Origin of the sequence: Vreelandella glaciei (assembly GCF_013415125.1) — a bacterium.
Taxonomy (GTDB): domain Bacteria; phylum Pseudomonadota; class Gammaproteobacteria; order Pseudomonadales; family Halomonadaceae; genus Vreelandella; species Vreelandella glaciei.
Genome location: NZ_JACCDE010000019.1, coordinates 57,006 through 105,028, shown reverse-complemented (window position 1 = coordinate 105,028; position 48,023 = coordinate 57,006). Strand labels below are relative to the sequence as shown.

Below are 48,023 nucleotides of genomic sequence, written 5' to 3'. Positions count from 1 at the left end.
AGTAGGTCATCGTCAGGCACCTATACCGCAGAAAACCCAGCCACCCGGCTGGGTTTTTTGTTGCCTGGAAGGAAAGAAAAAAGCCATGTCATGGCGAGGAGCGCAGCGACGCGGCCATCTCGTCCTGCGACGGTAAGAAACCTCGAGATCGCCACGCTTCGCTCGCGATGACACATGGAGAGTCACTGGCTGTGGCCCGCGCATGTCATGGCGAGGAGCGCAGCGACGTGGCCATCTCAACTTTCGGTGGCACCCGTCATCGTGAGCTGAAGCTGCCACCGTTGCACTGTGATTAGATAGTATCTCTACGATGCTGGCATTGCCCACCTGCCCATGTCTCATAAATAGCACGATCATCCGCCAGCATCATTAACGCGAATAACCGCTCGCCGAGCGTGGTGCAATGACTGATACGTCGAGACAGCAGCGATGTTGCCTGGGTGTCAATCACCACAAAGTCAGCCTCAAGTGAGGGAGCTAACTGACCGATGTGGCTATCCAGCGAGAGTGCTTTTGCATTCCCCTTGGTTAAACCATAAAAGCCTTGCCAGGCAGTAAGCGGTTGGCCACCTAGTTGACCCACTTGATAGGCCGCTTTCAGCGTGCCAAAGCCCGATAAGTCAGTGCCTGCACCGATATCGCTGGCAAAGGTAAATGCCATACCCGTCTGTTTGGCGGCCTCACGGTCAAATAAACCGCTGCCAAGAAAGAGATTGGAGCTGGGGCAAAAGGCAATATTGGCGCCTCGATCCGCCAATCGCTTGCGCATACCGTTATCGAGATGAATACCGTGGGCAAAGGTACTGCGTGGGCCAACGAGACCTGCTTTCTCATAAACGGCCAAATAGTCGCGGCTACCTGGAAACAGTTCGGCTACCCAGTCCAACTCACCGCTGTTTTCAGCCAAATGGGTCTGTAACCAGAGACTTGGATCATTACGAAGCAGGGCGCCTGCCGCATCCATCTGCGTTTTGGTCGATGTAGGCGCAAAGCGCGGTGTGACGCTATAGCCCAGGCGGCCTTTGCCGTGCCAATCTTCAATAAGCCGCTCGCTGTCAGCAATACCTGATGCACCATCCATGAGTGCCTCTGGCCCATTGCGATCCATCAATACTTTACCTACCAGCATGCGCAGCTGACGTTTTTGACAGGCGGTGAAAAATGCATCTACGGAGCCGGGATGGCTAGAGCCGAATACCTGGGCAGTGGTAGTGCCCGCACGTAGCATCTCATCCAAAAAAGCGTTAGACAGCGCTTCTGCATGGGCATGATTAGCAAAGCGACACTCTTCAGGAAAGGTGTAGTCGTTTAGCCAGTCAAGCAGTTGGCGGCCATAAGAAGCCATGATATCCAGCTGGACATAGTGCACGTGGGTATCGATAAACCCCGGCATAATCAGTTTGTCACGATAATCGAGAACGTCAGCCCCTTTGGGTAGTGAAGGTGAGAGCTCGGCGAAATGGCCGACGGCATGAATATGCTGGCCTTTCAACCACAGCAAGCCGTCGCCGTAATGCTCTAAACTGCCCGGTTCGGGCGTATTGCCATCGCCAGGGTCGCGGACAAAACTAATCAATTCGGCACGAATGAACGTATCGGTAGAAGAATTCATATTAACTCGGGGTCGTCGGAGAGTCGGTCATTAGCGTTCGCACTGCCTGGGAGTCAAGGCCGCGATTTTCTTGAGAGGAGGGCGTGTCCGTTAGCCAAAGCAGTTCAGCCACCACCGTTAAAGCAATCGCATAGGGCGTTTTATTACTCAGCTTAGTGTCGTGAATGCGCCCGATGGGGCTTCGCACCCGCGCCATTTGATCGGCGGAGTAACCCTCGCGCTTAAGACGTCCTTCAAAGCTCGCCCATTTGCTGTCCGAACCAATCAGCCCAATCGATGCGACGTCATCGCGCTCGATCAGCGTTTTGATCAGCGCATAGTCTTCGTCGTGGTTGTGCGTCAATACCAGCGCGTGGCTATCAGCAGGCAAGGCGGCAACACTTTGCTGTGCGTCTTGGAGTGAATAACAGCTAAGTCGCGGCTGCTGCTGGTACTGTTCGGCAAACGCATCGCTTCGACTATCGTACCAGTGCAACTGCCAGGGAAGCGGCGCACTTAGCTTTACAATTTGCTGCCCTACATGGCCTGCACCAAAAATCGCGATGTTTGTTGTAGTGCCTGGAAAGGCTTCCAAGAGGATATTCACAAATCCTCCACAGCACTGGCCGCTTCGTCCGCCCAGAGAGAAGGCTTCCAAGCTGAGGCCATAGCGCTGTTCTGTCAAACATCCACGTGCAGCGGTAATGGTTTGCCACTCAAAGGTACCGCCACCTAGCGTATCGAAAATCGCATCGTCGGTGATCACCATGCGTGCGCCAGGCTCGCGGGGTGTTGAGCCTGCGCTGGTCACTTGAGTGGCTAGTACATGGGGTATGCCATCGCGCTGTAAGCGGTGTAGCGCCGCATGCCAGCTTTCTGGGTGTTGACTAGAACTCACAGCGCTTTCTTCCTGATCGCGTTGGCTGCCAGCATGACCCGCTCCGGTGTGGCCGGTGTATCTAAGTGGGGAGAGATGGCGTAATCAGTCAGGCTCGATAGCGCATCACGCAGCGCCGACCAGACACAAATCCCCAGCATAAAAGGGGGCTCACCCACTGCTTTTGAGCGGTAGAGACTGGCCATGGAGTTGGGGTGCCCCTCCAATAGCGCAACATTGAAGATGGGCGGTAGGTCGCCAAAGGTAGGGATTTTATAGGTCGCCGGCCCATCGCTGACAAGTACGCCTTTGTCGTTCCACTTTAGCTCTTCACTGGTCAACCAGCCCATTCCTTGAATAAAGCCGCCCTCCACCTGACCAATATCAATGGCAGGATTTAGTGAATCTCCCACGTCGTGCAATATATCGACACGGTCTACCTGATACTCACCGCTCAAGGTATCCACACTTACCTCTGCCACTGCCGCGCCAAACGCGTAGTAGTAGAAGGGTCGGCCTTGACCAACTGAACGATCGTAGTGAATAAGCGGTGTGGCGTAGAAACCTTTTTCAGATAGCGATATGCGATTTAAGTAGGCTGTTTGCACCAACTCACCCCAAGGAATGCGGCGTTCGCTCTCTCCGATTCCTGCTACCAACATGCCTTCTTCTAAGCGCATACCTTCACGGTCTAGGCCCTCCGCAAAGTGCACTGCAGCGAAGTCAAATAAGCGTTCACGCAGTTTACTGGCGGCATCCCGCGCGGCCATACCGTTTAAGTCAGCTCCGCTAGAGGCAGCGGTGGGAGATGTATTGGGGACTTTATCGGTTCGCGTAGCGGTAATGCGTACCTTCTCCAGATCCAGGCCCAGCTCACGAGCCACCACCTGACAAATTTTAGTATGTAGCCCTTGGCCCATCTCGGTGCCGCCGTGATTGATCATCACGCTGCCGTCGGTGTAAACATGCAGAAGGGCGCCAGCCTGATTAAGATGCTGGGCGGTAAACGAAATGCCAAATTTAACCGGGGTAAGTGCCAGTCCTTTTTTAATAACAGGACTGGTGGCGTTGAAGTCACTGACCGTTTTGCGCCGTGCCCAGTAATCGCTGTCACTTTCGAGGGTTTCAACGAGTGTATGGAGGAGTTGCCGCTGGTCGACCTGCTGGCCGTAGTGAGTCACCTCGCGGCCATCGCGGTAGAAGTTGCGCTTACGTACAGTCAGTGGGTCTTCACCAATCTGGCGGGCAATATCATCCATGGCCGCTTCGATAATCATCATCCCTTGGGGGCCACCAAAGCCCCGGAATGCGGTATTAGAGGCGGTATGGGTTTTTGCTCGATGACCGACTACCTGGGCATCCCCCAGCGAGTAAGCGTTGTCGGCGTGGAACATAGCGCGATCAACGATAGCGTCGGAGAGATCCGGCGAGTAGCCGCAGTCACCAATCACCGTGATCTCGCCACCCTGAATAACGCCTTCAGCGTCAATGGCGAGCCGGTAGCGATTATGAAAGGGGTGGCGTTTCCCCGTGACGTGCATATCGTCGCTGCGTGGTAAGCGCAGGCGAACCGTCTTGCCGGTGCGGCGAGCAATAATTGCGGCAATACACGCCCAGGGAGACGCCTGAGTCTCTTTGCCACCAAAGCCACCGCCCATACGACGGACTTCGACGGTCACCGCATGAAAAGGGATATCGAGCACCTCCGCCACCAGCTTCTGGGTTTCGCTGGGGTGCTGGTTGGAAGTATGGACGATAACGCCCTCATCCTCGGTGGGATGAACCACGCAGGCCTGGCCTTCCAGATAGAAGTGCTCTTGTCCGCCGACGAATAACTCGCCTTCAACAATCTGTTCCGCTTGATCAAGCGCCTGCTGCCAATCACCACGGGTCTGCACATGAGTCGGGCGCACAAACTCTTCACGCTCCGTCGCGCCCACTGGGTCTAAGCTGGCAGGCTGCTCATTGATGCTAATGGTGGCTAACGTGACGGCACGGCGTGCCGCCTGCAGCGACGTTGCCGCCACGGCGAAGAGGCATTGACCTGCATAGCTGATCGCTTGATCGACAAAAATAGGATCGCCCGGAAAGACCGGCCCGATATCGGTATGCCCTGGCACTTCATGAAAGGTAATGGCATCGACTACCCCTGGGGCCTCTTTAACCTTGCGGAGATCGAGCTGCGTTAAGGTGCCGTGGGCCACGGGCGATAGGCCAAGCGCTACATGGAGCGCGTCGGCAGGCAGTAAAAAGTCGTCAATATAAGCGGCCTTGCCGGTGACGTGCTTTTCCGCACTCTCGTGAAAGCTTGCGCTTCCCGCCTGTCGCTGGCCACTACTGTCGACCGTATGGCGCGCCAAGGGGCCAGAGCCTTGAATGTGGTCGTGCAGTTCACGGCGGGCACGGCTGCTATCGCCGTCCAGTTTAGTGAGCGTACGCATGGAGCATCACCTCGTGGTCGGACACTGAAAGGGAGAGATAGAGGCGTTCAATCAGGTTCTTGGCGGCTTGCTGGCGATAATGCTGACTGCCCCGCACATCACTCATGGGCTGGAAGTCGTCATCGAGTGCCTGCTGAGCGGCGCGAAAAGTTTCCGCAGTTAAGGTGCTCCCTTCGAGCGCTGCTTCAGCAGCTTTCGCGCGCTTGGGAGTAGCGGCCATTCCCCCAAAAGCGATGCGTACATCCTGCAAGGTACCTTGTTCAATGCGGTAGCTGAAGGCACCGATTAGCGCGGAAATATCATCTTCACGACGCTTGGATAACTTCCAGACGCGTAGTTGACTGTCCTCAACCGGCTGCGGAATGAAAATCCGCGAAACGACTTCATCAGCCGCCAAAGCGGTCTTTTTGTAATCGAGGAAGAAATCCTCTAGCACTAAGCAACGCTTGCCGTTGGTGCTGGCAAGTTCCACCTGAGCACCCAAGGCAAGTAGCACGGGTGGCGTATCACCAATAGGAGAGGCATTGGCGATATTGCCACCCAGCGTTCCCCGGTTACGGATCTGCTGAGAGCCTAATCGGTGCAGCAGATGAGCAAAGGCGGGGAAGTGCTCTTCAAACAGTGGTTCAAGCTGAGTATAGGTGACCCCGGCGCCAATCCACCAGCCAGGTTGTCCTTCAAACGTTGTCGCTGCTACTGTTAACAGTTCGGCAACGCGAGAAACATCAATCAACTGATCAAGCGAAGCCAAGCGCTGCGTGCTTTCCAACCAAAGGTCTGTGCCTCCTGCCACCAAGCGTGCCTGAGGGGCTTCTTGGCGCAGCCGTGTTAGGGCTGTCAAGGAGAGGGGCTGGGCAAAAAAAGGTGTTTTCGCTGTAGGGACTGTTATTTCAGCATCATTTTCTGACGTTGACAGCGCCGCGTCTTGCCATTGGGGGCGCTCATAGGGCATATCATTCATGCGCAGCGCAGCATCCCGGATAGGGCGATAGCCCGTGCAACGGCACAAGTTGCCACCCAGGGCTGCTTCAAGGCGTTCTGGGGTTAGCGGAGCAGGCCGCTGGGTAAGGTCGTTATGCAGTGTGAAAAGTGACATAACAATGCCCGGCGTGCAAAAACCACACTGGCTACCATGGCATTCGATCATCGCTTCTTGGGCTGGGTGCAGACGTCCCTCTTTAGCTAGCCCTTCAACGGTGACTAAATGCCTACCCTGAAGTTGATGGGCTGGTGTGATACAGGCGTTGGCACTGGTAAACGTGTGGGTGTCAGCGTTTTGCTCGCCAATTGCTACGGTACAAGCACCGCAGTCACCCGATGCGCAGCCCTCTTTGGTGCCTGTTAACGCCAAATGCTCGCGTAATAAGGTTAAAATGCTCGTGTTCGGTGAAACCTCACACTGGTGGGGGGCACCATTGAGCAGGAACGCAATCGTTGCCATGCCAAACTCCACTGTTGTTGTATAGCCTGGGATTGTGCTGACCGATCGGTCAATATAAGTTGAGCTTGAGACAAAATGGTCTGCCTTGCAAGTATTTGATCGCTGCACGGGAGTGGGGCAAGCTTATGCGAAATGCCTCTATTTGGGGCGACAAGCCTACCCGCCGACGCTTATTAAGGGACATTGTAAATGACCGCTGTATCCGTCACTCATGAAAGCCCCAGCCGTGAAAAAGTTGAGACAAATATTCTGATGGCCGCTGAAGAAGTGTTTTCTCAGTACGGTTACCGTGGAGCGAGCTTGCAAGTGATCGCTGATCGGGCCGGTCTCCCTAAGGCTAATATTTTGTACTACATGGGAAGTAAGCAGGCGCTTTATGTGCGACTGCTTAACCGCATGATGCATCGCTGGAACAAGGTGCTTGAAGATATTACCCCGGAGAGTGATCCAGCGACTGTGCTGAGTGATTTTATCCGCGCCAAAATGGTGCTTGGTCAGCGCTACCCCGAAGGCTCAAAACTGTTTGCAGCGGAAATTTTAGCCGGCGCTCCCTTCTTGAGTGACTATCTGGCCGGTGAACTGCGTGAATGGGTGGCTTCTCGTGCCGCGATCATTCGCCAGTGGTCTGCGCAAGGTAAAATGGACACCGTCGATCCCAAGTGGCTAATCTTCTTAATTTGGTCTGCTACCCAGCACTACACTGAATATAGCGCTCAGGTAAGCGGTATTCTAGGCCGAGATGCATTAACTGAAGAGGATGTTGAATCAATTTCAGCCTTTCTTGAGCACGTTATCCTAAAAGGGTGCGGAATCACTCAGGCAAGTACTAACGCTCACTTGGTGGAAAAGTGAGTGCTAAATGAGCGATTTGCCGATTGATCAGCATCTTGATCACGTTAAAAACGTCCTGGTTACCAGCAACCGTCTGATGCTGATTGCCCAGCCAGGCGCTGGCAAAACTACCCGTGTCCCGCTTGCTCTGCTTAGGGCCGATTGGGTAAAAGGGCAGAAGCTGCTTTTGCTAGAGCCACGGCGAGTCGCCGCGCGATTGGCGGCTAACTATATGGCTCAGCAGTTAGGCGAAAAGGTCGGTCAGACAGTGGGCTATCGCATGCGCGGCGATAGCTGTGTTAGCGCGCAAACTCGCTTAGAAGTTGTTACTCAAGGGGTGCTTACTCGCATGCTGCAGGATGACCCGCTGCTGGAAGGCGTGGCCGGGATCATCTTTGATGAATTCCATGAGCGAAGTTTAGACGCCGATGTAGGGTTGGCGCTTACGCTGGATGTGCAAAGCAGTATTCGTGACGATTTACGCCTGCTGGTAATGTCGGCAACGCTGGACATCAAGGCGCTCAGGCGAGTGTTAGGGGAGCAGGTACCCACCATCGTGTGTCATGGTCGCCAGTATCCGGTGACAATGCTTTATCGTCCTTCCTTAAATAGCGAGGAGAGTGTTAGCCATGCTCTTCGCGTAGTCAATGAAGCGCTTTTAATGCCTGATACGCAGGATGTATTAGTGATCTTGCCGGGCGTGGCCGAGATAAATCGGCTAGTACAAGCGTTGGAAAGGGCGCTACCTGACCTCGCGATACGACCGCTGCACGGTAGGATGAGTATCGCGCAGCAACAAGCGGCATTAGCAGCAAACACTTCACAACAGCGTATTATTGTCTCCACTGCGATTACCGAATCTAGCATTACGGTGGATGGCGTCAATGTAGTGATTGACGGTGGCTTAGAGCGAGTGCCGCTTTTTCAGCCGCGCACGGGCCTAACGTGGTTAACCACACGACGAATCAACCGTGCTAGCGCCGACCAGCGGCGGGGTCGCGCAGGCCGGCAACGGGAGGGCGTCTGTTTTCGGCTCTGGGCCCATGAGCAGCCACTAACAGCTTACGGTGAACCAGAAATTCAGCAAGCGGAACTCTCATCGCTGGTGCTTGAGCTGGCGTGTTGGGGGGTAGCATCGCCCCATGAGCTGAGTTGGGTGACGCCGCCGCCAGAAAGTGCTTGGCGCAGTGGTCAAGCGCTTTTAGTGCAGCTTGGTATATTAGACGAGCAGCACAGGCTAACCCCCTTGGGCAGTCGCTGTGCCCAATGGCCAGTCGAACCGCGAATAGCCGTGATGCTGGAACGTGCTGCAGAATTCAATGCTGTTTCCCTGGCCTGTGGGCTAGCAGCCCTACTGGAGGAGCGTGACAGCTCAGAGCGCTCGCTGCATGATGCGTTAGCACTCCGGCTCAGTCAGCCTAAACGTTTTCCTCAATGGCAGCGCGAAGCCCTTAGGCTTGCTAGGAAAGCAGGGGTCGTGCTTGATGAGGCCATATTCCAACCGCTTGGGCCGCTCTTGGCACTGGCATACCCAGAACGCATCGGCCAGTTAATAGAGCCTGGTAAGTTTCGACTGGCCAATGGCAAAACCGCTACACTGCCGTTAAACGATACGTTGGCGCATCAAGCCTACGGTGTCGCCGTTGCATTAAATGGCGTGGCTGGCGACCAGGCGCGGATCATCTCAGGCGAACCGTTATCACTTGAGTCGCTGCTTTCGCTATATCCTGGTATTCGCCAATGGCAGCCACGAGTTGCGTGGTCGCAAGAGCAGGGCCGTTTAATGGGTGAAGAGGTGCAAGCACACGGCAGCCTCGTCATTGCCAAACGACTTTTAGCAGACTTACCCGAGGACGCGGTGAAAGAGGCGCTATTGAATGCACTACGCCAGCGGCCCGAGCAGTTATTTGGCGATAATTTACAGCAGTTGCGCGGTCGAATGGCGCTACTTCGCGAGTACCAGGGTGACGAGTGGCCCGACTGGTCCGAGCCGGTGCTATTAGCCTCATTAGAGAGCTGGCTAGGCCCTTACCTAATCGGTATTAAACGGTTGAGTCAAATTGAGAAATTGCCGCTAGAGCGCTATTTGCTCAATTCACTGACCTGGGAAGCACAAAGTGAATTCGAGCGGTTAACCCCGTTAGCGCTAGAGGTGCCTAGCGGCAAACAGGTTGGCTTAGACTACTTGCCGTGTCTTTCCCAGCGGCCGCCTGTGTTAGCGTTGAAACTGCAAGAGGCCTTTGGCTGGCGGGTAACGCCCACCGTTGTTGATGGTGCCGTTGCCGTAATGATCCATCTGCTTTCACCCGCGCGTCGGCCGTTGCAAGTCACCCAGGACTTAGTTAGTTTTTGGCAAAAGGGTTACCCCGAAGTGCGCAAAGAGATGCGCGGTCGCTATCCAAAGCACCCCTGGCCTGAAGACCCATTGACAGCACCCGCTACCGCGCATACCAAGCGAAAGGCGTGACCGGTTTCGCTACCTACACTTCGCTAATTACTCGCTGCGCTTTTCCGGGGTTTCATCTGGAATGCGATAGCGCACGCCATCTACGCGTTCTTCCTCATAGCGTTGATTCTCTTCTTCAGGCACCACGCCGATGACGGTTTCCTGAGACCCATCCGGCCAAGTGTAAGTCGTACAGCCTGCCAGTAGCAGTGGAATAATCACAAACAGTGTGATGGGTAAGGCGAGGTGGCGCTTGAGCATAAGTCACTCCATTGGGTGGCGCTTGATCCTGGGGGAAATTAGTATCGCATAATCGGAACTATAGATTGCCATTTACCTGCCTGTAAATGCTTAGATTTTTTCCGTTTATCCAAACGTAATACCTTTGTCTGTCTATGATAATGAATGTTAACCATGAATCCTCAATGTGCGTTGTCACACCAGCCCTAATCGGAGGTTTTATGTGGTCAGTGGTGAAGTCAGTATTAGCGGCCTTGCTTGGGGTCCAGAGTAACCAAAAGCGACAGGAAGACTTTAGTAGTGGCAAGCCTGCAGCGTACATCGTTACTGGGATAGTCATTACATTGCTGTTCGTTTTGGTGCTTATCGTTTTGGCAACGTTTGCTGCCCGCTGAAAAGCGTTGATAGCGTTAAGTAAGCAAAGCGTGACGAATGGCACATATTTTCTATACTGCTAATATCTCATTTAATCCTGTCCTCATCTAAAGGCAGGAGATAACAACAATAAGTCTGGAGGTTTCTATGCAATCAGCGTGGCGGTGGCTATTAGTCATTTCCCTTTCTGCGAGCGGGTCGCAGGCTAATGCCAATGATTGGAATATGCCTGTTGGTGTAACCGATATTAGTGCCGATATCTTTGGCCTTCACATGACGATTTTTTGGGTATGTGTCGTGATCGGCCTCGTCGTGTTTGGTGCTATGTTTTACTCCCTCTTTCGCTACCGCCACTCCAAAGGCGCCAAAGCCGCCAACTTTCATGAGCACACCAGTGTAGAAGTGCTTTGGACGGCTATTCCTGTCTTGATTCTGGTTGGCATGGCTGTCCCTGCTACCGCAACGCTAAAAAATATGTACGACTCTTCAGATGCAGAGCTAGATGTCATGATCACGGGACAGCAGTGGCGTTGGCGTTATGAATATCTGGGGGAGGATGTCGCTTTTAATTCGAATATGAGTACCCCTCGGACTCAAATCAGTGGCGCTGAGACGCGAGGAGAGCACTATTTATTAGAAGTGGATGAGCCGCTCGTGCTACCTATCAATCGTAAAGTGCGTTTTTTGATGACATCAGATGACGTTATTCACTCATGGTGGGTGCCTGACTTGGCGGTTAAACAAGACACAATTCCAGGCTTTATCAATGAAAATTGGGTAAAAATCAATGAGCCTGGTATATACCGTGGGCAGTGCACGGAGCTTTGTGGTGTCAATCATGGGTTTATGCCCGTTGTGGTCCATGCAATGGAAGAAGAGGAGTTTGAGGGTTGGCTTGCCAAGCGCAAAGAAGCGGCTGCAGAAGAGGCAATGGGAGTCGATCGTGAGTGGGGTATGGAAGAGCTAGCGGAACGTGGTGAATCAGTTTACCAAGCAATCTGTTCTTCTTGTCACCAAGCTGAAGGGCAGGGTTCGCCCCCCGCTTTCCCGGCGCTGGCAAATAACCAACAGCTTATAGAAGATGTAGATTGGCATCTCGATAAAGTAATCAACGGTGTTTCGGGTGCTGCAATGCCAGCTTTTCGTAGCACCTTAAATCCAGTGGAAATTGCTGCTGTAGTAACTTATACGCGAAATGCTTGGGGTAACGATACGGGAGATGTGGTGCAGCCTTCAGAAGTAGCTGAGTTAATTGCCCAATAATGCTGATGCGCCACTTATTTAGACAACTACAATATTTCGGAGAGTATCATGTCGCCCAAACTGCCCCCTCAGCCACATGTGCAACATAGCACTACCGCCGTCGCCGATGGGCAAAGCCATGCCCATCCTGCGCCGCCGAAAGGTATATTACGCTGGTTATTGACCACAAATCATAAAGAGATTGGCTCTCTTTACCTGATTTTCTCACTAACAATGTTTTTTGTTGGCGGTATCTTTGCCTTGGTGGTGAGGGCCGAGCTTTTCCAACCGGGTCTCCAGTTAGTCCAGCCTGAATTTTTTAACCAGATGACCACGATGCATGGTTTGATCATGGTGTTTGCCGCCGTAATGCCGGCATTCACTGGGTTAGCTAACTGGATGATTCCGCTGCAGATCGGCGCGCCAGACATGGCGCTACCTCGATTGAACAACTTCAGTTTCTGGCTGCTTCCGGTTGCCTTTACGCTACTGCTTTCAACTCTTTTGATGCCAGGTGGCGGTCCAAATTTCGGCTGGACTTTTTATGCGCCGCTATCGACCAACTATGCGCCTCCCTCTACGACCTTTTTTATACTTTCATTACACCTTGCGGGCATCAGTTCGATATTAGGGGCAATTAATATCATCGCAACTATTTTAAACATGCGTGCACCGGGCATGCGTTTAATGGATATGCCGCTTTTTGTCTGGACCTGGTTAATTACGGCCTTTCTGCTGATCGCGGTAATGCCGGTTTTAGCGGCAGTTATCACCATGATGCTTATGGATATTAATTTTGGCACAAGTTTCTTTAACGCGGCGGGTGGGGGCGACCCAGTTCTATTTCAGCATCTCTTCTGGACGTTTGGCCATCCTGAAGTGTACATCATGATCCTGCCCGCCTTTGGTATTGTCTCTGCGATCATACCAACTTTTGCACGAAAACCGTTGTTTGGTTATGCATCAATGGTTTATGCCACAGCGGCGATTGCGTTTCTATCGTTTTTGGTCTGGGCTCATCATATGTTTGTGGTAGGGATGCCTTTAGTAGCAGAGCTGTTTTTTATGTATACAACGATGCTGATTGCCGTACCTACTGGGGTGAAAGTGTTTAATTGGGTCACTACGCTGTTTCGTGGCTCAATCAGTTTTGAATCGCCGATGCTATTTGCCCTTGCCTTTGTCGTGCTGTTCACTATTGGTGGCTTTTCAGGGCTAATGTTGGCGATCGCGCCTGCGGATTTTCAATATCATGATACTTACTTCGTCGTTGCCCACTTTCACTATGTGTTAGTCCCTGGGGCCATCTTTGCCATCATGGCAGGTGTTTATTATTGGTTGCCGAAATGGACAGGGCATTACCCTAACGAACGGCTTGCCCAGTGGCATTTCTGGTTTTCGATTATCGGTGTCAACCTAACCTTCTTCCCCATGCATTTCGCTGGGTTAGCCGGTATGCCGCGCCGTATTCCCGATTATGCTCTTCAGTTTGCCGACTTTAACTTACTTTCCAGTATTGGTGCTTTCTTCTTTGGCGCCTCACAGTTGCTATTTGTTTTAGGCATCATCCTGTGCGTTCGGGGAGGTAAAAAAGCGCCAGCAAAAGCTTGGGAGGGCGCGGAAGATTTAGAGTGGACAGTCCCTTGTCCCGCACCCTTGCACACCTTTGAAACACCGCCGGTTTTTCATCGTACTTCCCATTAAAAATGACATAAACCACACAGGCCAGTAGGCCCAGAGGTGTTATGGAAAGTCGAGAGCAAAACCAAGTAGGCGTGCGTCGAACAGTTATTAGAACAATGGCTGTGCTAGTGGGTATGTTCGCCTTTGCGTTTGCGCTAGTTCCGTTGTATGACGTGTTTTGTCAAATTACCGGCATCAATGGCAAGGTTGATGCTACGGCACAAAGTATCGTGCACGAAGAGGTAGATGAGTCCCGTTACATTAATGTGCAATTTATAACGCGGGGCAGCCCAGGCTTACCGTGGCAGATGAGCGTTGAAATGCATCAAATGAGCGTGCATCCGGGGCAAACGGCAGAAGTCGACTTTACGTTTACTAATAATAGTCATAAAGAAAGTTGGGGGCAGGCAGTACCTAGCGTTTCCCCTTCAAATGCAACGCGCCATTTACGCAAAGTAAGCTGTTTCTGTTTTGAAGAGCAACAGTTGCAGGGTAATGAGCGCTTGACGATCCCGTTAGTGTTTCAGTTGGCGCGAGATCTTCCAGCAGATATTAATACCATCACGCTGGTGTATACCCTGTATCCCATTGAACGTGCGATACAGACCGCCTCACTGAATAATATAATCAATCACGGTGTTAAGAACGATCCCAAAAACGAAGCAAAGAACAATAACGCGGCGGGAGAAACGATATGAGCAGTGGTAGCTATTACGTTCCAGCGAGTAGTCGGTGGCCTGTTCTCGGTTCGGTGGCACTCGGTGCAATGATGGCCGGAATCGGCATTAAGCTCGTGTACGATACTGGGCTGCCGCTGGTTTTAATAGGCGTGTTGGGCATAGTGGCTGTGATGGGGCTATGGTTTCGGGATGTGATCAGTGAGTCTCGTGGTGGGCTTTACGATGCTCAAATGGATCGTTCGTTTCGCTGGGGCATGGGTTGGTTTATTTTTTCAGAAGTCATGTTTTTCGCCGCTTTTTTTGGGGCGTTGTTTTACGTAAGGATGTTCACCCTTCCTTGGCTGGGTGGTGAGGGCGCTAAAGGGGTTTCAGCGTTACTGTGGCCAGATTTTGTTGCTACATGGCCCCTGCTGAACCCACCCGATGCTTCAATTGCTGGCCCTCAACAAGTTTTTAGCCCCTGGCAACTTCCTCTCGTTAATACGCTAATTTTGATCACTTCAAGTATCACGCTAACAGTTGCCCATGAGGCTTTAAAAGTCGGTTACCGGCGGACATGTCGTAACTGGCTAACCGGTACCGTGCTATTAGGGTGCTGCTTTATAATGATTCAAGGCATTGAATATTATGAGGCTTACGCGCATTACGGTATTACATTGGAAGCCGGTATTTTTGGCGCAACGTTCTTTATATTGACCGGCTTTCATGGGTTGCATGTGATTATCGGCACAATCATTCTTGCCACCATGTTAGTACGAATAGTGAAAGGCCATTTTGCCGATGAAAATCATTTTGGTTTTGAAGCCTCATGTTGGTATTGGCATTTCGTTGATGTGGTATGGGTTGGACTCTTTATTTTCGTTTACGTTTTATAAATTGCCTAGCCTAGCTGGCCGGACCAAAAGCCAAATATGATGAGAATCATTAATAAACAAGCAAGTCCGATACGCCATTTAAGAGACACAAGCAAGCGGCGAGACGAAGAGTGATCACGCAGCAAAAAGCCAGCTCCCATGGCGAGGCTGATAACCATCGCTACGAATACAGCGGCAATGAGTAGTTGTAACCACATGATGAAAACCTCTCGACAATGGCGTTTTTATAGCTGGTGTTTTTTCTGGAGTTTGGTGGTGGCATTAGGCGCCTATTTAGGACTATGGCAGTGGGAGCGGGCAGATGACAAGCGATTAGCATTGGCCGTTCGCGAAACGGCACCTGCATTGGTACAACCTACCGTGCAGCCAGCCCAAGGAGCAGAGGTAACCCTACGGGGTGAGTACTTGGCAGAGCATACCCTCTATTTAGATAATCGGACTGTAGAGGGAAGGTTAGGGGTAGCAGTACTAACGCCACTGCGTGATAGCTTCGGTCAGCTTTGGTTGGTGCAGCGAGGCTTTTTAGCAACGGGGCCTCATCGTGACCCACCCCAAGCCACTACTCCAAGTGGCAGTGTTGAGTTGACCGGTGAGTGGCAGGAAGTACAAGAGGGCGGGCCACTATATGGAGAAAATAGAGAAGGTGTCAGGTTGCAGCAGTTAAGTCTTGAACCTTGGCGTGCTTCGTTAGGGTCGTTTAGCTATGCGGGCTGGGTGCATGCTAGTGAGGGCGATGGCGTTCTGATTCCTTGGTGGGAAGCCAGTGTTATGCCGCCCAGCCGGCATATAGGGTATGCGTTTCAGTGGTGGGGGCTGGCCCTGGCGGCCCTGGTGGTAATGTTTTTTGGGGGGCGAAAATTGCGTTGCGATGCAACTCAAGAAGAGTCGTTACTGAGTAAAAATAAGCAGGGTGAATAAATATGCAGGAAGCTAAATATATCCGGCGCCAGCGGCTCAAATTAATGCTGATCTTTGCGATATTCGCGGCTCCCGTGGTTGCTGCCTGGGGAATGGTCGAGTTCCGTATTGGCATCCCCGATCACCATACGGCACATGGTGATGTAGACCTGGCATTACCCGCTCTTCATGAATGGCCATTAACAACGTCTGCCGTGAGTGAAGAAGACAAATGGATTCTGGCATTTGACTGCACCCTGCAGTGTGAAACTCGCCAGGATGAATTGTGGCGGCTACATCGTGCTTTAGGACGCGAGGCGCCAAGATTAACGCGTTTGCGCATCGGCGGGGGGCTTGAACCATTGCCGGGCGAAGTGACTAGTGAGTGGCAGCGTTTTCCTTCATGGCGAAAAGAAAACTCAGTGTGGTTGCTCGATCCTACAGGACGACCGGCGTTAGCATTTGATGAAAACGTCGCGAGCAAATACGTGCTTGACGATATACAGCATCTTTTTAAAGTAAACCCTCTATGAAGCGCACTAATCTTTGTTGTTAAGGAAGCATCATGCCCGATTCCTATGAGCGCCGCTTACGCTGGTTAGTGCGATTAACGTTAATAGGTACCCTGTTTACCGCAGTGGTAATGCTGGTTGGTGCATGGACACGGTTAGTCGATGCTGGTTTAGGCTGTCCTGATTGGCCAGGTTGCTATGGAAAGCTGCTGGTCCCCGATAGCGATCATGCCACCCTGCGCCATCCCGATGTGCCGTTAGAACCGTTTAAAGCGTGGGTGGAAATGGCCCATCGCTACATCGCTAGTTTGCTAGGGCTGGCGGTAATAAGTGTTGTCGCGCTGGGTTGGCCATTGCGTCAACGGTCAGGTTACCCATGGCGGCTAAGTTTGACGCTCTTAGTTGTTATTATATTGCAGGGTGCCTTCGGTGCTTTCACGGTTACGCTACAACTCTGGCCGCAAGTCGTCACTCTCCACCTTTTGGGTGGGCTGAGTGTATTACTACTGTTCTTTTGGTTACACCTACACTTACGTCGTGCTCGTAAAAAATCCATAACTGAACCGCGCCGAACCAATGCCTGTTGGGGTATTGCGGCATGCTTGCTGGTGGTGCAGTTAGCGTTGGGTGGGTGGGTGACTAGCAACTATGCAGGCATCGCTTGCCAAGGATTCCCTACCTGTAATGGTCAGTGGTGGCCTGAATTAGATGTAAGCGAGGGTTTTCATGTTACCCAAACTGTTGGCCCTAATTATTTACATGGGCAGCTACATGCTGATGCACGCACTGCTATCCACGTTGTTCATCGCTTAGGCGCACTCATGTTAGGAGCCGGGTTGGTTGCGCTTTGGTTACGATATCGGCATTGGCAGAATGTCGCTAGACCTCTAGCGATTGTGGTTTCTCTATACATGCTGCAAGCTATTTTAGGTGTCGCTAACGTATTGTTATGGCTGCCTTTATGGCTTGCGTTGCTACATACGGCAGGGGCCATTGCACTCTCTGTTGGTCTGGTATGGGCTTGGTGGTGCTGGCGTTACAATGAAGCTGGCGCTTTTTCAAAGAGCTCTAATCTGTTTTATCGCAACGTTATTGCTGACTAAAGAAGGGGAGCGCATGCGAAATATAACAATGACACTACCTTCAGCTCTGCCTTCAATGGTGTGGGGGTGGAGAGAATTGCTTGGGCTCTGTAAAATTAAAGTAGTGGTTGTCATGTTAGTGTGTGCTGCCGTGGGGATGGCATTGGCAACCCAAGGCCTACCACCACTGACGAAAGTAATTATTAGTTTGGCCGGTATCGGTTTAGCCTCTTGTGGTGCAGCTGCTTTAAATCATGTTATTGACCGCCATTTGGATGCGGTAATGACACGAACTTCTTGTCGTCCAGTGGCGAGTAAACGGCTACCCGTGACAATCGCGTTGTCTTGGGCGTGCTTGCTTTCTGTTGCAGGTGTTACGCTATTAGCTTGGCAGGTTAATGTTTTAACAGCTGCGCTAACCTCTGCTTCTTTGATTGGTTATGCATTGATTTATACTGCTTTTTTAAAGCGGGCTACGCCCCAAAATATTGTTATTGGAGGTGTGGCTGGCGCGGCACCACCATTGCTAGGTTGGGTTGCCATTACTGGTCAAGTATCTTCTGAGCCGCTGTTGCTAATGCTGATTATTTTTGCCTGGACGCCGCCGCACTTTTGGGCACTGGCGATTCATAAATGTGATGATTATGCACGAGCAGGCATCCCAATGTTGCCTGTTACCCATGGTCTTCCGTTTACACGGCTACAAATTTGGTTGTATGGCTGGTTAACGGTATTGACCACTCTACTTCCGGTAATGATCGGGATGAGTGGGGTGCTTTATTTAGTCATTGTGATAAGCCTGAATGCGCGCTTTATGTTTTGGAACTGGCGGGTTTGGCGCGGTCACGATGCTACTGCACCTATCGGCGCTTTCTGGTTCTCAATTCGCTACTTATTAGGCGTTTTCAGTGCGCTATTACTTGATCATTACGCTGCGGCGCTTGCTTGGTGATCCGAAGACAAGTTGGACAGGTATGCAGTAAGAGGAGAAGCAAGCCTAGGTGCTATTGGTAAAATAGTGGTATAAAGGTGTACAATTTTCGTCAAGCAATTTATCCGCTTAATGAGGAGTTTCATGAGCTCAACGGTAGCGCTGGTATTACTCGCCGTAGCGATTGCAGTCATTGTAGGGCTGTGTTTCTACGCATGGTCGTTGCGCAAAGAGGTAAGTCGTCGAGAAGCTTATCGGCGCGATGAGGACGCTCGCGCCCAACAAAACAGTCTAGAAAATCTTGATTATGTCGCGAGTGCTTTGGTTCAGGAGCAGGTCGATATCACTGAAGGGGCTTGGCGGTGTAAGGTTCTACTTGAAATCATTGATCCTAGCTTAACGGAACGAACTGAATTTAAGGCTTTTGCTGAACACTATAGCCGCACTCAACATCTAAATACGCATTCCGCCCGGCAACAGTTGACTGCTCGAGAGCGTATGCAGGAAGACAAAGAACGGGTGATGGCAGAAAATGATTTACGCGAATCCGTATTGGAAGCTGCCCAAGCAGTATTAAAATGGCGTGCGAAAGGCAAAAGTGCGTTGCATTAACTATTAATTTTGAGCGGTTTTAACCGCCAAAATTGCATAGCAAGCTAATTTTCAGTGCCGATTGCGGCAATTTTGCTATGCTGAGTGATGTCGGTATTGGCAAGAAGTTGATATCTTGGCATTGTTGCCTTCTTGCGCTTAAGCGTTAATGATAGGCACACCGTTCTGTATCGTTTGGGTGTTGAGTGATTGGTACGTCACTAATCGTACTGGTAGCTTGATACCAACCGTAGCGATCTGGAACAGGCGAAAAATGGATGCTCTCGCAATAAGAAGCATTGGATAGATTTGGTCACTTATGGCCATTTCAGCATTGGATCAAGAAGGAGTCTTGCATGAAAAAATCAACGACTGGCTTGCTAATCGGTTCCGCACTGGTAGTAGGTCTATCTGGCTGTGCCAGCTCGGCCTCACAGTCCTCCAGCCAATCAAGCGCTAGCAGCGACGGCAGCTGGTACCAGCATCCGTTTGTTTGTGGTCTAGCTGGCAGTGTTATCGGTGGCAGCATTGGCTACGCCACCAGCAGTAGTTCTGATGAAGAAAGCGGTGCTGCTACCGGTGCTGTTGCCGGTGCTGCTATCGGCGGTCTGCTATGTGCTGATCGTACTCCTGAACCGGTTGCTCCTCAGTGCCCGAGCTATGGTGAAGTACCTGCAGGCGTTGCTGTTGACGCTGAAGGTTGCCCGCTAGACTCCGACGGTGACGGCGTGCCGGACTACCGTGATCAGTGCCCAGGCACTCCTGCCGGCGTGGAAGTTAACGCTAATGGTTGCCCGCTTGATTCCGATAATGACGGTGTTCCAGATTACCGTGATCAGTGCCCGAACACCCCTGCTGGCGTAGAAGTTAACGCATTGGGTTGCCCGGATAGCGTCGTTCTGCAAGATGTTAACTTCGAGTTTGATTCTGCTCAGTTAACCTCTAATGCTCAGAATGTATTGAACGGTGTTGCTGAGCGCTTGGTCAGTAACCCTGATGTTCGCGTAAGCATCGAAGGCCACACTGATTCACGCGGTTCTGACGAGTACAACAAAAACTTGTCACAAGAGCGTGCTCAATCAGTTGCTAACTACTTGGTAAGCCGTGGCGTAGAAGCTAACCGTATGCGTGCAGTAGGTTACGGTGAAGAGCAGCCGATCGCGTCTAACGAGACTGAAGAAGGTCGCTTCCAGAACCGTCGCGTTGAATTGGATGAGTGGAACTAAGTTCACTTATCTTCTGAGGTTTGTAGACGACTTGTAAATGGTTAACTGCAATCCACAGGTACAGAAACGGGAGGCATATGCCTCCCGTTTTTATTTTAAGCGGTAGGTAACTCTGCTAATCTTGTCGCTGTTTTTAGTGGGACTTTTGCACCCTCCAAGACCATTGATAGCGAAATGTGATCCTTGGTATGGATCACCACTGCGCTCAAGGAACATGAATGCCTATTGTTACTCTGCCCGACGGCAGCCAAAAAACGTTTGAAGCACCGCTGACCATTATGCAGCTTGCAGAATCCATTGGCCCTGGTTTGGCTAAGGCCTGCATCGCTGGAAAGATCGATGGTGTGCTGGTAGATGCCGCTGACCTGATTGAGCGGGACGCAGCGGTGGCGATAATTACTGCCCGTGACGCTGAAGGGCTGGAAATTATTCGCCACTCCTGCGCTCACCTCATTGGTCATGCGGTTAAGCAGATGTACCCCGAGGCCAAAATGGCCATTGGGCCTGTTATTGAAGATGGTTTCTACTACGATATTGAGTTTGGTCAATCCGTTACACCGGAAGACCTGGAAGCTATCGAAGCGCGTATGCAGTCACTGATCGAGCGTGAGTACGATGTGGTGCGCGAGTATGTTGATCGTGACCAGGCAATGCTGACCTTTTTGCATCGTGATGAGCCCTACAAACAGGAAATTGTTCGCGATATCCCTGATGATGCGACGATCCGGCTTTATCATCATGAAGAGTACACCGACATGTGCCGCGGGCCGCACGTGCCTAATACTCGCCACTTAAAAGCCTTCAAGCTCACTAAGCTGGCAGGGGCCTATTGGCGTGGCGATGCTGCCAATACCATGCTGACGCGTATCTACGGCACCGCATGGGGCGACAAGAAACAGCTTAAGGCTTACGTCAAACGTCTTGAAGAGGCGGAGAAGCGCGATCACCGTAAATTGGCGCGTCGGCTGGATCTCTTCCACATGCAGGAAGAGGCGCCGGGAATGATATTTTGGCACCCTAACGGCTGGGCGCTATGGCAGCAGATCGAACAATATATGCGAGGCGTTTATAAAGAGGGTGGCTACCAAGAAATTCGCTGCCCTCAGATAATGGATGTATCGCTTTGGAAAAAGTCAGGACACTGGGATAACTACGCAGACGGAATGTTTTTTACCGAGTCAGAAAAGCGTGAGTATGCCCTCAAGCCTATGAATTGCCCTGGTCATGTTCAGGTATTTAATTCTGGCTTACGTAGCTATCGCGAGCTCCCCGTTCGTTTTGGTGAGTTTGGCGGTTGCCACCGGAACGAGCCTTCAGGCGCTTTACACGGTATCATGCGCGTTCGTGCATTTACTCAAGACGATGGTCATGTTTTTTGTACCGAAGCTCAAGTTGAGCCAGAAGTAACTGACTTTCATCGTCAAGCGTTGAAGGTGTATAGCGACTTCGGCTTTGAAGATATTGCTATTAAAATTGCTCTTCGCCCCGAAAAACGCATTGGTAGTGATGAGGTTTGGGACCGGGCAGAAGATGCGCTGCGTAGTGCGTTAAAAACTTGTGATGTCGAATGGCAGGAACTTCCTGGCGAAGGCGCGTTCTATGGCCCCAAGATTGAATACCATATGAAAGATTGCCTGGGACGCGAGTGGCAAGTGGGTACTATGCAGGTCGACTTTATGATGCCAGAGCGACTTGGTGCCCAATATGTGACTGAAGAGGGGCATCGGAAGCCGCCAGTGATGTTGCATCGTGCTATCGTTGGCTCTATGGAGCGTTTCATTGGCATCTTGATTGAACATTATGCAGGCGCTATGCCATTATGGCTTGCGCCACAGCAGGCAGTCGTCATGACTATCACCGATTCACAGCGTGAATATGCGCTTGATTTGGAGAGCCGTCTGCAAAAAAGTGACTTACGTGTTAAAGCGGACTTGAGGAACGAGAAGATCGGCTTTAAAATCCGTGAGCATACGTTACAGAAAGTTCCCTATCTCCTTGTGGTAGGAGATAAGGAAGTCGAAGCTGACTCAGTGGCCGTGCGAACACGCAGCGGCGAAAACCTCGGTACAATGACGGTCGATGAATTTATTGAACGCCATACTGCCGAGAGAGCAGCCCTGGCGACATCGTCAATTGCCTAAGGAGACGGAACGATCAAGAGAAGCAACCAGCGCGGGCGTCCAGCAGACAAACGCCCACCAATGAACGAGCGAATTGTCGAAGAAGAAGTACGTCTTATTGGAAGCGACGGTGAGCAGTTGGGTGTCGTGCCCACCACCGAAGCGCTAGAGCGTGCTGAATCCGAAAGCTTAGACCTCGTGCAAATTTCGAATGCCGATCCCATCGTCTGCAAGATTATGGATTACGGCAAGTTCGTTTTTGAGACCAAGAAGCAGAAAGCGGCTCAAAAGAAGAAGCAGAAGCAAATCCAGGTTAAGGAAGTTAAATTCCGTCCTGGCACCGATGAAGGCGATTATCAGGTCAAGCTTAAAAACCTGACGCGCTTTTTGGAAGGTGGTGACAAGGGCAAAGTCACACTGCGCTTCCGTGGTCGTGAAATGGCGCACCAGGACATCGGTCGTAAGCTGATGGAAAGGATTGCGGCAGACCTGGAAGAGATCGGAGCGGTAGAGGCATTTCCTAAAATGGAAGGCCGCCAAATGATCATGATTATTGCCCCGAAAAAGAAGTGATCCAACGGCTTTGTCAACGGGCCACCGTTAAACAGGTGGTCGGCCCTGGGTTTTCTAAAAAATATCGAGCGGAGTTGTCCTCATGCCGAAAATTAAAAGCAACAGTGGCGCTGCCAAGCGCTTCAAGAAGACTGCTAATGGCTTTAAGCACAAGCAGTCGCATCGTAGCCACATCTTGACCAAGAAAACGACCAAGCGTAAGCGTCAACTGCGTGGAATGAAGCAAATCCACGCGTCTGACAAAGCACTTATCCAGCGTATGCTGCCGAATCTATAAGTCGGGTTTTCGTTTTTCTGGGTGCATAATTTTTTGCCCCAGCCTTAAAGTCAGGAGTGTGTTATGACTCGAGTTAAACGTGGCGTAGTAGCGCGTCGTCGCCATAAAAAAGTATTGAAGCTTGCTAAAGGTTACTACGGTGCCCGTTCACGCGTTTTCCGCGTTGCTAAGCAAGCCGTTATTAAAGCTGGTCAGTATGCCTATCGTGACCGTCGCAACCGTAAGCGCCAGTTCCGTGCGCTATGGATCCAGCGTATCAACGCCGGTGCACGTATCAACGGTATGTCTTACAGCCGCTTTGTAGGCGGTCTTAAGAAAGCCGGTATCGAAATCGACCGTAAAGTATTGGCCGATTTGGCAGTACACGAGAAGGCTGCATTTGCTGCCATCGTGGAAAAAGCCAAGGCTGCCCAATAAGGTAGTTTGTACTGGGCTTTTGTCCGTACAACGTGCCTGAGGTCATTTAAGAGTGACCCATACAGGGGAAGAGCAGCCGCTCTTCCCCTGTTTTTTTGTCACCTACAACGTGCCACGCCATCTTTAGGGATGGACACCGCTTAATTCGGAGTGAAACGGATGGATCACCTTCCTACTCTGGTATCTGAGGCTCGCGACGCCATTCAGGCCGCGCAGAGTGTCGCCGCACTAGACGAGTTACGAGTACGCTACTTAGGTAAGAAAGGTGAGGTAACTGCCTTGCTGAAAGGCCTGGGGAAACTGTCAGCCGATGAGCGCCCGGAAGCGGGTGAGCGAATCAATCAGGCCAAACAAACGCTGGCCGACGAAATCGATGCCAAGCGTCAGCAGCTTGAAAGTGCCGCGCTAAATGCCCGTTTGGCTGCTGAGAGTATCGATGTCACGTTGCCAGGGCGTGGCCAAGCCGAAGGCGGCCTGCACCCGGTGACGCGTACGCTTGAGCGTATAGAGGGACTGTTTACTCGCATTGGTTATGATGTGGCGGTAGGGCCTGAGATTGAGGATGACTATCACAATTTCGAAGCCCTTAACATTCCAGCCCACCACCCCGCTCGTGGCATGGCTGATACCTTCTATTTTGATGCCACGCGCCTTCTCCGTACTCACACCTCGCCGGTGCAAGTGCGTACGATGAAGAGCAGCGAACCGCCCATCCGTATTGTTTGCCCGGGGCGCGTGTATCGCAGCGACTCAGATCTGACCCACACGCCCATGTTCCATCAAGTCGAGGGGCTGCTGGTCGATGAGGGCGTTAGCTTTGCTGATCTCAAAGGTACGATCGAAGACTTTCTGCAGGCATTTTTCGAGCGCGACGATCTTTCGGTGCGTTTCCGTCCTTCCTACTTTCCATTCACTGAACCTTCCGCGGAAGTGGATATTCAGTGCGTGATGTGTAGTGGGGCAGGCTGTCGAGTCTGTTCCCATAGCGGTTGGCTGGAGGTAATGGGTTGCGGCATGGTTCATCCTGAAGTATTCCGGCATTCAGGTATCGATACTGAACGCTATACGGGGTTTGCCTTCGGAATGGGGGCTGAGCGTTTGGCAATGCTGCGCTACGGCGTAAATGATTTACGCCTGTTCTTTGAAAACGATCTGCGTTTTTTACGTCAATTCGCTTAAGACCGCCGCCGAATACAGGATCAACGATGAAATTTTCAGAACAGTGGCTGCGTGAGTGGGTATCGCCGCAGCTTGAAACGCAGGCAATGGCCGATCAAATCACCATGGCGGGCTTGGAAGTTGACGCTGTTGAAGCAGTTGCAGCCGAATTCAGTAAAGTCGTGGTGGCAGAGGTGCTGAGTAAAGAGAAGCATCCTGACGCAGATAAGCTCAATGTGTGTACCGTTGATGACGGCAGTGGTGAGCCTGTCCAGGTTGTCTGCGGGGCGCCTAATGTCGATGTTGGGCAGAAAGTGCCCTTTGCCCAGGTGGGCGGTGTCTTGCCGGGCGATTTTAAAATAAAAAAAGCCAAACTGCGTGGCGTTGAATCACGGGGTATGATTTGTTCAGCATCTGAATTGGGGCTTGAAGAAGAGACGTCACCAGGCATTCTGGTATTGTCAGCAACCGCTCCAGTGGGTGCTGATTTTAGAGAATTCATGCACCTGAATGACATGACCATTGAGGTCGACCTGACGCCCAATCGTGGTGATTGCTTAAGCATTAAAGGATTGTCGCGTGAAGTAGGAGTGCTTAATAGGCTGGCGGTGAGTGGTCCTGCAATAGCGTCGGTGTCCACTGAGATTGACGATAGTTTTGCGATTAGTGTCGAGGCGCCAGAGCAATGCCCTCGCTATATGGGCCGCATTATTAAAGGTGTCAATATTAAGGCTGAGACGCCCCTGTGGATGGTTGAGCGGCTGCGTCGTAGCGGCGTACGCTCTATTGATCCTGTCGTAGATGTCACTAACTACGTGATGTTTGAGTTGGGCCAGCCGCTACATGCTTTTGACCGCGATAATCTTCAAGGTGGCATGGTTATTCGCATGGCCACGCCGGGTGAGCGTTTAACGCTGCTTGATGGTCATGAGGTGTCGCTACGCCCTGGAACGCTGGTCATTGCCGATCATTCCGGCCCGCTAGCGATGGCAGGCGTAATGGGTGGTGAAAACTCAGGCGTTAACGAAAACACTCAGACTATTTTCCTTGAATCTGCGTTCTTTACGCCGCTTGCTATTGCTGGCCAAGCGCGCTCTTACGGTCTGCATACTGATGCATCTCATCGTTTTGAACGTGGAGTTGATCCACAGTTAACGCCCATTGCGGTCGAGCGGGCCACACAGTTACTCATTGAAATTTGCGGTGGCCAAGCTGGGCCTGTTGTTGAAGCGCTAAGCGTTAAGCATATGCCCGAAGAGCGCTCAATCTTATTGCGCAGTGCCCGTTTAGAGCAGGCGCTGTCCAAGACTCTCGATAGCGATGATGTGACCGATATTCTTCAGCGTCTGGGGCTTGATGTCAGTATGCAGGGTGCTGATTGGGCAGTCACCGCGCCTACTTGGCGCTTTGATTTGGCCATTGAGGAAGACCTTATCGAAGAGGTGGCACGTATCCATGGCTATAATAATTTGCCGGTACGTCGCCCTGCAGCACGCTTGGCGCTTCGTTCTGCAGACGAAGCGACGCTCACGCAGGCGCGGCTGCGTCGTCAGATGGTCGCACGTGGCTTTCAAGAGGCGATTACCTACAGTTTTGTGGCGCCCGAGCTGCAAGCGACACTGCTACCAGACGCCGTATCCCCCGTGCTTGCTAACCCTATCTCGGCTGATTTGTCGGTGATGCGGGCCAGCTTGTTTCCTGGCTTGGTTCGTGCCATGGAGTACAACCTCAATCGTCAGCAAGCTCGCGTGCGTTTATTTGAAACCGGGCTAGTATTTAACGGCGAGTTGGATGCTTTGTCACAGGTGCCGATGCTGGGTGCATTGGTGTGTGGCCCGCGTGAAGCAGAAGGGTGGAGTGGCGCAAAAGACCGTGTCGACTTTTATGATCTGAAAGGTGATTTAGAAAGCGTCATCGCTTTAGGTGGCGAAGCCGATACTTGGCGGTTTGAGCCCGCAGAGCACCCCGCGCTTCATCCTGGGCAAAGTGCGCAGCTGTTGCATAACGGTGAGCCAGCAGGCTGGATAGGTACGCTGCACCCGCAAGTGCGAGCAACGCTAGGCCTGAAAATGGATGCTGTGTTGTTTGAAGTGCGCTTGGATATGCTAAGCCAAGGCAGTGTGCCAGCCTTTGAGCCGCTATCTCGCTTTCCAGAGGTGCGGCGTGATTTGGCATTTATACTCAATGAGTCGACACCTGTGCAGGCATTACTCGATTGCGCCAAGCAGCAAGCGGGGGAGTATCTGCAGGATATCAAGCTATTCGATGTCTATTCAGGTAAAGGCGTAGCCGAAGGGCATAAGAGTATTGCGTTGGGCTTGACCTGGCAGCATCCATCGCGCACGCTAAACGACGAAGAAATCAATCAGTTGGTCGATTCAATTGTGACACAAGTGCGTGTCAAGCTGGATGCGGAGCTGCGCGGCTAGTAAGTAACTTAAGTTATTGCTTAGGCTACGCCACGATGCTTATCACGTTCTTGGCAATGCGTTTGCTACTGTACGGTTGATACGGTGCTTTGACGCTGTATCTGCTTCAAGGATAAGGAGAAACCTTATGGGTGCGTTGACCAAAGCAGAACTGGCTGAGCATTTGCATGCTGAGCTAGCCCTGTCCAAACGAGAAGCGAAGGCCATGGTCGAAGCTTTTTTTGAAGAGATTCGAGCCTGTCTTCGTGAGAACGAACAGGTGAAGTTATCGGGGTTTGGTAACTTTGACCTGCGTGATAAGCGCGAGCGACCGGGACGAAACCCTAAAACCGGTGAAGAAATTCCGATTTCTGCCCGGCGGGTGGTAACTTTTCGTCCAGGGCAAAAGCTTAAGCAGCAGGTAGAGCATTACGGGGTCGGTGAGTAGCATTTTGAACTATAGGCGTATGAGCATCTGTTTTATAAGCTTAAGGTTCATAACACTAGATAATCTCATGTTCTTTACAAGGAGTGCCTATGGGCGCTCCTTTTCTTGTTATAGCGCCGAGTCTCAAGTCATGAGGGTTTTCTTGCGACTACATGCCGCCACCTTCTATTAACCACGTAATCACCACCTTGATAACGTAACCCAGCATACCTGCTCCCAACACGACAAACAGCATGATGGTGCCAAATTTGCCAGCGTTGGACTTTTTAGCCAAATCCCAGATAATAAAACACATAAATATAATTAATCCCCCGATCATTATCGGAGTGATCCACGTCTCAAAGGTTTGCTGCATAGTTACTCCTAGGGGTTGTATATGGGCCAAGCATTACGGGTAATGTGTTTCATTCTAACCAGCCATGTTAATATTTGAGCAAATTCATCGGGTATTTGTCGACTTGCGGGTTGGCACTGTGACACTTTGACAGGGGAGTGACGATGCCGAAGCTAAATATTTTGGTGGGTACCATGTACGGCGGTGCCCTTGATGTGGCAGAGCAAGTGAAACCCCTATTTGAACAGGCCGGTTACGCTGTGGAGATTGTTGAGCAGCCATCTGTCGATGATATTGTCAGTGGTGGCGCCGATTTGGCGCTGTTTTGTGTCTCGACCACTGGCAGTGGAGATTTTCCCGGCAGTTTTGTGCCCTTTGTCCGGCAGCTGCGTGAACAAAGTCCCGCGCTTACCACGCTTCGCTACGGGCTCATTGCCCTCGGTGATAGCTCCTATGGCGATACTTTTTGCGGTGCAGGCCGCGCGCTAGATGAGTTGCTGGCGGATTATGGCGCGACTCGCTTAGGGGAGCGCCTAGAAATCGACGCCATGGAGACCTTTATGGCCGACGATGCGGCTGTGCCCTGGGTGGAAGAGTGGATCGTTGACCAGCAGTTAAAGGTGGCTTGAGCGATGCAGCGAACGCCCACCTCGCCTGAGCGCATCAGTGTTGCGCTGGGCTTATGTGTCGTTATGCTGGCAACCCTGCCTCGCTACATGGCGGGCGGGCATGAAACCCGCCAGACGCTGATTTTCTTCGCCTTAGCACTGGTGGCTTTTGCGGCTATTATTCAGTGGCGCTTATTGGCTGTGGCGGCGCGTCGCCGCTTGCCGCAGCTATGCAAACGGTTAGCCGTTATGTTACTGCTAGGAATGGTCGTAATGGGTGGCTGGCACGCGCTGTTTACGGAGTGGATTAGTTGGCAGGTGTTCATTTCCCATGGTGCAACGCTTGGCGTACTGATGCACGCAGTAGGCCTATGGTGGGCTGGCGAGGGCCAGGCTCGCTAGTGTTTTTGGTACGGCGATTGAAAAAGTCGCTGCAAGACGTACAAAGCAGTAGAATGGTGTAAATTACGCAGCATGGGGCTAATAATGAAGCTAAACACGCCTTAAAGCGGTTAATTGCTCGCTTATTCCCTTGTTTTTAACATCACTGCCCCCATGTTGCGAGCATGGCGCTTGCCACTATGCGTTGGGGTTCTTAAAATTACCCCCTTGAACTTATTACATGCAATCAACACAACGCCCAGCCGTTAGAGGACAATTCATGCAAGTTTCTGTCGAGACGACCTCCCAGATCGAACGCCGCATTACTATTCAAGTGCCGGCTGCCGAAATTGACGAGGCCGTGAGTGCTCGCTTGAAAGACACCGCGAAGAATGTTCGCTTGAATGGTTTTCGCCAGGGCCGGGTGCCAATGGCAGTAGTCCAGCAGCGCTACGGCCAAGACGTACGTAACGAGGTAGTTAGCGAAGTAATGCGTGAGCGTTACGTGCGCGCTATTACTGATGAAGGCCTCAACCCGGCGGGCTTCCCGCAAATTGAACCTTCCGTTAATGAATCAGGCAAAGACCTTGAATTCGTGGCAGTAATGGAAATCTACCCGCAGGTAGAGCTGGCTTCAATTGAAGGTACTGATATAGAGCGCCCGGTGGTGTCCGTTAGCGATGCAGATGTCGAGGAGATGATCGATACACTGCGTAAGCAAAATGCCGCATGGGAAGAAGTTGATGCTGCTGCCGCCGACGGTGATCAAGTCACTATCGACTTCCAAGGCTATATTGGTGATGAACCGTTCGAAGGCGGTAGTGCCGAAGGTCACACACTGGTCATTGGCTCCAATAGCTTTATTCCAGGTTTTGAAGAGCAGTTAATTGGTGCTAAAGCGGGCGAAGAGAAGACCCTTAACGTCACGTTCCCTGATGATTACCAGGCTGAGCACTTGGCTGGCAAAGAAGCCACTTTTAAGGTAACGATTCACAAAGTCAGCAGCCAGAAACTGCCCGAAGTTGACGCTGAGTTTATCGAGCGTTTTGGCGTTGAAGGCGGCGATCAGGAAAAATTCCGCGCCGAAATCAAGAAGAACATGACCCGTGAAGCATCACAAGCCGTTGATAACCGGGTTAAGCAGCAAGTACTTGATGCACTTAAAAAGGTGAATGAAATTCCTGTGCCGAGCGCACTGGTTCAGCAAGAAACAGATGGCATGAAGCGTCAGGCGGCTCAACAGTTTGGTTTAGGCGAAGATTTTGATGTTAGCCAGCTGCCCAATGAACTTTTCGAAGAGCAGGCTAAAGGCCGAGTTCAGGTTGGTTTGTTGCTGGCAGAAGTCATCAAGGCAAACGAACTTGATGCCGACGATGATGCTATCAAGGCAAAAGTAGCCGAGCTGGCTGAGCAGTATCAAGATCCTGATGAAGTGGTTAGCTACTACATGGGTAACGAGCAGCTGAAAACCCAGGTGAAATCTGCCATTCTCGAAGAGAAGGCGGTGGCTAAGTTACTTGAGCAAACGAACATTAAAGACGTTGAAATGTCTTATCAGCAAGCCCTTGCCGCTGCGCAACAGCAGGCTGAGCAAGATGAGGGTGCTGAAGAAGGCGAGCAAGCTAGCGCCTAACACCCTGGAACGTGGCGCACCTTTATGTCGGTGCGCCTTTCCCTTCCCGGACGCAAGGAATCACCTGAATGAGTGAGTTTGATATTCAAAACGCTGGCGGTTTAGTGCCCATGGTGGTTGAGCAGAGCGCCAAAGGGGAAAGAGCCTACGACATCTACTCACGCCTTTTGAAAGAGCGTGTGATCTTTTTGGTAGGCCCTGTAGAAGACTACATGGCTAATCTGGTCGTCGCTCAGTTACTGTTTCTGGAGTCAGAAAATCCAGATAAAGATATCCACCTGTATATTAACTCGCCTGGTGGTTCGGTCACCGCGGGGATGTCGATTTACGACACTATGCAGTTTGTGAAGCCGGACGTGTCTACGGTATGTATTGGCCAAGCGGCCAGCATGGGTGCGCTGTTATTGACAGCAGGTGCTGCTGGTAAACGTTACTGCTTGCCCAATTCACGGGTGATGATTCATCAGCCGCTGGGTGGTTACCAAGGCCAGGCTTCTGACATAGAAATTCATACCCGTGAAATTCTGGGTATTCGCGAAAAGCTGAATCAAATCCTTGCCCACCATACGGGCCAAGATATCGAAACTGTCTCGCGTGATACAGATCGGGATAATTTCATGAGCGCCAGTAAAGCCACAGAGTATGGCTTGATTGACGCAGTGCTGGATAAGCGGCCTACATCCTGATAGCGTAATAGGATTCTGCTTTTCTAACGAGCTTTTCCGGCGGCGTAAGCCGCCGCAGTGATAGAGGTATGCGAATGGCCGACGGCAAAGGCAAGGACGAAGGTGGCAAACTGCTCTACTGCTCGTTTTGTGGAAAGAATCAAAACGAAGTACGTAAGCTGATTGCGGGCCCGTCCGTTTATATCTGCGATGAGTGTGTCGACTTATGTAATGACATTATTCGCGAGGAAGTTCTCGAAGCCGATGCCGAGAGCGATGAGGAGCGTTTACCTACGCCTCGCGAAATACGTCATACGCTTGATGACTACGTCATCGGACAAGATCGCGCCAAAATGGTGCTTTCCGTAGCGGTGTATAACCACTACAAGCGTCTGAAAACAGATGTGCGCGACGGCGATGTAGAATTAGGTAAATCAAACATTCTGCTGATTGGTCCCACTGGTAGCGGTAAAACGCTGTTAGCGGAGACGATGGCACGGTTACTGAATGTACCTTTTACCATTGCGGATGCAACCACGCTGACGGAAGCCGGCTATGTCGGTGAAGATGTCGAAAACATCATCCAGAAGTTGTTGCAGAAGTGCGATTACGACGTTGAGAAAGCCGAGCGCGGGATTGTTTATATTGATGAAATCGACAAGATTTCACGCAAATCGGATAACCCTTCAATTACGCGTGATGTCTCGGGTGAAGGCGTCCAGCAAGCATTGCTGAAGCTTATTGAAGGTACAACGGCTTCTGTGCCACCTCAAGGTGGACGCAAACATCCCCAGCAGGAATTTGTCCAAGTTAATACGGGCAATATTCTGTTTATCGTAGGCGGTGCGTTTGCGGGGCTGGAGAAAGTTATTCGTGACCGTGCTGAGAAGGGCGGTATCGGCTTCAATGCAGCGGTGAAAAGCAAGGAGTCCTCCCGTGGGGTGGGTGAACTGCTGGCTGACGTAGAGCCTGATGATCTAGTGAAATTTGGCTTGATTCCTGAGTTTGTAGGGCGTTTGCCGATCATCGCCACACTAACGGAGCTCACCGAAGATGCATTGGTGCAGATTCTGACCGAGCCCAAGAATTCGCTGGTTAAGCAGTACGCTAAGCTGTTTGAAATGGAAGATGTGACGCTTGAGTTCAGAGATGAAGCGTTACGTGCTGTGGCTGAGAAAGCGATGGAGCGTAAAACTGGCGCGCGTGGCCTGCGCTCTATTCTAGAGTCAGTGCTGCTTGACACCATGTACGAAATTCCATCACTTGAAGGTGTCAGTAAAGTCGTTATTGACGGTTCAGTGATTGCCGGTGAGAGCGAGCCTCTTTTGATCTATTCCCAGCAAGAAGAAGCGCTAGTCGACGGCACTGATGGTTAGTGGCTAGTTGACCAGTCGGCCCAGCTTTAACCGCTTGCGCTAAAATCAAGGGGTCGCTTAGGCGACCCCTTGTTGTTGAAGAGCCCTGTCGCTGAAGAGCCTTGCCGTTGAAAAGCTTTGTCGTGAAGTATTACTGCCTAGTCCGCTCAATGCTAATGTGGTTGAACATCGCTTACTGACGACTGCGCAGTACTTTTCCAAGTACTCTTTTTTAAGTACTCATCCGATTTGCCGAGGAACGTCTGCGATGCAGCAGAACGCCGAACAGACACAATGTCTACCCCTTTTACCGTTGCGCGATGTGGTCGTTTATCCGCAAATGGTAATACCCCTTTTTGTTGGTCGTGAAAAGTCTATCCAGGCGCTTGAAGCAGCGATGGAGGCTGATAAGCGTGTATTGCTGGTGGCTCAACGTGAAGCGTCTCAGGATGAGCCGGATAACGCTGATCTTTATGCTATGGGTACCGTGGCTGACATTATGCAGCTGCTCAAGCTTCCTGATGGCACGGTTAAAGTACTCATTGAGGGTAATTTTCGAGCGGATGTACTAAGCGTTGAAGAGAATGAAGCCGGCTACACGCAGGCGCACTTAACACCACGAGAGAGTGAGCCGCTTACTAGTCGTGAGCAAGAAGCGCTTGTGCGCGTATTACTCAATCAGTTTGAGCAGTACGTCAAGCTGTCTAAGAAAGTCCCTAACGAGGTACTTAACTCGTTATCAGGGATTGAAGACCCAAGCCGCTTGGTGGACACCATTTGTGCTCATCTGTCGCTGAAGATTGGTGATAAGCAGGAATTGCTTGAGATGGATCGCGTGCGCGATCGTATTGAACACCTGATGGCGCTGATTGAGTCTGAAATCGATCTGCTGCAAGTGGAGAAGCGCATCCGCTCGCGGGTTAAAGAGCAGATGGAGAAGACGCAGCGCGAGTACTATCTCAATGAGCAGATGAAAGCCATCCAGAAAGAGATGGGTGAGCTGGATAATGTGCCCAATGAGGCTGAAAAGTACGAGCTCGCGATTAAAGAGTCCGGTATGCCCAAGGAGGCATCTGAGAAAGCGACGCAAGAGCTTAACAAGCTCAAAATGATGGCTTCAAATTCCGCTGAAGCGACCGTTGTGCGCTCTTATCTGGATTGGCTAGTCGCGGTGCCTTGGAAGAAGCGCACACGTGTGAAGCACGATCTCGTCAAAGCTCAGCAAGTGTTGGATGAAGACCATTACGGCCTCGAAGAGGTAAAAGCGCGCATCCTAGAGTATCTTGCCGTGCAGAAGCGGGTGCGCAAGATGAAAGGACCTGTATTGTGTTTGGTGGGCCCGCCTGGAGTGGGTAAAACCTCTCTCGGCCAATCTATCGCCCGTGCCACCAATCGTAAGTATGTGCGTTTGGCGCTGGGTGGCGTTCGCGATGAGTCAGAAATTCGCGGCCATCGCCGCACCTATATCGGGTCGCTGCCGGGTAAATTGATGCAGCGGATGAGCCGTGCTGGGGTTAAAAATCCCCTGTTCTTGCTGGATGAGGTCGACAAGCTTGGCATGGATCATCGCGGCGATCCAGCCTCTGCATTGCTTGAAGTGCTTGATCCTGAGCAAAATAACAGCTTTAGCGATCACTATCTGGAGCTCGATTACGATCTTTCAGAAACACTATTCATCTGTACGGCTAATTCGATGAATATTCCTAGTGCGCTTCTAGATCGTATGGAGATTATTCGTCTGCCGGGTTACACCGAAGATGAAAAACTGGCCATCGCTAAGCGCTACTTATTGCCTAAGCAGTTAGCAGCAAACGGTTTGAAGGGTGAGGAGTTAACGCTGGAAGATAGCGCGCTTTTAGAGCTTATTCGCTATTACACTCGTGAAGCAGGTGTGCGTGAGCTTGAGCGTCAGATCGCCAAAGTGTCGCGTAAAGTGCTACGTGAACGCCTTGAAAATGAGCGTGACCCTGCCTCTGATCAAGATGGTCAGAGCTTAACGGCCGAACAGATTGAACACTATGCAGGGGTGCGTCGCTATAGTTACGGTCTGGCTGAGCAAGAAGATCAAATTGGCCGAGTCACTGGGCTTGCCTGGACATCGGTCGGTGGCGAATTGCTTAATATTGAGTCAGTGGTTACGCCGGGTAAGGGGCGAATTAACAAAACTGGCTCACTCGGTGATGTCATGAAAGAGTCGGTAAGCGCGGCACATACCGTGGTTAGAGCTAGAGCACAAGCATATGGAATTGATCCTGAGCGGTTCGAAAAAGAGGATCTGCATATCCACGTGCCCGAAGGAGCTACGCCTAAGGATGGCCCAAGCGCGGGTATTGCCATGGTGACCGCGATCGTTTCTGCTTACACGCAGCGGGCGGTACGTTGTGATGTGGCAATGACCGGTGAGGTCAATCTGCGCGGTGAAGTGTTGCCCATCGGCGGTCTGAAGGAGAAATTGCTGGCAGCCCGTCGCGGTGGTATAAAGACAGTGCTAATTCCTGAAGAAAACCGTCGTGATCTCAAGGAAGTACCTGACAATATCAAAGGCGCACTTGATATTCGTCCGGTACGTTGGATAGATGATGTCTTAGCCGTAGCGCTAGCTGATAAGGTAGAAGAGGGTGCACCGTTGAAAAGCACCGACGCATCGTATAGTAATACCGTAGTTGCTAGTACCCATTAAGCTGTTAAAGTCCTCTTTGGTCTTTAATTTTACTTAATATTTGTGCCCGCTACTTTGTGTGGCGGGTATCTCACGACATGGTTGCTTGACAGGTGTTTCAAGGCGTTGCTATAAAACGCAGCTATGCTTTGATCGTTGTACCTATCGGTGACCATGCCGTTCAGAGCCATTTTTTGAAACAGTCAAGGGGTGAAGAGTGAATAAGTCCGAGCTGATTGAAGCCATTGCCGCGTCTGCAGATATCCCGAAAGCAGCGGCAACCCGCGCATTGGATGCCATGGTGGAGTCTGTCACCGATAGCCTTAAGAAGGGCGACAGCGTATCACTAGTAGGCTTTGGTACCTTCGCGATCAAAGAACGTGCTGCACGAACTGGCCGCAACCCGCAAACGGGACAGCCAATCCAGATCAGTGCTGCCAAAGTACCCAGCTTCAAAGCAGGTAAAGCGCTGAAAGACGCCGTCAACTAATTTGACCGCGTTTGCTGTAACCTAATGGGCGCATCGCATTGGCGATGCGCCCATGTTATTTTCTGGCCCCCTATTTGTTAGGATTTAGCGGGTCGATGTGTTTGGCTGTGACTATCTGAGGCTAGCATGCTGCAAAGTATTCGAGATGGCTCCAGGAGCTGGGGTGCCAAAATTATTATCGGTGTTATGGTCGCGGCCATGGCGCTTTTCGGGATTGAATCACTGTTTGGGCTTTTTGGCAGCGATCCAGACGAAGTAGCGAGTGTCAACGGGCAGCCCATCATGCGTCAGCAGGTTGAGCTCGGGGTGCAGCGCGCTTTACGCTCAGGGCAGGTGCCGCCTGAGCAAGAGCGAGCCCTACGCAGCGACATGCTTGACCAGCTCATCACCCAGGAACTGTTATCCCAGTACGCCGAAGAGGGTGGCTTTGCTGTTTCAGAAGAGCAACTTGATCAACTGATTGTCAGTCTGCCTGAGTTCCATGATCAGGATGGTCGTTTTTCTGCTGAAGTTTTTCGTAACCGCTTAGCGGGCGCGGGCTATACGCCATTATCTTTCCGTCAAGAATTGCGCGTCGATATCCAGCGACAGCATTTACAGCAGGGTCTAGCTTTCAGCGATTTTAGCTTACCCAATGAACAAGAGCGTCTGGCAGAGTTGCAGCGCCAGGAGCGGAGCTTACGCTATGTGGTGCTAGATGGTGATGACGTCGAGGCTGATATCAATGTCAGTGAAGACGACCTGCAAGCCTATTATGATGCCCACCAAGAGCGCTATGAACGTCCCGAACAGGTGCGTCTTGAGTATGTGATAGTTGATCGTCAGGCAATGGCAGAAGGCCGCGATGTTGATGAAGAGGCGCTACGGGATGCATGGCGCGAGCAGAATCGTGACGCTGACCGCCAAGTCTCCCATATCATGATTACCTTTGGTGATGAACGTACTCGTGACGAAGCTCAGGAAATGGCTGAAACAGCCAGGCAAGCATTGGATAGCGGTGAATCGTTTGCCGATACCGCTCTGCGCTACTCTGATGATACGGCCAGTGCCGAAGAGGGTGGGGATCTTGGGGTAATCAGCCGTGGCTTCTTTGGGGATAGCTTTGATGAAGCAGCTTTTTCTTTAGAAGAGGGTGATGTATCCCAGCCGGTTGAATTGGATAATGCTTTTCACATTATTCAGGTGACGGATATTCAAGGCCCAACATTTGAAGAGCAGCGCGATGAGCTGGCGCGGGAAGTGGCGCTGAGCGATGTTGATGATGAATTTAATCAGCGAGTTCAGCAGCTAATTGATGAAAGCTTCGCTGCGGATGATCTGCAAAGCGTTGCTGAAAGCATTGGTCTTACCCTTAATGAGAGCGATTGGCTTGCCCGTGATGACGAAGCGGAAGGCGTTTTATCCGAGCCTGGTGTGATGTCAGCGGCGTTCAGCAACGACGTGCTGGAAGAGGGTTATAACAGTGAAGTTATCGAGTTAGACCAAGATCGTCGGATGGTGCTGCGTATTGCTGAACAGCGCGATGCAACGTTACTGCCTCTGGATGAGGTCCGCGAGGAGGTCGAAATATCCGTAGCCGCTGAGCAGCAGCAGCAAGCATTGCGTGAAGAGGCGCAATCATTGATTTCAGAACTGCAAGCAGGTGAGGAGTTGGATGTCGATTGGCTCGAAGCTAATAACGTTAGTCGCCAAGCAGATACCACCGTACCTCAAACGATTGTTCAGGAAGCTTTCCGCATGCCACGGCCTGATGAGGGTGAGAGCGTTTATCGTGCCGTTGAACTTCCCCAAGGCGTTGCCGTTGTAGCATTGGATAGCGTGAGTGACGGTGAAATTGATGAGCAGATGGAAACGTTTGTCTCACAAATGGCGGAACAACTGCGTGCTCAATCGGTTCTCCAAGGTTTGGTTGATGACTTGCGCAGCGATGCAGACATAGAGCAATAGAATCGCTTAAGCAGGTTCAAAAAAGCCGATCTCGCGATCGGCTTTTTTGTATCCGTAAATAGCGGTCTCAGGTCAGGCGTCAGGTAATTCGGTGAAAGAGAACTGACGCAACTTTGGTGCCGTTTGATCTGAGCGCTCAACCACGATATCCCAGCCACGTTGGCTATCCCAATCGCCTAACACATAACGTTTGGCGGGTACTTCTTCAACCGTCAGGTCATGTACGTGAGGGCGGTGAGTGTGACCATGAATCATAGTGGCAACACCAAACCGCTCCATCAGCAAAATTACTTCCTGCTGTGTCACATCCATGATTGCCTCAGCTTTATTGGCGTTAGCCTCGCCCGACTGCATGCGTAGGCTTTTGGCCAGCTCTAGACGTTGTTCCAGCGGTAGAGCCAATATCTGAGTTTGCCACTCTGGGTTGCGCGACTGCTGACGGAAAGCCATGTAGGCTTCATCTTGGGTGCATAAGCTATCGCCATGAAGGAGTACCACGGGTACCCCCTGAATCTCGACTTCCTCAATGTCAGGTAGCAGCATCGCCTGACAAGCGTTAACAAAGCGCTCGCCGAGTAAAAAATCACGGTTGCCATGCATCAAATAAACAGTGGTGCCGTCACTGCTAAGCCTGTGCAACCGCTTAATAACCTCTTGAGCCACAATGCTGAGCGGATGGTCAGTGGCATCAAGAAGGTCATCACCCATCCAGGCATCAAAAAGGTCGCCCAGAATATAAAGAGCATCGGCTCCTGGGGCAGTATGTTCTAAGTAGCGGTAAAACCCCTGATTAATCTCAGGGGTGTCGCTACTTAGATGCAGGTCGGCAACAAGCAATGTGCGCATAAAGCTCCCAGTGTCATTCCGCTTCCTTCATGTAAGCGCGTTCGATGATCACGTCTTCAGCGGGTACATCGGCGTGCATGCCGCGGCGTGTAGTGGCCACGTTTTTAATCTCGTTGACCACTTCCATACCGTCAACGACTTCGCCAAATACCGCATAGCCCCAGCCTTGAAGACTTTTACCGCTGTGATCAAGAAAGCTATTGTCGCCTACATTAATAAAAAACTGCGCAGTGGCAGAATGCGGGTCCTGGGTGCGAGCCATGGCTAGCGTACCGATAGTGTTTTTTAAGCCGTTGTCGGCTTCGTTCTCGATCGGGTCACCGGTCGGCTTCTGCTCGAAGTCTTTATCAAAACCGCCGCCTTGGACCATGAATCCGTCAATCACCCGGTGAAACAGGGTGCCGTCATAAAACCCGTCGCGAACGTACTGCTCAAAGTTCGCCGCGCTAATCGGCGCTTTTTCATGGTTAAGCGCGATGGTGATGTCACCGTGGTTCGTCTGTAATACGATCATGGATAAATTCCTGTTCAATAAAGGCGTTCGCCTTGGCGCTGTGCATCGGCGTCACGTTATAATAGCGGTTTTGCCCTGCACCGCGAAGGGCCATAGGAGTATCCTATGTTCTCACGGCTCAGTACGCCATCCACCACGAGGTTATCAACACCACCATGACCAACGAGACCACCCCAGCGCCGAACTTCATTCGCAACCAAGTACGCGACGAAATCGAGGGCGGCCAGGTCACTAAAATCGTGACACGCTTCCCCCCCGAGCCCAACGGTTTTTTGCACATCGGCCATGCAAAGTCGATCTGTCTCAATTTTGGGCTGGCGGAGCAAATGGGTGGCGAATGTCATCTGCGTTTTGATGATACCAACCCGGCGAAAGAAGAACAGGCGTACATCGATGCGATCAAAGAGGATGTCACCTGGCTAGGCTTTGAATGGGCAGGCCCTGTGCGTTTTGCTTCTGACTACTTCGACCAGCTCTATACCTGGGCGCAGCACTTGATGCGTGAAGGAAAAGCCTACGTGGACGATCTTTCGCCGGATGAAATTCGCGAGTACCGCGGCACGCTGACGGCACCGGGCACCCCCAGCCCTTACCGTGAGCGTAGCGCCGAAGAGAACCTTGATCTGCTGGCGCGAATGCGCGAAGGCGAATTTGGTGAAAGTGAAAAGGTCGTGCGCGCTAAAATTGACATGGCGTCGCCTAATATCAACTTGCGCGACCCTATCCTTTACCGCATCCGCCACGCCAGCCATCACCAAACGGGCGATAAGTGGAAAATCTACCCTTCTTATGATTTCACCCATGGTCAGTCGGATGCCATTGAAGGTGTTACGCACTCGATCTGTACTCTGGAGTTTGAAGATCACCGCCCGCTGTATGAGTGGTTTTTAAATAACCTTCCTGTGCCCGCCAAGCCGCGCCAAATCGAATTTGCCCGTCTCAATCTTGATTACACGTTAACCTCCAAGCGCAAGTTGAAGCTGTTGGTGGACGAACAGATTGTCGATGGCTGGGATGACCCACGGATGCCGACGATCTCCGGCATGCGTCGCCGCGGTTATACACCGACCTCTATCCGCAAATTCTGCGAGATGATTGGCGTTACCCGTGCCGACGGTGGCCTTGTGGATATCGCCATGTTAACCCACGCCATTCGCTCGGATCTTGAAGACAATGCCCCGCGCGCCATGTGTGTGTTAAAGCCGCTGAAAGTCGTGCTCACCAATGTGCCGGAAGATCACAAAGAGATGTATGAAGTGCCAGGGCATCCTGCACGTGAAGATATGACGATGCGCAAGGTGCCCTTTACTCGGGAGCTTTACATCGATCAAGACGACTTTATGGTAGATGCGCCTAAGAAGTTCTTCCGCCTCGCGCCAGGTAAAGAAGTGCGTCTGCGCAATAGCTATGTGATTCGCTGTGACGAGGTAATTAAGGACGCGGCCGGTGACATCAGCGAGCTGCATTGTTCAGTGGATTTCGATACGCTGGGCAAAAACCCGGAAGGCCGCAAGGTGAAAGGGGTTATTCATTGGGTAAGTGCTGACCACGGTTTGCCAGTGGAAGTGCGCCTGTATGACAACCTGTTCACCGTTGAGCAACCAGATCGTGACAAAGATGTCGACTTCCTAGAGCACTTAAATCCGGAATCGCTGGTCGTTTGTCAGGCAATTGGCGAGCCAAGCCTTGCGGAGGCCACGCCCGAATCACGCTTCCAGTTCGAGCGCGTCGGTTACTTCTGTGCAGATCGTCATGATTCCACGCCAGAGCATTTAGTGTTTAACCGCACCGTTGGATTAAAAGATAGCTGGGCAAAAATCAAGCAGAAGGGCTAAAGGCCAGGAAAAACATGGATAGCCATATGCATATTTACAATACGCTGACGCGTCGCAAAGAACCTTTCACCCCGCTTGTAGCGGGAAAAGTCAGCATGTATGTCTGCGGCATGACGGTGTATGACTATTGCCATCTTGGTCATGCCCGCGTCATGGTCGCCTTTGACGTCATCACCCGCTACCTGCGTGAGCGTGGCTACGATGTTAACTATGTGCGCAACATTACCGATATTGATGACAAGATACTGAAGCGTGCTGACGAAAATGGTGAAAGCATCACCGCGCTAACCGAGCGCATGATTGCCGCCATGCACGAAGATGAAGCGCGTCTGTTTGTTTTGCCACCGACTCATGAGCCCCGCGCCACCGGTCATATCGACGATATCGTGGCAATGATTGAAACGCTGATTGAAAAAGGCTTTGCCTATGCGGCCGATAACGGCGATGTTTACTACCGTGTACGCAAATTTGCCAATTACGGCAAGCTCAATAATCGCCAACTAGACGATATGCGCTCTGGTGCTCGGGTGGATGTTGATGTTCATAAAGAAGACCCACTCGACTTTGTACTTTGGAAGGCTGCCAAACCGGGTGAGGCCCACTGGTCGTCGCCGTGGGGGAATGGGCGTCCCGGCTGGCACATCGAGTGCTCGGCGATGTCGACCTGCTGCTTGGGTGATACCTTCGATATTCACGGTGGCGGGCCGGATCTAACCTTTCCGCATCATGAAAATGAGATTGCGCAAAGCGAAGCGGCCACTGGCAAGACCTACGTCAACACCTGGATGCACGCTGGGGCAGTGCGGGTGAACAAGGAGAAGATGTCCAAATCTCTGGGCAACTTCTTCACCATTCGCGATGTACTGGCCGAACACGACCCTGAAGTGGTGCGCTTTCTGCTGGTGGCCAGTCACTATCGTAGCCCGATCAACTATTCGGTGGATTCACTGACCGAAGCACGCAAATCGCTGACACGTTTATACACAGCGCTAGAAGGCGTCGACACTGACGCTATTGCCAGCAGTAAGGCATCCCCTTACCGAGAGCGTTTTACTCAGGTCATGGACGATGACTTCAACACGCCTGAAGCGCTGGCGGTCATGTTTGAGCTGGCGCGTGAGGTCAATCGCGCCAAGCAGGAGCAGCCCGACGAGGCCGCTAGGCTTGGGGGCGAGCTCAAGCAGCTAGGGGCTATTTTGGGGCTGCTTCAGCAGGCGCCGCAAATTTTCCTGAAAGGCACGCAGCAACAGGGTATGCCGCTTAGCGAAAGCGAGATTGAAGCGAAAATTGCTCAACGTATTGAGGCGAAAGCGAATAAGGACTTCGCTCAGGCGGATGCGATTCGCGATGAGCTCTCAGCCCTAGGGATTATTCTTAAAGACTCACGCGAAGGTACTTCTTGGGTGTTAGAAGCAACTTAAACGCCGATGGCTTTATCTTAGGCTCTGACTTAAACGCTGATGGCTCTTATACTTCATAAGAGCCTCAGTAAAAAGCCCACTTCAAAAGGAATTCCAAGATGCGCTTTTCAGCTAATCCTATCATTGCTAAGCCCCTAATCGTTGCTTGCGCCGTATCCGTTTTTTCCCTTTCCCAGGCCAGCGCCAATGAGCCGGTAGTGGTGTCCTCCAAGATCGACACGGAAGGGTCGGTGTTGGGTGAGCTGATCATTCAGACTTTGGAACGCAACGATATTGCTACCGAAAACCGCTTACAGCTTGGTGGTACTAGCGTTGTGCGGTCGGCATTAGAAGCTGGCGAAATTGATGTGTACCCTGAGTACACGGGCAATGGTGCCTTCTTTTTTGATATGGCCGACAGTCCAGTGTGGAACGATGCGGATCAAGCGTTCGAAACCGTTAAAGAGCGTGACGCGGAACAAGGCTTGGTCTGGCTGCAGCCAGCTAGTGCTAACAACACCTGGGCAATGAGCGTCCGCGAAGACGTAGCCACTGAAAATGAATTGGTCAGTTTAGAAGACCTCGCGGCCTATCTGGCGGAAGGAGGGGAGTTCAAATTCGCCGCCAGCGCTGAATTTGTGGAATCCGCACAGGCGTTACCTGCGTTTCAGGAAGCCTACGGTTTTGAATTGAGCGATGAGCAACTGCTGGTGCTGTCGGGTGGCAATACTGCTGCCACCATGCGTGCCGCCGCCCAGCAAACCAGTGGCGTTAACGCCGCCATGACTTATGGCACCGACGGTGGCTTAAGTGCACTGGGTCTGGTCGTACTGGAAGATACTAAAGGCGTGCAGCCCGTATACCAGCCTGCCCCCGTGGTGCGTGAAAGCGTGCTGGAAACGTATCCCGAAATGGAAGCGCTGCTCAACGAGGTCTTTGCCACCCTTGATCTGGTCACTCTGCAAACGTTAAATGCAGATGTTGCCGTTAACGGGCTGTCACCGACCCAAGTGGCCAGCGACTATCTGGATACGCTAGCTGATTAATGTGTTTATGCCTGGGATAGCTAATTAATGTCGTTGCTGGATGCATTGTCCACCCCTCGGCTTCGCTGGGATGGGCGGCACCCTAACACTGTGCTTGTTAGCCTCAGTCTTATCATGCTGGCCGCATTCTGGAGTTTGGACGTGGTTAGCATGGCTCCCAATCGGATTGTTCAGGGAACGAGCTACGGCGCGCTTGAGGCCTTAGGCTGGCCCGGCGCGCTGTTAGCCACATTACTGCTCAGTTTCATTGGCATATTAGCGTGGCAACCGAGTCCCCGGCACTATCGCGCTCTGTTAGCGGCAGTAATGACCTTGATGGCACTCATGCCCGTGGGGTTAATTGCCAGCAGCTATTTACTGATTGACCCTGAACTGCCCCAGGCGCGTTTAGGCCTGGGGGCAGCGTATTGGGTAGTGCTGTTTGTATTACTACTGTGCTTAATTGAAATACGCTTACGCTTAAAGCTCACTCGTCTCTGGCCCACGCTGCTGTTATGTGGCGTGGCATTGGTGTGGTGGCTGTGTGCAACTTTGTGGCTGGATAGCCTTGCCTTGGTGCAGGAGTTTAAGGCGCGTGATCGGCAGTTTCTGAGAGCTATTGGTCAGCACGTGACGCTGGTTGGGGCTGCCGTCAGTATTAGCGTGGTGGTTGGCTTAGTGCTAGCGATGCTGATGCGCCGCTATGCACGGCTGCAGAAAAGCGCTTTCGCAGTACTCAATTTTCTACAAACCATTCCCAGTCTTGCCTTGTTTGGCCTGCTACTGGCGCCGCTTGCTTGGCTTGCTGCCAACGTGCCATTGCTAGGCCAGCTTGGCGTTAGCGGGATCGGTACGACGCCTGCCTTGATCGCACTGATTGCCTATAGCCTGCTCCCCATGGTGCGTAACACCTATATCGCTCTTGAAGAAGTAAGCCCCGATACCCTGGAAGCCGCCAAGGGGATGGGAATGCGTGCTGGCCAGCGTTTTTGGCAGGTGCGGCTACCGCTGGCGCTGCCGGTGCTACTTGAGGGGGTGCGTATTACCACGGTTCAGGCCATTGGTCTTACCGCCGTTGCCGCTTTGATCGGGGCGGGTGGGCTCGGCACCTTTATTTTTCAGGGTTTGGGTCAAGCAGCCATGGACATGGTTCTGCTCGGCGCACTGCCCATTTTAATGCTGGCTCTGGTCGTGGATGCGGGCTTGGGCGCCCTGGCAGAAGCACTGCGCCCCGGAGGAACACGATGATTGAGCTTTCCCATGTCTCAAAGCGATTTGGTGAAGAAACCGCGGTGGATGATATTTCGCTGCGTGTGCCTAAGGGCAAATTTTGTGCGCTGGTAGGTACCTCCGGCTGTGGTAAATCGACCACGCTGCGCATGATCAATCGCTTAATCGAGCATAGCGAGGGTGACATTATTCTGGATGGCCAGGCCATTGAGGTGTATGACCCGGTAAAGCTACGCCGCCGGATTGGTTATGTCATTCAGCACACCGGTTTGTTCCCTCACTGGAACGTGGCGCGCAATATTGGTTTGGTACCGCGTTTATTGAAGTGGTCAGCCGCCGATGTCCAGGGGCGGGTCGAAGAGTTGATGGACTTGCTAGGCTTGCCTGTCGGGGAGTTTGCGCATAAATATCCTCACCAGCTTTCAGGTGGGCAGGCGCAACGAGTCGGTGTGGCAAGGGCATTGGCCGCGGACCCCGATATTTTGCTGATGGATGAACCTTTCGGCGCCCTTGATCCGATTACCCGTGAAAAGCTTCAGGATGAGCTGGCCAAACTACAGGCGCGGCTGCACAAAACGGTGGTCTTCGTTACCCATGACATGGATGAAGCCCTCAAGCTAGCGGATCATTTGGTGGTGATGCGCGAAGGGCGAATCGTGCAGCAGGGTTCTCCGCTCGCGCTGTTGCAACAGCCAGCCGACTCGTTTGTCGAGTCATTGTTGGGAGGGCTTGAACGGGGGCTCAAACAGGCTGCTTTAACCCGCGTTAAAGATCACATGACCTCCATGGGGCCGACTCTGCCCGCTCAATCACGAATCCCGGCCGATTTTTCGCTGCGTCAGGCGCTTTCCATGATGCTGCGCGACCACAGCGATAGGCTTACAGTTGTCGATCAGCACGATGTCCCCATTGGCGAGCTATCGCTGCGCAGGATCATCAAGGAAGCACAACTGGATAAAGGAAGTGCGCGTGAGTAATTCGCTGAGTGTCGCGCAGCCACGCAAAAGAGCCCCGCTGTGGCTTTGGCCACTGGTGTGGGGAGCACTGCTGTTGCTCAGCGTTGTGGCCATGTCTGCTGCCGAGCCACTGTTTCGCTGGATAGAACCCGATGCCAGGCAGGTGATTTATGACCGGGCTGATTTCTATGTACTGCTGGGCCGCCACCTCCTTGTGGTGGGCATAGCGGCGCTTGTGACCGTTGTTGTAGGCGTCTCAGCTGGCATTGCGGTAACTCGCGAGCGCGGCAGTGATTTTTTACCGCTGGTAGGGCAGTTGGCCTCGCTGGGACAAACCTTCCCGCCTGTGGCCGTGCTGGCGCTGGCGGTACCTGTACTCGGATTTGGTACCTTGCCCATCATTGTCGCCTTGATGCTGTATGGCATGCTGCCCATCGTGCGTAATACGCTTGCCGGACTGCAGGCGGTTGATATCGACATAAAGACCGCCGCACACGCCATGGGCATGACGCCGACACAGACATTGCGTTATGTCGAGCTGCCGCTGGCGGCCCCAGTCATCCTGGCGGGCATTCGCACCTCTGTCACCATCAATATCGCCACGGCTGCTCTGGGGGCGACTGTTGGAGCCAGTAACCTTGGCGACCCGATTATCTCCGGCATCGTTAACGGCAATATGGCCTATGTAGTTCAGGGGGCGTTGACCATTGCGTTATTGGCATTGACGGTCGACAGCCTGTTTGAACTGCTGCAGCGTCAACTACGTTCCCGCCTCTCTGCGCCTTAAGCTCTCTCTGCGCCTTAAGTAGCATCCCTAAAGTTCTTGTGCTGCGGTACTGTCCTTATTGTTGTGGTAACCCTGGATGTTGCGTTGGCCTATGGCAGATAAATCCACTGGCATAAACGGTCAATACCAACAACACTGCCCTCAAAAGGGGTAAAACAAGGACAATAATGATGACACAGTACGTACACCAGCCGGAGTTCATGACCGGCGACGAATTTTCGATTCCCACCTTTAGCCTGCTTAATCCCGAGGGTGAGCTCTATAGCGGCGCCATTGAACCGGCGCTTGAACGTGACCATGCCCGGCGCATTTACCAGGCAATGCTGGCCACGCGTATTCTCGATGAACGCATGATGGCCGCTCAGCGCCAGGGGCGGTTGAGCTTCTACATGCAGTGTACCGGGGAAGAGGCCGCCGTAGTGGGCGCCACCGCTGCGCTAAATGACGCCGATATGATTATGGCGCAGTACCGCGAGCAGGGCGCCTTGATGTATCGCGGCTTCTCAATCGACGAATTTATGAATCAGCTGTTCGGCAACGAGCTGGACTACGGCAAAGGCCGTCAAATGCCGATTCATTATGGGTCGCGCAAGCTGCACTACATGACCATTTCGTCCCCCTTAGCGACTCAGATTCCTCAGGCCACGGGTTACGCTTACGGCCAAAAATTGGCTGGTAACGGTCACTGCACGTTAACTTTTTTTGGGGAAGGCGCTGCCTCAGAGGGTGATTTCCACGCCGCGCTGAATATGGCCTCAGTGCATCAGGTGCCGGTGATTTTCTTCTGCCGTAACAATGGCTATGCGATTTCCACTCCTGCCGTCGAGCAGTTTGCTGCCGACGGTATCGCACCGCGTGCCTTTGGCTACCACATGCATGTGATCCGGGTAGATGGCAACGACGTGCTGGCTGTTTACGAGGCAACCCGGCTGGCACGTAAGATCGCCGTTGAGCAAAATCAGCCGGTATTGATCGAGGCCATGAGCTATCGCCTTGCCGCACACTCCTCTTCCGATGACCCTTCTGGCTACCGCTCGAAAGATGAGGAGGAGGTGTGGCGCGCCAAAGACCCACTGCTGCGGCTGCAAAAATGGCTCCTGAAGAAACAATGGTGGAGCGAAGAGGAGGAGACCTCCCAGCAGGAAACCCTGCGTCGTGAAGTGCTGGAAACCATGAAGCGAGCAGAGAAACGCTCGTCACCGCCGCTGGAGAGCCTGATCAGCGATGTGTATGCCGATATCACTCCGTCGTTGCAGCGCCAATTCGATCAGTTAAAACGCCACATCCGTCGCTACCCCGAGGCTTATCCCCGCGGGGCGCAGTCGTTGGATTTAGACGTGGGCACCGAGACTGATACCCAGGGAGAGGCGTAACATGGCTACCATGAACATGCTCCAGGCAATTAATAATGCACTGGATATCGCCATGGCCGAGGATGAAAAAGTCATCTGCTTTGGTGAAGACGTGGGTATTTTTGGCGGCGTATTTCGGGCCACCAGTCACTTGCAGGAGAAGTACGGCAAAGCGCGCTGCTTCAACACTCCCCTTGTCGAGCAGGGCATTATAGGCTTTGCCAACGGCTTGGCGGCCCAGGGCTCAGTGCCTGTGGCAGAAATACAGTTTGCTGACTATATCTTTCCCGCGTTTGACCAGATCGTTAACGAAACCGCCAAGTTCCGCTACCGCTCAGGCGATCTGTTTAACGTTGGTGGTTTGACCATTCGCACCCCTTACGGTGGCGGTATCGCCGGTGGTCTCTATCACTCCCAATCCCCCGAAGCTTATTTTACTCATACGCCCGGACTTAAGGTGGTGGTGCCGCGCAACCCCTATCAGGCCAAAGGGCTACTGCTTGCTGCTATCCGCGACCCGGACCCGGTACTTTTTCTGGAGCCTAAGCGTCTTTATCGCGCTTCGGTAGGCGACGTGCCTGAAGAGGATTACCAGCTTCCCATTGGCGAAGCCGAAATCACCAAAGAGGGCACGGATATTACCG

Annotated in this window: 45 protein-coding genes (1 of these 45 only partly in view); 36 read left to right on the top strand and 9 right to left on the bottom strand. The window is 52.1% G+C overall.

What is annotated here, in order from left to right; genetic code table 11:
• Positions 1–292: 292 nt before the first annotated feature.
• The 4 genes from guaD to xdhA are packed head-to-tail and all read right to left on the bottom strand — an operon-like array spanning position 293 to position 6,350.
• Positions 293–1,612, bottom strand: a complete 1,320-nt coding sequence (guaD, locus tag HZS80_RS13845) for a guanine deaminase (protein ID WP_179916409.1) — start codon at positions 1,610–1,612, stop codon at positions 293–295.
• Between the two features lies 1 nt (position 1,613).
• Positions 1,614–2,489, bottom strand: coding sequence for a xanthine dehydrogenase accessory protein XdhC (gene xdhC / locus HZS80_RS13840; RefSeq protein WP_179916408.1), 876 nt, complete (start codon positions 2,487–2,489; stop codon positions 1,614–1,616).
• Positions 2,486–4,909, bottom strand: coding sequence for a xanthine dehydrogenase molybdopterin binding subunit (xdhB, locus tag HZS80_RS13835; RefSeq protein WP_179916407.1), 2,424 nt, complete (start codon positions 4,907–4,909; stop codon positions 2,486–2,488). Before xdhB ends, xdhC begins: the two co-directional genes overlap by 4 nt.
• Positions 4,893–6,350 (bottom strand): xanthine dehydrogenase small subunit, encoded by a 1,458-nt coding sequence (gene xdhA / locus HZS80_RS13830; RefSeq protein ID WP_179916406.1) that lies wholly within the window; start codon positions 6,348–6,350, stop codon positions 4,893–4,895. Before xdhA ends, xdhB begins: the two co-directional genes overlap by 17 nt.
• Before the next feature lie 189 nt (positions 6,351–6,539).
• Here xdhA and HZS80_RS13825 point away from each other — a divergent pair, with 189 nt between their 5' ends.
• Together HZS80_RS13825 and hrpB are read left to right on the top strand one after the other, a co-directional pair.
• The gene (locus tag HZS80_RS13825; protein WP_008957486.1) at positions 6,540–7,202 is read left to right on the top strand and encodes a TetR family transcriptional regulator C-terminal domain-containing protein; all 663 of its coding nucleotides are present in this window, start codon (positions 6,540–6,542) and stop codon (positions 7,200–7,202) included.
• 7 nt (positions 7,203–7,209) lie between these two features.
• A complete protein-coding gene (hrpB, locus tag HZS80_RS13820) occupies positions 7,210–9,648 on the top strand; it encodes an ATP-dependent helicase HrpB (RefSeq protein WP_035555485.1) in 2,439 nt (812 codons plus the stop codon).
• A gap of 27 nt (positions 9,649–9,675) precedes the next feature.
• On the opposite strand, the gene HZS80_RS13815 is transcribed toward hrpB, so the two are convergent.
• Positions 9,676–9,888 (bottom strand): hypothetical protein, encoded by a 213-nt coding sequence (locus HZS80_RS13815; RefSeq protein WP_179916405.1) that lies wholly within the window; start codon positions 9,886–9,888, stop codon positions 9,676–9,678.
• A gap of 134 nt (positions 9,889–10,022) precedes the next feature.
• On the opposite strand from HZS80_RS13815, the gene HZS80_RS13810 reads away from it, so the two are divergent.
• The 5 genes from HZS80_RS13810 (at position 10,023) to HZS80_RS13790 (ending at position 14,722) form a co-directional block, all read left to right on the top strand.
• Complete coding sequence (locus HZS80_RS13810; protein ID WP_332870658.1) at positions 10,023–10,262, top strand: DUF2970 domain-containing protein; 240 nt, start codon at positions 10,023–10,025, stop codon at positions 10,260–10,262.
• Between the two features lie 127 nt (positions 10,263–10,389).
• Positions 10,390–11,505, top strand: a complete 1,116-nt coding sequence (coxB, locus tag HZS80_RS13805) for a cytochrome c oxidase subunit II (protein WP_179916404.1) — start codon at positions 10,390–10,392, stop codon at positions 11,503–11,505.
• 48 nt (positions 11,506–11,553) lie between these two features.
• Positions 11,554–13,188, top strand: a complete 1,635-nt coding sequence (ctaD, locus tag HZS80_RS13800) for a cytochrome c oxidase subunit I (protein WP_035555494.1) — start codon at positions 11,554–11,556, stop codon at positions 13,186–13,188.
• Positions 13,189–13,229: 41 nt separating this feature from the next.
• On the top strand, positions 13,230–13,865 hold the full coding sequence (locus tag HZS80_RS13795) for a cytochrome c oxidase assembly protein (RefSeq protein ID WP_035555511.1): 636 nt from the start codon (positions 13,230–13,232) through the stop codon (positions 13,863–13,865).
• Positions 13,862–14,722: a cytochrome c oxidase subunit 3 gene (locus HZS80_RS13790; protein WP_035555514.1), complete on the top strand. Its 861-nt coding sequence runs from the start codon at positions 13,862–13,864 to the stop codon at positions 14,720–14,722. The genes HZS80_RS13795 and HZS80_RS13790 overlap by 4 nt, the downstream gene beginning before the upstream one ends.
• Positions 14,723–14,727: 5 nt before the next feature.
• Here the strand turns inward: HZS80_RS13790 and HZS80_RS13785 are convergent, their stop codons facing one another.
• Positions 14,728–14,919: a DUF2909 domain-containing protein gene (locus HZS80_RS13785; protein ID WP_035555517.1), complete on the bottom strand. Its 192-nt coding sequence runs from the start codon at positions 14,917–14,919 to the stop codon at positions 14,728–14,730.
• Here HZS80_RS13785 and HZS80_RS13780 point away from each other — a divergent pair.
• The 13 genes from HZS80_RS13780 (at position 14,918) to HZS80_RS13720 (ending at position 27,362) form a co-directional block, all read left to right on the top strand.
• On the top strand, positions 14,918–15,640 hold the full coding sequence (locus HZS80_RS13780; RefSeq protein WP_179916403.1) for an SURF1 family protein: 723 nt from the start codon (positions 14,918–14,920) through the stop codon (positions 15,638–15,640). The two genes, HZS80_RS13785 and HZS80_RS13780, sit on opposite strands and share 2 nt — an antisense overlap.
• A 2-nt stretch (positions 15,641–15,642) precedes the next feature.
• On the top strand, positions 15,643–16,152 hold the full coding sequence (locus HZS80_RS13775; RefSeq protein ID WP_179916402.1) for a hypothetical protein: 510 nt from the start codon (positions 15,643–15,645) through the stop codon (positions 16,150–16,152).
• Positions 16,153–16,184: 32 nt separating this feature from the next.
• Positions 16,185–17,234: a COX15/CtaA family protein gene (locus HZS80_RS13770; RefSeq protein ID WP_179916401.1), complete on the top strand. Its 1,050-nt coding sequence runs from the start codon at positions 16,185–16,187 to the stop codon at positions 17,232–17,234.
• Between the two features lie 13 nt (positions 17,235–17,247).
• Positions 17,248–18,165, top strand: a complete 918-nt coding sequence (gene cyoE, locus HZS80_RS13765; protein WP_179916413.1) for a heme o synthase — start codon at positions 17,248–17,250, stop codon at positions 18,163–18,165.
• Positions 18,166–18,288: 123 nt separating this feature from the next.
• Entirely contained in the window at positions 18,289–18,756 is a 468-nt protein-coding gene (locus HZS80_RS13760; RefSeq protein ID WP_035555533.1) for a DUF2489 domain-containing protein, read from the top strand.
• A 335-nt stretch (positions 18,757–19,091) separates the two neighbouring features.
• Complete coding sequence (locus tag HZS80_RS13755) at positions 19,092–19,961, top strand: OmpA family protein (RefSeq protein WP_179916400.1); 870 nt, start codon at positions 19,092–19,094, stop codon at positions 19,959–19,961.
• Positions 19,962–20,179: 218 nt separating this feature from the next.
• Positions 20,180–22,102, top strand: a complete 1,923-nt coding sequence (gene thrS / locus HZS80_RS13750) for a threonine--tRNA ligase (RefSeq protein WP_035555538.1) — start codon at positions 20,180–20,182, stop codon at positions 22,100–22,102.
• 60 nt (positions 22,103–22,162) lie between these two features.
• Entirely contained in the window at positions 22,163–22,654 is a 492-nt protein-coding gene (infC, locus tag HZS80_RS13745) for a translation initiation factor IF-3 (protein WP_007114346.1), read from the top strand.
• A gap of 82 nt (positions 22,655–22,736) precedes the next feature.
• The gene (rpmI, locus tag HZS80_RS13740; protein ID WP_007114345.1) at positions 22,737–22,931 is read left to right on the top strand and encodes a 50S ribosomal protein L35; all 195 of its coding nucleotides are present in this window, start codon (positions 22,737–22,739) and stop codon (positions 22,929–22,931) included.
• 63 nt (positions 22,932–22,994) lie between these two features.
• Positions 22,995–23,348, top strand: a complete 354-nt coding sequence (rplT, locus tag HZS80_RS13735) for a 50S ribosomal protein L20 (protein WP_078087679.1) — start codon at positions 22,995–22,997, stop codon at positions 23,346–23,348.
• Between the two features lie 159 nt (positions 23,349–23,507).
• Positions 23,508–24,527 carry a phenylalanine--tRNA ligase subunit alpha gene (gene pheS, locus HZS80_RS13730; protein WP_179916399.1) on the top strand — a complete coding sequence of 340 codons (1,020 nt, stop codon included), beginning with the start codon at positions 23,508–23,510 and terminating at the stop codon, positions 24,525–24,527.
• 26 nt (positions 24,528–24,553) lie between these two features.
• Positions 24,554–26,935 carry a phenylalanine--tRNA ligase subunit beta gene (gene pheT, locus HZS80_RS13725; protein WP_179916398.1) on the top strand — a complete coding sequence of 794 codons (2,382 nt, stop codon included), beginning with the start codon at positions 24,554–24,556 and terminating at the stop codon, positions 26,933–26,935.
• Between the two features lie 127 nt (positions 26,936–27,062).
• Positions 27,063–27,362: an integration host factor subunit alpha gene (locus tag HZS80_RS13720; RefSeq protein ID WP_035555549.1), complete on the top strand. Its 300-nt coding sequence runs from the start codon at positions 27,063–27,065 to the stop codon at positions 27,360–27,362.
• A gap of 148 nt (positions 27,363–27,510) precedes the next feature.
• On the opposite strand, the gene HZS80_RS13715 is transcribed toward HZS80_RS13720, so the two are convergent.
• The gene (locus tag HZS80_RS13715) at positions 27,511–27,717 is read right to left on the bottom strand and encodes a DUF2788 domain-containing protein (protein ID WP_008956864.1); all 207 of its coding nucleotides are present in this window, start codon (positions 27,715–27,717) and stop codon (positions 27,511–27,513) included.
• Positions 27,718–27,860: 143 nt separating this feature from the next.
• Here HZS80_RS13715 and HZS80_RS13710 point away from each other — a divergent pair, with 143 nt between their 5' ends.
• From HZS80_RS13710 to HZS80_RS13675, 8 genes are all read left to right on the top strand, one after another.
• A complete protein-coding gene (locus HZS80_RS13710) occupies positions 27,861–28,325 on the top strand; it encodes a flavodoxin (RefSeq protein WP_035555554.1) in 465 nt (154 codons plus the stop codon).
• A 3-nt stretch (positions 28,326–28,328) separates the two neighbouring features.
• Positions 28,329–28,706, top strand: coding sequence for a hypothetical protein (locus tag HZS80_RS13705; protein WP_035555557.1), 378 nt, complete (start codon positions 28,329–28,331; stop codon positions 28,704–28,706).
• Between the two features lie 259 nt (positions 28,707–28,965).
• Positions 28,966–30,318, top strand: a complete 1,353-nt coding sequence (gene tig / locus HZS80_RS13700) for a trigger factor (protein ID WP_035555561.1) — start codon at positions 28,966–28,968, stop codon at positions 30,316–30,318.
• A 68-nt stretch (positions 30,319–30,386) separates the two neighbouring features.
• Complete coding sequence (gene clpP, locus HZS80_RS13695; RefSeq protein WP_035555564.1) at positions 30,387–31,004, top strand: ATP-dependent Clp endopeptidase proteolytic subunit ClpP; 618 nt, start codon at positions 30,387–30,389, stop codon at positions 31,002–31,004.
• Positions 31,005–31,078: 74 nt separating this feature from the next.
• Positions 31,079–32,359: an ATP-dependent Clp protease ATP-binding subunit ClpX gene (gene clpX, locus HZS80_RS13690; protein ID WP_008956869.1), complete on the top strand. Its 1,281-nt coding sequence runs from the start codon at positions 31,079–31,081 to the stop codon at positions 32,357–32,359.
• A 247-nt stretch (positions 32,360–32,606) separates the two neighbouring features.
• Positions 32,607–35,018: an endopeptidase La gene (gene lon, locus HZS80_RS13685; RefSeq protein ID WP_035555568.1), complete on the top strand. Its 2,412-nt coding sequence runs from the start codon at positions 32,607–32,609 to the stop codon at positions 35,016–35,018.
• Between the two features lie 196 nt (positions 35,019–35,214).
• On the top strand, positions 35,215–35,487 hold the full coding sequence (gene hupB, locus HZS80_RS13680) for a nucleoid-associated protein HU-beta (protein WP_027335814.1): 273 nt from the start codon (positions 35,215–35,217) through the stop codon (positions 35,485–35,487).
• 126 nt (positions 35,488–35,613) lie between these two features.
• Positions 35,614–37,434 (top strand): SurA N-terminal domain-containing protein, encoded by a 1,821-nt coding sequence (locus HZS80_RS13675; protein WP_179916397.1) that lies wholly within the window; start codon positions 35,614–35,616, stop codon positions 37,432–37,434.
• Between the two features lie 72 nt (positions 37,435–37,506).
• Here the strand turns inward: HZS80_RS13675 and HZS80_RS13670 are convergent, their stop codons facing one another.
• Together HZS80_RS13670 and HZS80_RS13665 are read right to left on the bottom strand one after the other, a co-directional pair.
• Positions 37,507–38,280: a UDP-2,3-diacylglucosamine diphosphatase gene (locus HZS80_RS13670; RefSeq protein WP_179916396.1), complete on the bottom strand. Its 774-nt coding sequence runs from the start codon at positions 38,278–38,280 to the stop codon at positions 37,507–37,509.
• A gap of 13 nt (positions 38,281–38,293) precedes the next feature.
• Positions 38,294–38,794, bottom strand: coding sequence for a peptidylprolyl isomerase (locus tag HZS80_RS13665; RefSeq protein WP_179916395.1), 501 nt, complete (start codon positions 38,792–38,794; stop codon positions 38,294–38,296).
• Between the two features lie 155 nt (positions 38,795–38,949).
• Between HZS80_RS13665 and HZS80_RS13660 the strand changes: the two genes are divergently transcribed.
• The 8 genes from HZS80_RS13660 to HZS80_RS13625 all read left to right on the top strand — a co-directional run.
• Positions 38,950–40,629 (top strand): glutamine--tRNA ligase/YqeY domain fusion protein, encoded by a 1,680-nt coding sequence (locus HZS80_RS13660; protein ID WP_179916394.1) that lies wholly within the window; start codon positions 38,950–38,952, stop codon positions 40,627–40,629.
• A gap of 26 nt (positions 40,630–40,655) precedes the next feature.
• On the top strand, positions 40,656–42,050 hold the full coding sequence (gene cysS / locus HZS80_RS13655; RefSeq protein WP_179916393.1) for a cysteine--tRNA ligase: 1,395 nt from the start codon (positions 40,656–40,658) through the stop codon (positions 42,048–42,050).
• A gap of 98 nt (positions 42,051–42,148) precedes the next feature.
• On the top strand, positions 42,149–43,075 hold the full coding sequence (gene osmF, locus HZS80_RS13650) for a glycine betaine ABC transporter substrate-binding protein OsmF (protein ID WP_035555590.1): 927 nt from the start codon (positions 42,149–42,151) through the stop codon (positions 43,073–43,075).
• Between the two features lie 27 nt (positions 43,076–43,102).
• Positions 43,103–44,302 carry an ABC transporter permease gene (locus HZS80_RS13645; RefSeq protein WP_179916392.1) on the top strand — a complete coding sequence of 400 codons (1,200 nt, stop codon included), beginning with the start codon at positions 43,103–43,105 and terminating at the stop codon, positions 44,300–44,302.
• Positions 44,299–45,261 (top strand): ABC transporter ATP-binding protein, encoded by a 963-nt coding sequence (locus HZS80_RS13640; RefSeq protein ID WP_035555597.1) that lies wholly within the window; start codon positions 44,299–44,301, stop codon positions 45,259–45,261. The genes HZS80_RS13645 and HZS80_RS13640 overlap by 4 nt, the downstream gene beginning before the upstream one ends.
• The gene (locus tag HZS80_RS13635; RefSeq protein WP_179916391.1) at positions 45,254–46,027 is read left to right on the top strand and encodes an ABC transporter permease; all 774 of its coding nucleotides are present in this window, start codon (positions 45,254–45,256) and stop codon (positions 46,025–46,027) included. Before HZS80_RS13640 ends, HZS80_RS13635 begins: the two co-directional genes overlap by 8 nt.
• Before the next feature lie 170 nt (positions 46,028–46,197).
• Positions 46,198–47,400, top strand: a complete 1,203-nt coding sequence (locus HZS80_RS13630; protein ID WP_179916412.1) for a thiamine pyrophosphate-dependent dehydrogenase E1 component subunit alpha — start codon at positions 46,198–46,200, stop codon at positions 47,398–47,400.
• Position 47,401: 1 nt separating this feature from the next.
• Positions 47,402–48,023 carry the 5' portion of an alpha-ketoacid dehydrogenase subunit beta gene (locus HZS80_RS13625; protein WP_179916390.1) on the top strand. The gene runs 356 nt beyond the window's last position, so the window shows 622 of its 978 coding nt (coding positions 1–622); the start codon lies at positions 47,402–47,404; its stop codon lies beyond the right edge, outside the window.

Coding starts and splice junctions, on each gene's coding strand:
- guaD (WP_179916409.1), bottom strand. CDS start 1,612: ATGAATTCTTCTACCGATACGTTCATTCGTGCCGAATTGATTAGTTTT.
- xdhB (WP_179916407.1), bottom strand. CDS start 4,909: ATGCGTACGCTCACTAAACTGGACGGCGATAGCAGCCGTGCCCGCCGT.
- xdhA (WP_179916406.1), bottom strand. CDS start 6,350: ATGGCAACGATTGCGTTCCTGCTCAATGGTGCCCCCCACCAGTGTGAG.
- HZS80_RS13825 (WP_008957486.1), top strand. CDS start 6,540: ATGACCGCTGTATCCGTCACTCATGAAAGCCCCAGCCGTGAAAAAGTT.
- hrpB (WP_035555485.1), top strand. CDS start 7,210: ATGAGCGATTTGCCGATTGATCAGCATCTTGATCACGTTAAAAACGTC.
- HZS80_RS13815 (WP_179916405.1), bottom strand. CDS start 9,888: ATGCTCAAGCGCCACCTCGCCTTACCCATCACACTGTTTGTGATTATT.
- HZS80_RS13810 (WP_332870658.1), top strand. CDS start 10,023: ATGATAATGAATGTTAACCATGAATCCTCAATGTGCGTTGTCACACCA.
- coxB (WP_179916404.1), top strand. CDS start 10,390: ATGCAATCAGCGTGGCGGTGGCTATTAGTCATTTCCCTTTCTGCGAGC.
- ctaD (WP_035555494.1), top strand. CDS start 11,554: ATGTCGCCCAAACTGCCCCCTCAGCCACATGTGCAACATAGCACTACC.
- HZS80_RS13795 (WP_035555511.1), top strand. CDS start 13,230: ATGGAAAGTCGAGAGCAAAACCAAGTAGGCGTGCGTCGAACAGTTATT.
- HZS80_RS13790 (WP_035555514.1), top strand. CDS start 13,862: ATGAGCAGTGGTAGCTATTACGTTCCAGCGAGTAGTCGGTGGCCTGTT.
- HZS80_RS13780 (WP_179916403.1), top strand. CDS start 14,918: ATGATGAAAACCTCTCGACAATGGCGTTTTTATAGCTGGTGTTTTTTC.
- HZS80_RS13785 (WP_035555517.1), bottom strand. CDS start 14,919: ATGTGGTTACAACTACTCATTGCCGCTGTATTCGTAGCGATGGTTATC.
- HZS80_RS13775 (WP_179916402.1), top strand. CDS start 15,643: ATGCAGGAAGCTAAATATATCCGGCGCCAGCGGCTCAAATTAATGCTG.
- HZS80_RS13770 (WP_179916401.1), top strand. CDS start 16,185: ATGCCCGATTCCTATGAGCGCCGCTTACGCTGGTTAGTGCGATTAACG.
- cyoE (WP_179916413.1), top strand. CDS start 17,248: ATGCGAAATATAACAATGACACTACCTTCAGCTCTGCCTTCAATGGTG.
- HZS80_RS13760 (WP_035555533.1), top strand. CDS start 18,289: ATGAGCTCAACGGTAGCGCTGGTATTACTCGCCGTAGCGATTGCAGTC.
- HZS80_RS13755 (WP_179916400.1), top strand. CDS start 19,092: ATGAAAAAATCAACGACTGGCTTGCTAATCGGTTCCGCACTGGTAGTA.
- thrS (WP_035555538.1), top strand. CDS start 20,180: ATGCCTATTGTTACTCTGCCCGACGGCAGCCAAAAAACGTTTGAAGCA.
- infC (WP_007114346.1), top strand. CDS start 22,163: ATGAACGAGCGAATTGTCGAAGAAGAAGTACGTCTTATTGGAAGCGAC.
- rpmI (WP_007114345.1), top strand. CDS start 22,737: ATGCCGAAAATTAAAAGCAACAGTGGCGCTGCCAAGCGCTTCAAGAAG.
- rplT (WP_078087679.1), top strand. CDS start 22,995: ATGACTCGAGTTAAACGTGGCGTAGTAGCGCGTCGTCGCCATAAAAAA.
- pheS (WP_179916399.1), top strand. CDS start 23,508: ATGGATCACCTTCCTACTCTGGTATCTGAGGCTCGCGACGCCATTCAG.
- pheT (WP_179916398.1), top strand. CDS start 24,554: ATGAAATTTTCAGAACAGTGGCTGCGTGAGTGGGTATCGCCGCAGCTT.
- HZS80_RS13720 (WP_035555549.1), top strand. CDS start 27,063: ATGGGTGCGTTGACCAAAGCAGAACTGGCTGAGCATTTGCATGCTGAG.
- HZS80_RS13715 (WP_008956864.1), bottom strand. CDS start 27,717: ATGCAGCAAACCTTTGAGACGTGGATCACTCCGATAATGATCGGGGGA.
- HZS80_RS13710 (WP_035555554.1), top strand. CDS start 27,861: ATGCCGAAGCTAAATATTTTGGTGGGTACCATGTACGGCGGTGCCCTT.
- HZS80_RS13705 (WP_035555557.1), top strand. CDS start 28,329: ATGCAGCGAACGCCCACCTCGCCTGAGCGCATCAGTGTTGCGCTGGGC.
- tig (WP_035555561.1), top strand. CDS start 28,966: ATGCAAGTTTCTGTCGAGACGACCTCCCAGATCGAACGCCGCATTACT.
- clpP (WP_035555564.1), top strand. CDS start 30,387: ATGAGTGAGTTTGATATTCAAAACGCTGGCGGTTTAGTGCCCATGGTG.
- clpX (WP_008956869.1), top strand. CDS start 31,079: ATGGCCGACGGCAAAGGCAAGGACGAAGGTGGCAAACTGCTCTACTGC.
- lon (WP_035555568.1), top strand. CDS start 32,607: ATGCAGCAGAACGCCGAACAGACACAATGTCTACCCCTTTTACCGTTG.
- HZS80_RS13675 (WP_179916397.1), top strand. CDS start 35,614: ATGCTGCAAAGTATTCGAGATGGCTCCAGGAGCTGGGGTGCCAAAATT.
- HZS80_RS13670 (WP_179916396.1), bottom strand. CDS start 38,280: ATGCGCACATTGCTTGTTGCCGACCTGCATCTAAGTAGCGACACCCCT.
- HZS80_RS13665 (WP_179916395.1), bottom strand. CDS start 38,794: ATGATCGTATTACAGACGAACCACGGTGACATCACCATCGCGCTTAAC.
- HZS80_RS13660 (WP_179916394.1), top strand. CDS start 38,950: ATGACCAACGAGACCACCCCAGCGCCGAACTTCATTCGCAACCAAGTA.
- cysS (WP_179916393.1), top strand. CDS start 40,656: ATGCATATTTACAATACGCTGACGCGTCGCAAAGAACCTTTCACCCCG.
- osmF (WP_035555590.1), top strand. CDS start 42,149: ATGCGCTTTTCAGCTAATCCTATCATTGCTAAGCCCCTAATCGTTGCT.
- HZS80_RS13645 (WP_179916392.1), top strand. CDS start 43,103: ATGTCGTTGCTGGATGCATTGTCCACCCCTCGGCTTCGCTGGGATGGG.
- HZS80_RS13640 (WP_035555597.1), top strand. CDS start 44,299: ATGATTGAGCTTTCCCATGTCTCAAAGCGATTTGGTGAAGAAACCGCG.
- HZS80_RS13630 (WP_179916412.1), top strand. CDS start 46,198: ATGACACAGTACGTACACCAGCCGGAGTTCATGACCGGCGACGAATTT.